At 59.9% G+C, this 57,671-nt stretch carries 47 protein-coding genes, 1 tRNA gene and 5 pseudogenes (1 of these 53 cut by a window edge); 14 read left to right on the top strand and 39 right to left on the bottom strand.

Going from position 1 to position 57,671, the window contains the following annotated elements:
• Positions 1–223 precede the first annotated feature (223 nt).
• The gene (locus LRS56_08585) at positions 224–541 is read left to right on the top strand and encodes a hypothetical protein (GenBank protein ID WDU64506.1); all 318 of its coding nucleotides are present in this window, start codon (positions 224–226) and stop codon (positions 539–541) included.
• On the opposite strand, the gene LRS56_08580 is transcribed toward LRS56_08585, so the two are convergent.
• From LRS56_08580 to LRS56_08540, 9 genes are all read right to left on the bottom strand, one after another.
• Positions 516–899 carry a hypothetical protein gene (locus LRS56_08580; protein WDU64505.1) on the bottom strand — a complete coding sequence of 128 codons (384 nt, stop codon included), beginning with the start codon at positions 897–899 and terminating at the stop codon, positions 516–518. The genes LRS56_08585 and LRS56_08580 overlap by 26 nt on opposite strands.
• Before the next feature lie 10 nt (positions 900–909).
• Positions 910–6,342: a hemagglutinin repeat-containing protein gene (locus LRS56_08575; protein WDU64504.1), complete on the bottom strand. Its 5,433-nt coding sequence runs from the start codon at positions 6,340–6,342 to the stop codon at positions 910–912.
• 38 nt (positions 6,343–6,380) lie between these two features.
• The gene (locus tag LRS56_08570; GenBank protein WDU64503.1) at positions 6,381–7,088 is read right to left on the bottom strand and encodes a hypothetical protein; all 708 of its coding nucleotides are present in this window, start codon (positions 7,086–7,088) and stop codon (positions 6,381–6,383) included.
• Positions 7,085–13,432 carry a hypothetical protein gene (locus tag LRS56_08565; protein ID WDU64502.1) on the bottom strand — a complete coding sequence of 2,116 codons (6,348 nt, stop codon included), beginning with the start codon at positions 13,430–13,432 and terminating at the stop codon, positions 7,085–7,087. Before LRS56_08565 ends, LRS56_08570 begins: the two co-directional genes overlap by 4 nt.
• Entirely contained in the window at positions 13,387–15,501 is a 2,115-nt protein-coding gene (locus LRS56_08560; protein ID WDU64501.1) for a filamentous hemagglutinin N-terminal domain-containing protein, read from the bottom strand. The genes LRS56_08565 and LRS56_08560 overlap by 46 nt, the downstream gene beginning before the upstream one ends.
• A gap of 32 nt (positions 15,502–15,533) precedes the next feature.
• Positions 15,534–17,186, bottom strand: a complete 1,653-nt coding sequence (locus tag LRS56_08555) for a ShlB/FhaC/HecB family hemolysin secretion/activation protein (GenBank protein WDU64500.1) — start codon at positions 17,184–17,186, stop codon at positions 15,534–15,536.
• A 304-nt stretch (positions 17,187–17,490) separates the two neighbouring features.
• Positions 17,491–18,675 (bottom strand): sugar transporter, encoded by a 1,185-nt coding sequence (locus tag LRS56_08550; GenBank protein WDU64499.1) that lies wholly within the window; start codon positions 18,673–18,675, stop codon positions 17,491–17,493.
• Between the two features lie 123 nt (positions 18,676–18,798).
• The gene (locus LRS56_08545; GenBank protein ID WDU64498.1) at positions 18,799–19,161 is read right to left on the bottom strand and encodes a type 1 fimbrial protein; all 363 of its coding nucleotides are present in this window, start codon (positions 19,159–19,161) and stop codon (positions 18,799–18,801) included.
• Between the two features lie 68 nt (positions 19,162–19,229).
• Entirely contained in the window at positions 19,230–20,228 is a 999-nt protein-coding gene (locus tag LRS56_08540; protein WDU64497.1) for a bile acid:sodium symporter, read from the bottom strand.
• An 85-nt stretch (positions 20,229–20,313) separates the two neighbouring features.
• Between LRS56_08540 and LRS56_08535 the strand changes: the two genes are divergently transcribed.
• A complete protein-coding gene (locus LRS56_08535) occupies positions 20,314–21,102 on the top strand; it encodes a helix-turn-helix transcriptional regulator (GenBank protein ID WDU64496.1) in 789 nt (262 codons plus the stop codon).
• A gap of 70 nt (positions 21,103–21,172) precedes the next feature.
• Here the strand turns inward: LRS56_08535 and LRS56_08530 are convergent, their stop codons facing one another.
• A complete protein-coding gene (locus tag LRS56_08530) occupies positions 21,173–22,186 on the bottom strand; it encodes an ABC transporter substrate-binding protein (GenBank protein ID WDU64495.1) in 1,014 nt (337 codons plus the stop codon).
• Positions 22,187–22,350: 164 nt separating this feature from the next.
• Between LRS56_08530 and LRS56_08525 the strand changes: the two genes are divergently transcribed.
• On the top strand, positions 22,351–22,782 hold the full coding sequence (locus tag LRS56_08525; GenBank protein WDU64494.1) for a hypothetical protein: 432 nt from the start codon (positions 22,351–22,353) through the stop codon (positions 22,780–22,782).
• Between the two features lie 20 nt (positions 22,783–22,802).
• Here LRS56_08525 and LRS56_08520 read toward each other — a convergent pair whose 3' ends face one another.
• The 4 genes and pseudogenes from LRS56_08520 to LRS56_08505 all read right to left on the bottom strand — a co-directional run bounded on the left by LRS56_08520 (position 22,803) and on the right by LRS56_08505 (position 26,639).
• Positions 22,803–23,915, bottom strand: a complete 1,113-nt coding sequence (locus LRS56_08520) for a carboxylate-amine ligase (GenBank protein WDU64493.1) — start codon at positions 23,913–23,915, stop codon at positions 22,803–22,805.
• A gap of 5 nt (positions 23,916–23,920) precedes the next feature.
• Positions 23,921–24,864, bottom strand: a pseudogene (locus tag LRS56_08515) (class I SAM-dependent methyltransferase).
• Positions 24,865–24,875: 11 nt separating this feature from the next.
• A pseudogene (locus LRS56_08510) lies at positions 24,876–26,256 on the bottom strand (iron-containing redox enzyme family protein).
• Positions 26,257–26,435: 179 nt separating this feature from the next.
• A pseudogene (locus LRS56_08505) lies at positions 26,436–26,639 on the bottom strand (hypothetical protein).
• On the opposite strand from LRS56_08505, the gene LRS56_08500 reads away from it, so the two are divergent.
• Entirely contained in the window at positions 26,595–26,747 is a 153-nt protein-coding gene (locus LRS56_08500) for a hypothetical protein (protein WDU65843.1), read from the top strand. The pseudogene LRS56_08505 and the gene LRS56_08500 overlap by 45 nt on opposite strands.
• A 323-nt stretch (positions 26,748–27,070) precedes the next feature.
• Here the strand turns inward: LRS56_08500 and LRS56_08495 are convergent, their stop codons facing one another.
• The 6 genes and pseudogenes from LRS56_08495 to LRS56_08470 form a co-directional block, all read right to left on the bottom strand.
• Entirely contained in the window at positions 27,071–28,813 is a 1,743-nt protein-coding gene (locus LRS56_08495) for an ABC transporter substrate-binding protein (GenBank protein WDU64492.1), read from the bottom strand.
• A 32-nt stretch (positions 28,814–28,845) separates the two neighbouring features.
• Positions 28,846–29,118, bottom strand: a complete 273-nt coding sequence (locus LRS56_08490; protein WDU65712.1) for a DUF2160 domain-containing protein — start codon at positions 29,116–29,118, stop codon at positions 28,846–28,848.
• Positions 29,119–29,129: 11 nt separating this feature from the next.
• Positions 29,130–29,930, bottom strand: coding sequence for a carbohydrate ABC transporter permease (locus LRS56_08485; GenBank protein ID WDU64491.1), 801 nt, complete (start codon positions 29,928–29,930; stop codon positions 29,130–29,132).
• Positions 29,931–29,940: 10 nt separating this feature from the next.
• Positions 29,941–30,807 (bottom strand): sugar ABC transporter permease, encoded by an 867-nt coding sequence (locus tag LRS56_08480; GenBank protein ID WDU64490.1) that lies wholly within the window; start codon positions 30,805–30,807, stop codon positions 29,941–29,943.
• A pseudogene (locus LRS56_08475) lies at positions 30,804–31,900 on the bottom strand (ABC transporter ATP-binding protein). Before LRS56_08475 ends, LRS56_08480 begins: the two are co-directional and overlap by 4 nt.
• Positions 31,900–32,994 carry an ABC transporter ATP-binding protein gene (locus tag LRS56_08470; GenBank protein WDU64489.1) on the bottom strand — a complete coding sequence of 365 codons (1,095 nt, stop codon included), beginning with the start codon at positions 32,992–32,994 and terminating at the stop codon, positions 31,900–31,902. Before LRS56_08470 ends, LRS56_08475 begins: the two are co-directional and overlap by 1 nt.
• A gap of 342 nt (positions 32,995–33,336) precedes the next feature.
• On the opposite strand from LRS56_08470, the gene LRS56_08465 reads away from it, so the two are divergent.
• Positions 33,337–35,154: a sigma-54-dependent Fis family transcriptional regulator gene (locus LRS56_08465; protein WDU64488.1), complete on the top strand. Its 1,818-nt coding sequence runs from the start codon at positions 33,337–33,339 to the stop codon at positions 35,152–35,154.
• Here the strand turns inward: LRS56_08465 and LRS56_08460 are convergent.
• The 3 genes from LRS56_08460 to LRS56_08450 all read right to left on the bottom strand — a co-directional run bounded on the left by LRS56_08460 (position 35,151) and on the right by LRS56_08450 (position 38,992).
• Positions 35,151–36,083, bottom strand: coding sequence for a FecR family protein (locus LRS56_08460; GenBank protein ID WDU64487.1), 933 nt, complete (start codon positions 36,081–36,083; stop codon positions 35,151–35,153). The two genes, LRS56_08465 and LRS56_08460, sit on opposite strands and share 4 nt — an antisense overlap.
• Positions 36,080–36,622, bottom strand: coding sequence for a sigma-70 family RNA polymerase sigma factor (locus tag LRS56_08455; protein WDU65711.1), 543 nt, complete (start codon positions 36,620–36,622; stop codon positions 36,080–36,082). The genes LRS56_08460 and LRS56_08455 overlap by 4 nt, the downstream gene beginning before the upstream one ends.
• A gap of 258 nt (positions 36,623–36,880) precedes the next feature.
• A complete protein-coding gene (locus LRS56_08450; GenBank protein ID WDU64486.1) occupies positions 36,881–38,992 on the bottom strand; it encodes a TonB-dependent receptor in 2,112 nt (703 codons plus the stop codon).
• Between the two features lie 240 nt (positions 38,993–39,232).
• Between LRS56_08450 and LRS56_08445 the strand changes: the two genes are divergently transcribed.
• Positions 39,233–39,391: a hypothetical protein gene (locus LRS56_08445; GenBank protein WDU64485.1), complete on the top strand. Its 159-nt coding sequence runs from the start codon at positions 39,233–39,235 to the stop codon at positions 39,389–39,391.
• A gap of 44 nt (positions 39,392–39,435) precedes the next feature.
• Positions 39,436–40,023: an XRE family transcriptional regulator gene (locus tag LRS56_08440; GenBank protein ID WDU65710.1), complete on the top strand. Its 588-nt coding sequence runs from the start codon at positions 39,436–39,438 to the stop codon at positions 40,021–40,023.
• A gap of 50 nt (positions 40,024–40,073) precedes the next feature.
• On the opposite strand, the gene LRS56_08435 is transcribed toward LRS56_08440, so the two are convergent.
• The 4 genes from LRS56_08435 to LRS56_08420 form a co-directional block, all read right to left on the bottom strand.
• Positions 40,074–40,577, bottom strand: a complete 504-nt coding sequence (locus LRS56_08435; protein ID WDU64484.1) for a hypothetical protein — start codon at positions 40,575–40,577, stop codon at positions 40,074–40,076.
• A 270-nt stretch (positions 40,578–40,847) separates the two neighbouring features.
• Positions 40,848–41,117 carry a hypothetical protein gene (locus LRS56_08430; protein ID WDU64483.1) on the bottom strand — a complete coding sequence of 90 codons (270 nt, stop codon included), beginning with the start codon at positions 41,115–41,117 and terminating at the stop codon, positions 40,848–40,850.
• Between the two features lie 161 nt (positions 41,118–41,278).
• The gene (locus LRS56_08425; protein ID WDU64482.1) at positions 41,279–41,731 is read right to left on the bottom strand and encodes a GAF domain-containing protein; all 453 of its coding nucleotides are present in this window, start codon (positions 41,729–41,731) and stop codon (positions 41,279–41,281) included.
• A 103-nt stretch (positions 41,732–41,834) separates the two neighbouring features.
• Complete coding sequence (locus tag LRS56_08420) at positions 41,835–42,584, bottom strand: hypothetical protein (protein ID WDU64481.1); 750 nt, start codon at positions 42,582–42,584, stop codon at positions 41,835–41,837.
• Between the two features lie 536 nt (positions 42,585–43,120).
• On the opposite strand from LRS56_08420, the gene LRS56_08415 reads away from it, so the two are divergent.
• The 3 genes from LRS56_08415 to LRS56_08405 all read left to right on the top strand — a co-directional run bounded on the left by LRS56_08415 (position 43,121) and on the right by LRS56_08405 (position 45,703).
• The gene (locus LRS56_08415; GenBank protein ID WDU64480.1) at positions 43,121–44,197 is read left to right on the top strand and encodes a catalase family peroxidase; all 1,077 of its coding nucleotides are present in this window, start codon (positions 43,121–43,123) and stop codon (positions 44,195–44,197) included.
• Positions 44,194–44,742, top strand: a complete 549-nt coding sequence (locus tag LRS56_08410) for a cytochrome b/b6 domain-containing protein (GenBank protein WDU64479.1) — start codon at positions 44,194–44,196, stop codon at positions 44,740–44,742. The genes LRS56_08415 and LRS56_08410 overlap by 4 nt, the downstream gene beginning before the upstream one ends.
• A gap of 628 nt (positions 44,743–45,370) precedes the next feature.
• Positions 45,371–45,703 (top strand): hypothetical protein, encoded by a 333-nt coding sequence (locus LRS56_08405; GenBank protein ID WDU65709.1) that lies wholly within the window; start codon positions 45,371–45,373, stop codon positions 45,701–45,703.
• Between the two features lie 44 nt (positions 45,704–45,747).
• Here LRS56_08405 and LRS56_08400 read toward each other — a convergent pair whose 3' ends face one another.
• Complete coding sequence (locus LRS56_08400) at positions 45,748–46,356, bottom strand: hypothetical protein (GenBank protein ID WDU64478.1); 609 nt, start codon at positions 46,354–46,356, stop codon at positions 45,748–45,750.
• A gap of 309 nt (positions 46,357–46,665) precedes the next feature.
• Between LRS56_08400 and LRS56_08395 the strand changes: the two genes are divergently transcribed.
• Together LRS56_08395 and LRS56_08390 are read left to right on the top strand one after the other, a co-directional pair.
• Positions 46,666–46,884, top strand: a complete 219-nt coding sequence (locus LRS56_08395) for a hypothetical protein (GenBank protein WDU64477.1) — start codon at positions 46,666–46,668, stop codon at positions 46,882–46,884.
• On the top strand, positions 46,885–47,139 hold the full coding sequence (locus tag LRS56_08390; protein WDU64476.1) for a hypothetical protein: 255 nt from the start codon (positions 46,885–46,887) through the stop codon (positions 47,137–47,139).
• 147 nt (positions 47,140–47,286) lie between these two features.
• On the opposite strand, the gene LRS56_08385 is transcribed toward LRS56_08390, so the two are convergent.
• Positions 47,287–47,377 (bottom strand) — tRNA-Ser (locus LRS56_08385).
• A 152-nt stretch (positions 47,378–47,529) separates the two neighbouring features.
• Between LRS56_08385 and LRS56_08380 the strand changes: the two genes are divergently transcribed.
• Complete coding sequence (locus LRS56_08380; GenBank protein ID WDU64475.1) at positions 47,530–48,201, top strand: Bax inhibitor-1/YccA family protein; 672 nt, start codon at positions 47,530–47,532, stop codon at positions 48,199–48,201.
• A gap of 55 nt (positions 48,202–48,256) precedes the next feature.
• On the opposite strand, the gene murB is transcribed toward LRS56_08380, so the two are convergent.
• The 8 genes and pseudogenes from murB to LRS56_08340 all read right to left on the bottom strand — a co-directional run bounded on the left by murB (position 48,257) and on the right by LRS56_08340 (position 55,066).
• Positions 48,257–49,276, bottom strand: a complete 1,020-nt coding sequence (gene murB, locus LRS56_08375) for a UDP-N-acetylmuramate dehydrogenase (GenBank protein WDU64474.1) — start codon at positions 49,274–49,276, stop codon at positions 48,257–48,259.
• The gene (locus LRS56_08370) at positions 49,273–49,737 is read right to left on the bottom strand and encodes a low molecular weight phosphotyrosine protein phosphatase (GenBank protein WDU64473.1); all 465 of its coding nucleotides are present in this window, start codon (positions 49,735–49,737) and stop codon (positions 49,273–49,275) included. The genes murB and LRS56_08370 overlap by 4 nt, the downstream gene beginning before the upstream one ends.
• Positions 49,737–50,501 (bottom strand): 3-deoxy-manno-octulosonate cytidylyltransferase, encoded by a 765-nt coding sequence (gene kdsB / locus LRS56_08365; GenBank protein WDU64472.1) that lies wholly within the window; start codon positions 50,499–50,501, stop codon positions 49,737–49,739. Before kdsB ends, LRS56_08370 begins: the two co-directional genes overlap by 1 nt.
• Positions 50,498–50,683, bottom strand: a complete 186-nt coding sequence (locus LRS56_08360; protein WDU64471.1) for a Trm112 family protein — start codon at positions 50,681–50,683, stop codon at positions 50,498–50,500. Before LRS56_08360 ends, kdsB begins: the two co-directional genes overlap by 4 nt.
• Before the next feature lie 23 nt (positions 50,684–50,706).
• Positions 50,707–51,717 (bottom strand): tetraacyldisaccharide 4'-kinase, encoded by a 1,011-nt coding sequence (gene lpxK / locus LRS56_08355; GenBank protein WDU64470.1) that lies wholly within the window; start codon positions 51,715–51,717, stop codon positions 50,707–50,709.
• Positions 51,717–52,145 carry a biopolymer transporter ExbD gene (locus tag LRS56_08350; GenBank protein WDU64469.1) on the bottom strand — a complete coding sequence of 143 codons (429 nt, stop codon included), beginning with the start codon at positions 52,143–52,145 and terminating at the stop codon, positions 51,717–51,719. The genes lpxK and LRS56_08350 overlap by 1 nt, the downstream gene beginning before the upstream one ends.
• The gene (locus LRS56_08345; protein WDU64468.1) at positions 52,142–52,777 is read right to left on the bottom strand and encodes a MotA/TolQ/ExbB proton channel family protein; all 636 of its coding nucleotides are present in this window, start codon (positions 52,775–52,777) and stop codon (positions 52,142–52,144) included. Before LRS56_08345 ends, LRS56_08350 begins: the two co-directional genes overlap by 4 nt.
• Positions 52,778–52,853: 76 nt before the next feature.
• Positions 52,854–55,066, bottom strand: a pseudogene (locus LRS56_08340) (DNA internalization-related competence protein ComEC/Rec2).
• Positions 55,067–55,213: 147 nt separating this feature from the next.
• Between LRS56_08340 and LRS56_08335 the strand changes: the two are divergent.
• Positions 55,214–55,729, top strand: a complete 516-nt coding sequence (locus tag LRS56_08335; protein ID WDU64467.1) for a DUF2062 domain-containing protein — start codon at positions 55,214–55,216, stop codon at positions 55,727–55,729.
• Between the two features lie 3 nt (positions 55,730–55,732).
• On the opposite strand, the gene LRS56_08330 is transcribed toward LRS56_08335, so the two are convergent.
• Together LRS56_08330 and LRS56_08325 are read right to left on the bottom strand one after the other, a co-directional pair.
• The gene (locus LRS56_08330; GenBank protein ID WDU64466.1) at positions 55,733–57,103 is read right to left on the bottom strand and encodes a sensor histidine kinase; all 1,371 of its coding nucleotides are present in this window, start codon (positions 57,101–57,103) and stop codon (positions 55,733–55,735) included.
• Positions 57,090–57,671: the 3' portion of a response regulator transcription factor gene (locus LRS56_08325; GenBank protein ID WDU64465.1), read on the bottom strand. 147 nt of this gene lie beyond the right edge of the window; only the last 582 of its 729 coding nucleotides appear in the window; its start codon lies beyond the right edge, outside the window; it ends in the stop codon at positions 57,090–57,092. The genes LRS56_08330 and LRS56_08325 overlap by 14 nt, the downstream gene beginning before the upstream one ends.

The following is a 57,671-nucleotide window of genomic DNA, read 5'->3' as shown; positions in this document are numbered from 1 at the left end:
GTCAACGATTACGCGGGTTGCCTGGGTTAATGCGGCGCTCTCAGGTGCTTCGCGAGCAAGCTCGCTCCTACAATTAAACAATTCAGATTTTCGATCTTGCTCATTTCGCTGTTGCTCCTGAAAATCGCGCAGGCCAATCTCTCGGCTCGCAGCACATGCTGCGATTGGACTTGGCGGTCCGACCAGATATGTGACGGCTCATTCAGATATAGGAGCAAGATCCATGACCGCACTAGATCGGTACATACCCATCACGGGCCCCGATTGCACGCTCGCTACCCTGCTTATCGACACCCAGGCACCGCTGGATGCATTGCATGATGCAGCGGTTTTTCGTATCCGGGCAGTCACTCAAGTACTGGAAAACCTGGCCCTGCGTGATGGCATCAGCAGCCATGCTGTTGTGTTGCAGGATTTCGTGTTGCTAAGGATTACTTATTGCACTAGCACTAACCCAAAACCCAAAACCCTATATTCCAGGCATAAAATCTTCGTGCAACCGCCATTGACCAACGTCACTGAAGAGGCGTGCATCTTATAACTGATAGACCTTGAGCAAGCACCTCAAACCCCGTACCACCATAGTCTTTCAGCCTATATTTAACGCCCTCAAGTTGATCAGCCGAGACATCATCTATTTCAATCTCACTCAAGTAAAAGCTCCCACACACTTCAGGAATTTTTAAGCAGCGAACCCCCGTAAACCCTAAAACAACTTCAAACGCCGACCGCTCAGACTCATAAAGCATCTCAAGGTCAACTTTATAAGTATCAATTAGTTGCCCGCTATTTTCACGCTGCACGCTGAGTCCTACTACAAGATTTAGATTATAAAAATCAAAATCGGAAATAATGAAAAGCTTTTCAACGCCTTCAAAACTTTTTTCAACTGCTCGCATATTTTCCTCCTTAATAATCAGGATGCACGCCAGGTATCGCGCCCTTAACGTTCTGATTCCTCTCCACATCTCGTACATGGTGGTGAGGATTTGGATGTACGTCTGGTTGTCCGTGGTCGGTCATGTGAGTCTGGCCTTTGCTACGTCCGTACTCATCATAATGCGTGGTTCGCTCGTAAAATTCATCTTTTTTACGGCTACTCGGCTTAATATCTACAACCCTTGTAGTCCCCGGAGTGACCTGAATCGGTGCTTCTTTATTCTTCCAGTAACTTTCAGGTAGCAGCGGACCTTTCGAGTCATTGGCAAAGACCTTGCTGCCAGCCTTCATTCCTAAGGACTTGACCTCGCCAAGTACTGCATCAATTAGGAATTCGGTAGCTACAACATACTCATCGCCATTCAGGATGCTGTCAGCATCTGCTTTAGCCTCCTCATGAAACTCCCTCATAGTTTCGACTTTTCGATCAGTCAGCCTGGCTGCCAGTTCGATAGCTGCCGACTCTTTATACTCCTGGTACTTATCACCTGCAACTTCCTTAGCTACAGCATTCGCAACAGCACTCACTACAAATTTCAACGGCCCCATCATAGCTTGCACACTAAGCATCGCAGCTTGGAACTGCTCCATGGGGAGTTTATTAGACATTTTAACAATATCAATAATGCCGTTTAGTGCTGCCTCACCTCCGTTGCGCGGAGAATCATCAACTCTCGTCGCTGGCAGTTCCAGCGCTTGACCCGTTTTTTGCTCACCCGAAGAAGCTGATGGACAACTTCCATCGTTGACGCAACTTTCAAGTTTCTTATCATAAATCGCAGCGTTTTTCGAAAAGTCAGTTAACGCGTTGACAACCTCAGAAGGAAGGGTGTCTAACGTGTTGGGATCAAGGCCTTTTCTAGCTAAATTTTTTGCAATGGTCAGCGCTTGTTCATCCCCAAATGTTTTTCGGGTTTTCGCCGAGACATCATTGATACTGACACGCTGTGCTTGTATTTCGCTTTTAATCTGGTCGAGCGCATTAGCGACTTCAAGGATTTTCTTCTTTTGATTTTCACCGAAGTTAACAGCGTCTTTAACCAAATCCTTGGCAGCTTTCTCAGGGTCCATCACAGCATCAATTGAGGAACTACTTGCATACAGGTCGGTGCGCTTTTCTTCATCCTTTGTAATCTCGTAGGCTTTGCTCACGTCCCGGTTCAAACCAGACGTAGAGTCAGCCCCCGTTTCACCATCCTTGCGTACGACAATCTCACCTGCGCCCACCGTGGCACGGACAATCTGCTCACGCTCTTTCTCGTAGTTCCAGCCTTCGACGCTCCAGCCTGTCTTGCCTTCCTTGCCTTTACCCACCTGGCTTGGGTCTTGCGCCGTGCTGCCTTTGCTTTCATTGCCACCGGCTTTGTAGGAGCCGCCCACGTTCAGGTAATACCCGTGCTCTTTGTCCTGCCCTGCAATGTCGCTAAACCCCAGAGTATGGGTGTCCAGTTTAAGATTGCCGTTATCAGCGGCGATGACAGCACCGTCGATCTGAGTGTGTTTTTCGGTTCGGATATCGACTTTGTTTTTACCGGTGATGCTGGTTTGCTCTTCAACCCAGTCAGTCTTGCCCGTGGTTTGGCCGTAGCCAACCGAACCACTGACACCTGGTGCCGGGCCGAAGGTAGCCGTAACGCTGATGTCGAACTCTTTGCCCTTGACCTTACCGGTGTCGGCGACCGACGAAACGTTGAGGTCGCCGCCGACACGGCCCACCACTTCATCACCCCGCAGACTAGCGCCGCCGATGTTAGTGTCCCTTCCACTGTTGAAGCCCAACCGGTCTCCGGCGTAGAGGTATGCCTCTTGTTGACGTTGACCGTCTCTCTCCAAATTCCCCTTGCCCATACTCACACTGACGTAGACGCCCATGCCTTCGGAGCCAAAGGTGAGTCCAGCCTCTCCACCACCGCTGTGGCGGTTGTTTTCGCTGTTGCTGTCGTTATGCGCCGAACGAATATTCAAATCGTTACCGGCATTCAAATCGATGTCTCGCTGCGCCTTGGCCTGTGTGCCAACCAGGTTCAGGTCATTGCTCGCCTTAACGTTGATATCGCGACCAGCATCGAGTTGAGTTGCCGTAGAAGAACCTTGAACACTCTCGCCGGTGGCGGTGCCATAGCTGCCGCCCACACCAAGTTTGATTCCGCCACTGGTGCCGCCATGTATCCCTCCCCAGCTCTGCGTGTTGTGGGTTTCTTGACTGACACTGCCCTTGGCGACATCAAGGGTCACATCGCGACCTTTGATGTTGATGTCACGACCGGCATCCAATTGGCTGCCCTTCACGACGACATCGTTACCCGCGTTAAGGTTGATATCGTTACCCGCATTGAGTGTCGAAGACCTGTTTGTCTCCTCGATAGTTTGCTGGCTGTTGCTCTGCTTACTGTTGCCAAATTTCGCGTCTAAGGTCGGGCCGCTGACAAACTGGCTGACCGAATCCACTGCCTTAAGTGTGCTGGACCCCTTGCTGACATTATCTTCGCCCTTGCCAGCTCCACTTACCGCGTCCTTGGTATTGGCATAGTTGTGGTTGATCGAAGCGCCCAGGCCATTGCTCTCTTTCTGCCGCAATTGCTCTTTGAGCAGGCTTTCACGAGCAGCGTCAATGTTGATGTTTCTGCCTGCCGTCAGATCAATATCATTGGAGGCGTTGAGATCGGAGCCTTGTTGGTTGATATCGCGCTTGGCGTTGATTGCTACGTCCTGGCCTGCACTGATCTGGCTGCCCGCAGCGGTTTCTCGTTCCAGTCGGTCTTTTTTCGCTGTGCCCTCGGTGCCCGCGAACACACTGAAGCCGTTGCCATTGCTGGAAATACTTGAACCGGTCTGCTTCTTCTTCTCCCAACTGCTCTCACTGCTGGTGTTTTGGGCTGCGACCACATTGACGTCGCGTCCTGCATCCAGGCTGACATTACGCCCGGCACTGATGCCGCTGCCCACAAGGTTGATGTCGCGCTCAGCCTGCAATGCGGCATCACGGTCAGCGTTGACCTGGCTACCCACGCTGGTACTGCTCTGCGCTTCACGCCCGGCCTTTTTTGCCGAGGAGATCGCCACCGAAGTTGGCCGCTCCGTGTAACCAAATTTCTTTTTGTACGCCTCACTACGGCTATAGGCCGTATCGTTTGCAGAAATCAGGTTGATGTCACCGTTGCTGTTCACGAGGCCCGCACGTAATTCAGCATCGTTATCAGCACTGATCTCGCTGGCTCGCAAGCGAACGTCATTACCGGCAGCCAGTACCACGTCATTTCCAGCTTCCAGTTCACTACCGACCTGACTGGCCGTGGTTTTCAGCTGGCTCTTGCCACTTTTGGAAAGCCCCAGGAACCCGGACTTGGTCTTCTTGCTGTAGGAGCCGTGCTCTTCAACACCCGACAACACCGCGATGTCGCCCGTAGCGCCGAGCAGCATGTCGCCACCCGCCTTCAACTGGCTGCCGATCACGGTGACGTCACGCCCGCCTTCGATGTTCATGCCACCGTCAGCTTTCTTGCTGGCGTTGACGGTCAGGTCTTTACCCGCCTCTACGACGGACGCCACGTTGGTGCTGTCGTAGCTTTCACGCTGCGCGCTTTTGCTGCGACCGAACGAGCCCTTGCTCTTCTTCGAATAGAATGAAGCGTCCTCGTCCAGTGCCGACAGAATGCTCAGGTCACGCTGCGCCTCCAGGGCCACGTTGCCGCCGCTGACTACTCGACTTGCGGTCAGTTCAAGGTCCTTGCCGGCACTGAGTGACACATCACCGCCCGCTGTCAGCACGCTGGAAACCTGGCTGATGTGGTCTTCCGAGCGGGTGACCTTTTTGGACTTGCTGGACGAATGCTGCTCATCGGCTGCCGACGAGATACTCAGGTCTTCGTTGGCGGCAATATCCAGGTCACGCTTGGCGTCGATTCGACTGGCAATGGCACTGAAGTCGCGGCCTGCCGTGACCTTCACATCACGCCCCGCCTCCACAGTGGCGCCGGTTTGCGTGACGGTTTGCGTGCGGTACCGGCTGCCCATATCGACTGAATTGCGTTGCTCTACCGCGTCAATGTGCACATCACGCCCGGCGGTGATTGTGGTGTCGCGTCCGCTGGTCAGCACACCGCCAGTATTGGAGACGTCACGGCCGGCGTTAACGCTCAGGTCATTGGCGGCTTCAATCCGGGCGGCACTATCAAGGTAATCGCGGCGTATGGAAGTCCCGGAGCTGTAACCGGTGGTGGTCACGTTGCGCTCGTTGATCACATCGCCGCCAACGGCGGTGAGCGTTACATCGCGGCCGGCAATAATCCCGCCGGTCTTATTGACAATGTTGTTACCCGCCAGCAGGTCCAGACGGTTGCCGGCCTCGATCAACCCGCTGTTGGTCAGGTCGTTACCAGCCTTGGCCGACAGGTTATCAGTGGCGCGCAGGGTTCCTGCGTTCTCCAGGTTCTCACCCGCCATAAGGCTGATGTCCTGACCAGCGATCAGGGCACCATTGGGGGCCAGGCGATTATCGGCTTGGGCCAGGTACAGCACCGGTACCAACACTTTCTCGCCGTTGATCACATTCTCTTCAAGCCAGACGATATCGTGGGTTAGTGCGGCCACTTGCTGACCGGTCAGCGATACGCCCACCGACAGGTCGAGGGCCTGCTTGCTGCGGATGGCGTTATCCATCAGGTGGCGGAACACCGCCTCGTCCGAGGTCTGCCCATCGATAAAACGCTGCCCGGTACGCTCGACAATCGCTTGCTGGATCAGGCGTTGTTCATACAGACCATCACCCAAACGCTTGGCGCTTTCATCCGGGTTGTAGCCCAGACCGGCGAGGAGATAATCCGAGCTCATGAACTGTTTGAGGTCAGTGAGTACCGGGTTGGTCTCGATCAGGTATTTGTGCGGCTGAGAGACGGCTAAGCGGTCAGGCAAGCCTTGCACACGGCTGAGGGGTTGACCGCTTCCAGCTATCGCGGTGGCAAGCGGGGTAATTCCCGGCACATTCAGAGAAGGCGAGCTTCCTGGGGCGATCACACGGGTACGTGGATCGCGGTCTGAGGGGTTCAGGCTGATGACGGCAGAAGCTTCCCCGGCGCTAGCGGAGTTGATGCCCTCCACTCGCGTGATATCGGTTCGGCCGGGCAGCACGGTCCCCGTCCCCACGTTCCCCACGCCGGACGCATCGACGGTACGGGCATTGGCGTTGATGTCAGCCGCCTCACGCGCCACGACGGATACAGGGCGAGAGTCCGCAGCTACCTGGGTGGCGCCGTCCAACTGGATTGTCCGACCTTGATTTTGAGGCAACGCTTGCTGGCGTTGAGCCAAATTGACGCTCGCCCCGCTCAGGGTCCAGCCCTGGGTGGCGTCAGTATGTTGAGCAACCTGAATGTCGCTTACACCATTGCCACTTAAACGGAACAAACCGTTCTGGCCCGAGGGTAAGGAGAAGTTGGGTAGCGTTACCGGATTGACTTGCCGCTGGGCCAACTCCGGGGGAGTTGAGCGTTGACGGATATATCTTTAGTGATGACTGTGGGTTTTGCCACGCCGTTTTGCTGGCCTTGATTCAAAAAGGGCGCCAGGTTTTTAATATCACTATTCTGAATAGACTTTGTGGCATTGATCGTGACCGTTTGACTCGCCTGAATTATAGCGGCCGCAGAAGCGCTAGACTGATAGCTCTTCACATCACTCATTAAGTTAAGCGCCAAAATGCTCGCAGGTACGGCAACCTCTGGCCCCTGACCAAAATAGGGATTCAGATAGTTGGTTTTTGCACCATTCCCCCACATCCATATCTCATTGCATGGATCGCCATCGCCCCCTCCACAGGACAAACCGCCATAATACTCCATCGTATATTTAGAGTTGCGCTTGGCGTAGATATCGAGAGGGCCATTACCGTTAATACCCGCGAAAATCGGGGCTGAAAATTTCCGACCGGGTGTCGACTTATAGACTCTTGAGCGGGTAAATTCACCGCTGCTAACAGACGTATTCTCAAAATCATCCGCTTTCAGATCTATATTTCCACCCGCTACGATAGAAGACGAAAAGTTATTAAAGCGTCCCGTATCGGCATTAAAATTACCGCCTACAGACACCGTCGCTGCTGCACCAGAAAAAGTAGCCTCAGAAAAATATTTTTCTTCAACATAATAATTCATGTAATAGCATTTATTGCCATCACAATTGAAAGTGATCTCTCCTGACAGAAGACGTTCTTTGCCGGCAACCCCCTGCCTCTTATTTTCAAAAACAGTAGAAGCAAGGGTAAAATCTGCGTCCGACTGTAGGGAGGATGAGAAGTTAACAACACTATTAGCCTTACCCCCTGTTGCCCACCAATACTCAAGTTGCCCAGACTGTAAATAGCCGCATTATTATTGTTCAGCAGGTCTCCGACTTTAATATCCGTGTTCGAACCGCTAAAAATCAGTCCACCCTCATTCAACAAGGTCGGCGTCTGCAACAAGAGTGCCTGCGTACTGCCCAGCGTTGTATAGTTATTTATCGCGCCAGCATTGACACTCAACTTCGCCGCCGAAGTGACTCGACCATAGTTGTTGAATGCACCTGCAACGTTGAGCGTTGTATCCCCGCCGCCCGCAATGCTCGCAGCGCTGCTCACGTTCAACTGCGCCGCACTCAAGCCCAATGTCCCGACACTGCTGTAGCGGCCGCTACCACCGTAAGTACCGCTGAGGGTCAGGTTGGACGTGCCATCACTGGCGATCAGCCCATCATTGTTCCAGTTGCCACCCGTACCGATCAGGCTGTCGGACGCCAGCAACTGCCCACCGGCGGTTTGATTCAAGGTGTTGACGTTGATCGTCAAGCGCCCGGCCTGGATCACGCTGCTGTTGGTCCAATTGTCTGCAGTGAGGGTCAGACCGCCTCTGGTAACCACGTCACCACCGGCCTGGGTGAGGTTGGCAGTGGAGATATCAAAGGTGCCAAAACCTGCGTGCAACAGGCTGCCACCCTGGTTCTGAAAGCCACCCACATTCAGCGTCAGATCGGCGTTGGAGGTTTCCAAACGTCCATTGCGGTTATCAAACACGGAGCCAATCTGGAAGTTGGTTTTTCCACCGCTACCCAGCGCCCGAATTTGCCCACTTTGGTTATCAACGCTATCGGCCGCCACACTCAGGCTGCCATCGCTCTCAATCACCCCGCCACGGTTGGTGAGTAGTCCATTTGCCGCCAGCTCAACCGTGCCACCGGCGATTTGCCCGGCACTGTTATCCACTTGCTGAGCGCCCACCCGCACCAAGCCCTTGGCGTACACTCCACCGTTGGTATTGGCAAAATAGTTGGCGTTGACCACAGCATCGCCCGCTTGCGCGGCGATGCGTCCACCCTGGTTGTTGATGCTGTTGGCGAGCAGGTTCAGGCGCTGTGCCTGGATGATGCCGCCTTGGTTATTCAGGCCTGCGGCCAACTGGGCATCCAACAGGCCCTTGAGGCTGGCCAATGTACCGCCTTGGTTATCGACATCACCGCGGATGTTCAGGCCCAGGCCGGTTTGGCCTTGCACGACACCCTTGGCGTTGTTCAGGCCCGCGGCGTTCAGTTGCACATCCGCGTCCTGACTGTAGATCAGCCCATTGGTGTGGTTCTGTACGACGTCCGATGCCGTGATTGCTACCCGTTCCTTGCCAACAATGGTGCCGCGCTCACTGTTGTTCAAACCTGCGGTAAACAGGGTCAACAGGCCCTGGCTGGCAATCTGGCCATCGGCGTCGTTGTAGACCTGGCTGGCACGTTGCACAAGCAACGGCCCAGCGCTCACCAGCTTGCCACCGCTGTTGTTGAGGTTACCGAGCAAGTCGAGGGTCAACTGTCCGTTGCTCGCCAGGGTCCCGCCGTTGTTGGTCAGGTCGGTGCCAATGAAGGTGAAGGCGTGTTGCGCGTTGATGGTGGCTTGGTTGGCCAAGGTGGCCGCCTGCACATCCAGCGTGGTGCCGCTTTCGATCAAGCTGCCGTCGCCATTCACCAATGCGCCAGTCACCGACAGGCGTTGCTCGGCGCCACTGGAAAGCACGGCGTTACCACGGTTATCCAAGCTGGCAGCGCTGACGTCCAGCCGCCCTTGACTGGCCAACGCACCTTCATTGTTGTTTTGCAGGGCACCGCTGAGGCGCACATCGATCGCGCCGTTACGGCTCGACAATGTGCCGTGGTTGCGATTATCGAGGCTGCCACCGCTGACGTTCAGACCTTGCCAACCGGACATCAAGCCATTCGCGCTGTTATTCAGGCTATCCGCGTTGAGGGTCAGGACCTGACTGCTGATCAGCTTGCCGGCACTGTTATCCAGCGCGCGCGCCACGAGAGTAAAGCTTTGCTGGCTGGAGATTTCACCGCCTTGGTTACTGAGGTCGCGCAGGTTTTTCAGGGTCAACGGGCCGTTGGCGAGTATCAGGCCGTTACGGTTGTCCAGGTCACTGTTATTGAAGTCGACAGTGACGCCCTGCTCACCGACGATCTTCCCACCCGCTAGCGCCAAGGCGTTGAGGTCGATAGCCATCGCACCTTTGGCAGAGACTTCACCGCCGTTACCTGAATTGAGGCTGTCGGCCTTAAGGTTCAGGGTGCTCCGGCTATTGATCAGGCCGTTGGCGGTATTGTTCAGGGCCATGGCGTTGAGGGTTACGGCTGCCCCCAGCAGAGTACCGTTCTGATTGTTCAGGTCAGCGCTCTGCACAGTGACCGCTTGAGCCGCGCTGATCAGGCCCTGGTCGCTGTTGTTCAACAGGCCGTCGCTGGTCAGTTGCAGGTCGCCGCGACTGGTCAGGCTGCCGCCACGGTTGTCCATGGCAGTGGCTTGCGCATCGAGACTCGCCCCGCCGATCAGCCCCTTTATGTTGGTAAGAGCCTGGTCAATGCGTAAGGTCAGGCCCTGATTGCTCAGCAGCTTGCCGTTGCTGTTATCGAGGTTTTGGGCGGTCAGGCTAAAGGCTTGGCCGCTGGAGATTTCGCCACCGTTGTTGGTGACGTGGGTGAGGTTATTGAGGAGCAATGGGCCGACGGCATTAATCAGACCGCCTTGGTTGTTCAGTTGACCACTGTTCATATCCAAGGTCAGGCCGGCATTGCTGAACAGTTTGCCGCCTTGCTGGTCCAGCCCGGTGACGCTGACGGTCATGGCGTGGGTGCTGCCGATGCTGCCACCGTTGTTCAACTGCGCGGCGTACAGAGAAAACGTATCGCCGCTGTTGAGACGACCGCCTTGGTTGTTTACCTCGCCGGAAGTCACCGAGACAGGCCCTTTACCACTGATGTTGCCCTGTTCGTTACCCAGGTTGGCACTGCGCAGGATCAGGTTGCCATCAGTCAACAGCTCGCCGCTTTTGTTATTCAGCAGGCTGGTGACAGAAACGTTCAAGCCTTGGGCGCTGGATAGACTGCCCTGGGTGTTATTGAGACTGCGCGCTTTGACCTCCAGCGTGCCTTCACTGCTCAGCAGACCTTCGCTGTTATCCAAATCGCCCGCCAGCGCCACCATCAGCGGCTGCTGGCTGAACAGCTTGCCGCCGACGTTATCCAGCGAAGTGCCGATCAGCGTGAGGCGCTGGCCGTTCAATTGGCCCAGGGTGCGGTTGATCACCTGATCTACCGCGAGGGTCAGCCCCTGACCCGCAAACACTAAACCCTTGTCGCTGTTGTCCAGTTGCATTGCGGTGACGGTGACATCGGCATTGCCGGTCACTTCACCGGCACGGTTATCGAGGTGGCCAACGTCGAGTTTCAGCGCTTTTGCGGCGCCTACCAGGCCCTCACGGTTATCGAGTTTCGCACCGCTGATGTGCAGGCCTTCGGTGCTGATCAGTTGGCCTTTCTGGTTATTGAGAACGTCGGTGTTGACATCGACCTGCGCCTTACCGGCGATTTCTCCGTTACGGTTATCCAGCGTGGCGCTGCCCAGCAACAGGTTGCCGTCGGCAATTACCCTACCGTGCTGGTTATCCATGAGTGACGCACTGATTGCTACGTCACTTCGGCCGCTGATCAGACCTTTGATGTTGGCCAGCACTTGGTCAACGCGCAAGGTCAGCGCTTGGTTGCTGATGAGTTTGCCGTTGGTGTTGTCGAGGTTCTGCGTGGCCAGCGTGAAAGCGTTCTGGCTGGAAATTTCACCGTTCTGGTTGTCGATACTGGCAAGGTTGTTGAGCAGCAGAATCGGGGCGTTGATCACACCGGCATTGATCAACATGCCGTCGTGAAGGTCGAGAGTAAGCTGTGCGTTGCTCACCAGTTCGGCGCCGCCAAGCTGAGTGAGACCGCCGAGGTTTGCGTCCAGGGTGCCGACGCTGGCGATACGACCACTGTTGGTGACTTGAGTGGCCGTGAGGTCAAGACGCTCGGCACTGATCACACGACCGCCAAGGCCGTTGGTGAACTGTCCGGTGACGAGGCTCGTTTCTCGCTGGCTTTTAATCAGCCCCTGAGTGTTGTCGAGGCTCCCGCTGGTCAGCTTCAGACCCTGTGCGCTTTCAACGGTGCCACCGTTGTTCAGCACATCAGCAGCCGTGTTGATGCTCAACAAAGCGGCACTGGAAATGCTCCCGCTGCTGTTGTCGATGCGCTGCACAGCCAGGTCCATTGACCCTTCGCTGTTAAGTTTGCCGCGTGTGTTGTCCAAGGCGGCCGATAATTTCAGGACCCATGAGCGCTGCCCACCCAAGGTGCCGTCGGTGTTATCCAGGCGCGTACCGGTCACGCGCAGGTCCTTGGCAAAAACAAGGCCCTTGGCCTGGTTGATGACCTCAGAAACCGCCAGCTCCAGTGTGGTAGCGGCCAACAGCTTGCCGCCGCTGTTGTCGAGGCGCTCACCGTTGAGTTCGAGGTTTTGCTGGCTGGAAATTTCGCCGTCGCGGTTGTCGATGCTGCCGACATTGAGTTTCAGCGCTTTTGTCGTCGCAACCAGGCCGCCGTTCCGGTTATCCAGGGTGTCGGCGTTGAGTGTCAGGCGGCCTTGGGCAACCAGTTCACCCCCCTGCTGGTTCAATACGCCAATGGTGGCGTCCAGTTCATCTTCGCTGGCAATGCGGCCCTTGGTGTTATTTACGGTGTCCACCGTCAGGCGCACTGGCCCGATGGCGCTGACCAGGCCACCTTGGTTGCTTAGGGATTGGCCGGTGATTGCCAGTGCCTGCTTGCTGTTCAGCACACCTTCGCGGTTATCGACCTGGCCGACGTGCAGATTCAGGTTCTGGTTGGCACTCACCATGCCGCCACGGTTATCCAGGTGCCCCGCCTGGAGATCCATCACACCCTTGGCCAGCACATTGCCTTTGGCCTGGTTATCCAGCAGGCCATCAACCTTCACGGAGAGAACACCATCACTGACCATATGACCGGCCTGGCTATTGTCCAGGCTGCCTGAGGTGATGTTCAAACGCTGGCCACTGCCCAGGGTTCCGCCTTGGTTGTTCAGTGCTCCGGTCGTGGTCAGGTCGAGGCTGATATCACCCATGACCTGGCCATTGCCGTTGTCCAGACGGCCTGCCTGGACGTTGAGCGCTGCAGCGGCGATCAGGCCCTTCAGGTTGGTCAGCGCTTGCTCGACCTTGAGGGTCAACACCTGATCGCTAAGCAGCTGACCGTCATTGTTATCCACGCTTTGCGCGGCCAGTGTAAAAGCATGCTCGCTGGAAATTTCACCGTTCTGGTTGACGACGGTATGCAGGTTCTTGAGCAGCAGTTGGCCAGGCGCATTGATCAGGCCGTCGGTGTTATCGAGGTGGCCTTGGTTCATGTCCAGGGTCAGGTCGGTGAGGCTGTAAAGCTCGCCGCCGCCACGTTGATCCAGGCCGTTTATGCTCACGGTGAGCGCCTTGTTACTGGCAATGCGGCCGTCGAAGCGGTTGTCCACTTGTCCGGCTGTCACGTCCAGGCGATCAGCACTGGTGAGCCGCCCGCTGTTCTGGTTGTTCAAAACCCCGGTGGTAACGCGCACGGCGCCGTCGCCGATCAGCTTGCCGCCTTGGTTTTCGAGACTGGCGCTGTCCAAGGTCAGTGCCGTCGCACTCAGTAACTCACCACTGCGGTTGCTGACGACACCGGTTGCGCTCAGTTGTTGCGATGCGCCAGTGCTGATACGACCGCTGTCATTGTTCAGCGTGACGGCGCGCACGTTCAGGTCGCCATCGGCGCGCACGATACCTTGCCGGTTGTCCAAGTGGTCGATGTTCAAGCCCATGCGCTGACCGCTGACAAAGCGGCCGCCACGGTTGATCGCAACGCCTGAATTGTTGACGGTCAGTAACGTATCGCCTTGAAGCAGCCCTTGGCTGTTATCCAGCGTCAGGCTGTTCAAGGTCGTCGTCGCACCTAGAATTTTGCCTTGGCGATTATCCAGCGTCGTGGTCACGAACAGCGTTGCGTCATCACGTATCTTCAGCTCGCCTTCGGCATTGATCAGGCTGTTGGCCCTAAGGTCCAGTCCGGTCGAAGCAATCAGGCCCTTGGTGTTGTCCAGCGACTGGGCGATACGCACCAGCAAACCTTTTCCACTGAGGAGCTTGGCACTGCGGTTGTTGAAGGAGTTGGCAGCCAGAGTAAAAGCCTCGCTGCTGGAGATTTCACCCCCTGGTTGTCGACACTATTGAGGTTGCTCAACAGTAAACGGCCTGGGGCATTGATCACTCCGCCCCGGTTATCCAGATGGCCGCCATTCAGATCGAGGCTGACATCGCCCTGGCCAAAGAGTCGGCCGTCATTGTGCTGGTCAAGACGGGTGACATTGGCGTTGAGTACCTCGCCACTGCTGATGCGCCCACCCTCACTGTTGTCCACCTGGCCGGCTTTCAAATCCAGGCGAGCTTCACCACGCAAGGTGCCATGCTGGTTGTTCAACGGGCCGGTCAACTGCAAACCAAGATTGTGGGCGACGACAGTGCCCTGACGGTTATCGAGGCTGCCCAGGGTCAGACGTGCGTCACCTTTGGCGGCAAACAAGCCGGTTTGGTTTAGTAAGTGACCGGCGATGGCGGCGGTTAACGAACCGTCAGAGGTGAGCTTGCCTTCAGTGTTGTCGAGAATGGCGCTGGTTACGTCAAGGCGGGTACCTGCCGCGAGGCTGCCGCGATGGTTGGTGAGTGTGTCACTCATTACCGACAGGGAAAGATCCCCCTGAATCTGGCCGTCATTGTTGTCCAGGGAACCCAGCGTCAAGGCTGCGTCGGTGGCTAAAAGTTGGCCGTTGCGGTTTAGCAGTTGCTCGGCCTTTATACCGAGGCTACCCGCGCTCAGGATGCGTCCCTGATTCTGGTTATCCACACGCGTAGCGGTCAGCTGAGCATCGCGCTGAGCACTCAGCGTGCCGCCCTGATTCGCTAGCTCGCCAGCGCTGACGGTGAGGTCGCGACTGGCGATCACAGTCTTGGCGCTGTTATCGATAGCCTGCGCTGTCAACCGAATGTTGCCTTGTGTATTACGGCTGTTATCGGCGTTGACGCCCGCTTCGATAATCCCGTTGTTGGTCAGCCTGCCACCGGCCTCCAGGGTGATGCTGTCCTTGGCAGCGAGGTTTTGTTGGTTAGTCAATGCGCCTCGGGTTTTGATCGACAAATCGGTACCGGCGTAGACCGCACCTTTGGCCTCCACACTGGCCGCCTTGACAGTCACTGCACTGCCGGCGGACACCTGGCCCATGACCACGTTACCGCCGGCATCAATCTGGATATCACCGCCTGCCACCATGTCGCCGGACAGCCGTACGCCAACCCCGGCTTCGGTGCCCACCAGCTTGACCGCGCCCACGTACATGCCGCCCAGCGCCGACGAGTCAATCGCCAGGTCAGGCGCCGTGCTGCCGTCCGCCGCCCGTGCGGTGGCGGTCAAGGTGCGTGCATCCACATCGTTGCGACCGGCGACGATGGTGAGTTTTTTCGCCTGGATCTGCGCGTTGATGGTGGTGGCGCGGGTGATGATTTCGAATTGATCGATGTTGCTCGCGTTCAGGCCGGCGCCTTCGATGGCGACGCTGCCTCCGTCGACCTGGTAACGGTTGACCTGGCCGTTTTCGATCACCGCTTTACCGGTGGTCAGCGTGGCCTGCGGGGTATTGATAAACCCACAGCCGTTGCAGGTGATGCCGTACGGGTTGGCCACGATCACATGCGCCGACTGCCCCGCCACTTCGGTGTAGCCACGCAGCTGGCTGGGGCTGCCGCCGTTGACCTCGTTGAGGATCACACTCGCGGCGGTGCCTTTGAGGTTCTGGTTGCCGAGGATGATTCCGCCCAGCTGGGTGGATTGGGTGCGGCTGGTGGCGTTGTTGAGGATGACCCCATTCGCGCCGACGTTGTAATCCTGGAACTGGTTATGCGACAGCCCGCTGCCGTTGGGCGCAGCGATATTGACGATGGGCACGCCGTTCGCCGCCTGGCCCAGGCTGGTGCTCGGCGCACTGACTACAATCCCGTCCGCCTGCGCCAGCAATGGCTGCCAGAACATCGCGTTGGCCAATACCAACGCCAACCCGCGCTTGGGCAACCCCAGAAAGGTCGAGCGGTTTTTCAGGGTTGCAGAAGGCTGGCGCGCAAGGAAGGCGAACTGGCTAACGTCCATGTCATGTCTCGATGCCCGAGGGCGGTAAAAATTTAAAGAAAGAAATCCAGGCGGAAATACACCGGCGCTTCACGTTCAGTGATCGGCCCCGGTCGCTCCAACGAATGTGCGAAGGTCACCGTGGCGGCGACGTTCTGGCTACGCGCAAACAGCTCCACGGCGTTGCTGGTCATGCGCCCGTGCAGCTCGCCGTTGTAGCGGTCGCGGCGGATCACGCCCTGGTCGTAGCCGAGGCTGGTGCCGTATTCGCTGAACACCGGTTGCAGCCAGGCCCAGGTCACCGGGCGGCTCCAGCGCAGGTCGTTGCGCCAGTAGCCGCCGCTGTCGCCGGCCAGGCTCTGGTCCTTGTAGCCGCGAATCGAGGACTGCCCGCCCAGGCTCAGGCGCTGCGAGCTGAACAGCACGTCTTCGCTGCGCTGGCCGGTCATCAAACTGCTGAAACTGAACGACTCGCCCCACAGCTTGAACGGGTACAGGTAGCTCAGCGTGGCGCTGTATTTGCGGTAGCGTGCATCGGCCTGGCCGGGGCCTGGGTTGTGGTTGGCCTGGGCGTCGAACGCGCCGATACCGTCTTGCATGCCAAGGTCGATGTTGAGGAACGAGCCACCAATCCGCCGCCCGTGGTTGATGCCGAACTGCGCTTCGCTGAGGCGGTTGCTGCTGAGGGCGAGCTTGCTGTCTTCGACGAAGTTGTTGGTGCGCAGGTAGGCCACACCGGTGCTCAGCGAGGTTTTGCTCAGGGCGTCACGGTGGATCACGCGCTCCAGGCGCAACTGGTGGCTCTGGCTGTCGCCGGACTGCTTGAAGTTAAAACCGCTGGCCTGGGCCAGGGCGCGGTATTCGGTTTCGCTGTAGCTGTAATTGAGGTTCCACCAGCCGAACGGCAGGTTGTAATTGAGCATCGAGTTGCGTGAAGTTTTCTGGTGGTCGCTGACCGCATCGTGGGCTCCGCGCAGGGAAAGCTGGTCGGCCAGGCCGAGGGGGTTATCCCAATCCAGGCTCGCGCCCCACTGCTGCTCGCCGGTGCTGCGCTGGCCGCCGTTATGGCGCGAGAGGCCGACGCGCCAAGGCTTTTGTGGGGTGTTTTTGACCAGCACGTCGCTGCCGCCGACTGCTTGGCCGGGGGCCAATTCCATCTGCGCCTGGTTGGAGGGCAAGCGGTTGAGCTGGTCGACCATCTGCTCGATTTCGCGCAGGTTGAGCAGGTCGCCCGGTTTGCCGGGGAAGCTCATGAACAGCTGACGGTCGGTGATGCCGCTGCCCTGCGCGCCCTTCATCCCTTCCAGGCGGCCTTCGACCACCTGCACCTTCAGGTTGCCGCTGGAGAGGTCCTGCTGCGGCAGGTAGGCACGGCTGGTGACCAGCCCCTTGGCCAGGTAGTGGTCGGTGATGACCTTGAGCACCTCATTGAGCTGCGGCACGCCGAGGCACTGACCGATATAAGGCTTGAGCAGGTCGGCGCGCTCGCCTGCGGACAACGCGTCGGCGCCGGCGAGTTCGATGGTTTTGATCGGGAAGCAACGGGTCTCGACCGGCGCTGCCGGCTTGGCCGGGGCAGCGGCTTTGCCGGGCAGGTCCTTGAGTTCTTCGAGGCGACGTTGTTGCTCTTCGAGCAGGCGATCCTGGCGGTCACGGATCAGGTCGGTAACGCCTGGCGTGTTCTGCACGGGCGCGCCTTGGGCCATAACGGCTGTGCCCAGGCAAAAAAAGCGGACAGCAGGCTGAGCCTGGTCCGACGTACCGAACGCCACATTTCTAGATCCTTCTATGTGGCACGATGCCACTATTCGGCGGCGATGGTATGGTGGCGTTTTAGTGGCGTCAATAAAATATAGAGATTTGTATCAGAATAGACACGCCAGGATCTTGGCGAGAAGAGTTAAGTCTTTTACATCATGCACTTGCCAGGAAGGTCCAGGTGTCTGCGCTATAACGCAGACCCTGTGCTGGAGCACGCTTGCTTGCGAAGGTGGCCAACGATTGCGCGATTCAGTGACTCACCACACCCGTCCCAAACTTGCGAATCGCCAGGCAATACCCCACCAACGCCACCGCCGCGAGCAACCCGCCCGCCGCGCCGATCCAGGCGAAGCCGAAGTGGCTGCCGACCCAACTGCCCATCAGGGCGCCGCCGCCGATGCCGATGTTGTAGATGCCGGAGAACATCGCCATGGCCACGTCGGTGGCGTCCGGGGCGAGCACCAGCACCTTGGATTGCATGGCCAGGCCGAAGCCCATGATCGCGATGCCCCAGAAAATACTCAGTATTACCAGGTAGGATTCGGCTCCGCTCAGCGGCAGCAGCAGGGTCAGGCATGCCGCCAGCAGGAACACCGCGCCCACCACGAACAGGTGCGGGTTGAAGCGGTGCACCAGGCTGAACAGCAGCGAGCCGCCGATGCCTGCGCCGCCGAACACCAGCAGGATCAGGGTCACCGCGCTGCCGCTCATGCCGGCCACGCCTTCAACGAAGGGTTCGATGTAGCTGTAGGCGGTGAATTGCGCGGTCACGGTCATGGCTGTGAGCACATACAGCGCCACCAGCGCCGGGCGTTTGAACAGCAGTGGCAGGCTGCGCAGCGAGCCGGAGTTCTGGCTTGGCAGTGGCGGCAAGGTGCGCGCCAGCCAGAACACCAGGGCTGCGGCGAAGGCGCCGATCACCAGGAAGGTGGTGCGCCAGCCCATCGCTTCGCCGAGCAGGCGGCCCAGCGGAATGCCCAATACCATCGCCAGCGAGGTACCGGTGGCCAGCAGGCCGAGTGCTTGTACCTGTTTGCCTTCGGGGGCCAGGCGCACGGCCAGCGAGGCGGTAATCGACCAGAACAGCGCGTGGGACAAGGCAATGCCGACCCGGCTGAGCATCAGGATGCCGAAACTGGTGGCAACGCTGGACAGGATATGGCTGGCGATAAACAGGCCGAACAGCACGATCAGCAATTTGCGCCGTTCGACGTTGCGCGTCAGCAGCATCACCGGCAGCGAGGTCAGGGACACGATCCACGCATAAATGGTGAGCATCAGGCCGACGCTGGCGATGGGCATGTCAAAGCTCGCACCGATGGCGCTGAGCAGGCCCACGGGCACGAATTCGGTGGTATTGAACACAAACGCGGCCAACGCCAGGGCGATGACCGGTTGCCAGTTGGCTTGGGGGGTTGCGGCTGAAATGCTCATTGAAGGGCGAGGTACTCTGGCGATAATCAAGCGGCCACCCAGGACAAGCGCCGCCGCCAAGCATTCTATAGGTTTCTCGGCCAGCTGTTGACGCCCATCCCGCTCAAAATACCCTCAGCCCACTCAAAGCGCGCTGATGGTCACCACGTAGTTGCCCGACTGAATCAGCTTGCCGGCACCGTCTACCAACACATACCGCTGGTCGTAGTAACGCCCGTTGCGAGTCTCTGCCACCAGCCTCACATGGGCGGCGTCGACGCTGGCGGCCGAGGTCATATTGCGCACATCAAAGTGGCTGCCACGACCGGCACTCGCGCATCCGGTCACTTCCATCACCGCACCACTGCGCGCATTTGTCGCACACCCTGACTCGACGATGCTGCCCGTGAACCTAATCACACCCTGGCCTGCCGTCTGCGCCGCTGCGCAGCTGCCAGCCCAAAGACCCAGGAAGCCTGCAATGATTGAAATACCTTTAACGCCCATGCCGACACTCCTTATTGGGTTCCCAATAAGTAGATCGTCTGTTCAGGCGTTAACTTGAGGCGATGGGATCAAGGGTCGACCTGCCCCATCAGTTCCGGGATGCTTTCCGGCCGTTTGGCATAGCGCTGCGCCAACGCCGCGCAGACCATCAGCTGGATCTGGTGAAACAGCATCAGCGGCAGGATCAGCACGCCCATGGTCGCGCCGGCAAACAGCACCTGGGCCATCGGCACGCCGGTGGCCAGGCTCTTCTTCGAGCCACAGAACAAAATGGTGATGCGGTCTTCCTGATTAAAGCCGAACGCCTTGCCCAGCAAGGTCGAAGCCACCAGCACCAGGCCCAGCAACACGCAGCAAGCCACAACCAGACCGCCCAGTTCCCACAGCGGAATCTGGTGCCAGATGCCCTCGTTGACCGCTTCGCTGAACGCGCCGTACACCACCAGCAGGATCGAGCCCTGGTCGACGAACTTCAGCCAGGATTTATTGCGGCCCACCCACGCGCCGATCCAGCGGCGGGCAATCTGCCCGGCGATAAACGGCAGCAGCAATTGCACGCTGATTTTCAGGATCGCGTCGACGGTGGAGCCGCCCTCACCGTGCACATTGAGCAGCAGGGTCACCAGCAACGGCGTGAGGAAGATCCCGAACAAGCTGGACGCCGCCGCGCTGCAGATCGCCGCCGGGATATTGCCGCGTGCCAGGGAGGTGAAGGCAATCGCCGACTGCACGGTGGCCGGCAAGGCGCAGAGGTAGAGCATGCCCATGTACAGGTCTTTGCCGATCAGCGGCGACAACAGCGGCTTGAGCGCCAGGCCCAGCAACGGGAACAGCACAAAGGTCAGGCTGAACACCAGCAGGTGCAGGCGCCAGTGCCCGGCACCCGCGACGATGGCCTGGCGCGACAGCTTGGCGCCGTGCAGGAAAAACAGCAGCGCAATCGCCAGGTTGGTGACCCAGCCGAAGGCCACGGCGGTCTGGCCGCTGGCGGGCAGCAAGGAGGCAAGGATCACCGTGGCAATCAGCGTCAGGGTGAAGTTGTCGGGCAGAAAACGGGGGCGAGTCATAAGCGGATCTTCCGGGGGTTGCCAAGAGCGTCATCGCGACTCTAACGTAACGGCTTGTTACCGACTAACGCCAATGAGCCAGTAAATGCCGCCTAAAGGACATGCCAACACCGTGCGCCGTAGCGTACCCGGGCTTTCCAGCCTGCCACGGCCGGTGTATGGGCGCACCGAATCGCTGCCCAACCGCGCCCTCACCCGCCGGCACAGCCACCCGTGGGTGCAATTGTCCTACGCGATTTCCGGGGTGCTGGAGATCCAGACCAGCGTCGGCCGCTTCGTCGCGCCGCCGCAGCGTGCGGTGTGGATTCCGGCGGGCATGCCGCATCGGGTATACAGCTCGCCGCATACCGAAATGCGCAGCCTGTACCTTGATTGCAGCGTCACCGCCTGGGCGGCCGAGCGCTGCCAGGTGCTGGAAGTCAGCAGTTTGCTGCGCGAGCTGATCCGCAGCTTCAGCGAGCTGCCGGTGGAATACCTCGAGGACGGCCCCGATGGGCGTCTGGCCCAGGTGGTATTGGACCAACTCGCCGCCGCGCCCCAGGTCGACCTGATGCTGCCCTTGCCCCACGACCCCCGGCTGCGGCAGATTTACCGCAGCCTGAACCTGCACCCGGAACAGCAGACCACCCTGGGCGATTGGAGCCACAAATTGGCGGTCAGCGAAAAGACCCTCAGCCGCTTGTTCCTGAGTGACACCGGGCTGACCTTTCGCGCCTGGCGCCAGCGTCTAAGGTTATTGACCGCCCTGCCCGCCCTGGAACAAGGCGAGCGGGTGACGGATGTGGCGTTGGGCTGTGGCTATGAATCCACGTCGGCGTTTATCAATGCGTTTCGCCAACAGTTCGACGCCACGCCGGGTGAGTTTTTTCGCTGACAGACCGCTATCGCAGGCAAGCCAGCTCCCACCTTTTGAAGCGAGTTCGACAGCAATGCCTTGTTGGGCGTCAGCTGCCATTGGCGCCGTGGGCTTCTTCGAAGAAATAATCCTTCCAGCTCGCGGCCTTGTTTTTCAGCACCCCGAGTTCCTGCAATTTTTCGGCGTAGATGAAGGTACGCTGCGGCACGATAGTGAAATCGATTTCCGGGTCCTGGACGATCTTTTCCACCAGCTCCAACGGCAATTTCGACTGTTCTACCCGGATATACGCCTTGGCCGCGGCAGGCTTGTCGGCCTTGATGATTTTCTCGGCTTCGGCCAGCGCGTCGTAGAACGCCTTGTAGGTCTTGGGGTTTTCGTCGTGGAATTTCTGCGTGGTGTAGAGCACGTTGAACGTGGCCTGCCCGCCCAGGATGTCGTAGGAACTGAGCACCTTGTGCACGTTGGGATTCAACAGTTCCTGGTACTGGAACGGCGGGCTGGAGAAGTGCGAGTTGATCTCCGAACCACCGGCAATCAATGCGGCCGTGGCGTCGGGATGAGCCAGGCTGATGGAGATGTCATCGAACTTCTTGTAGTTGGCATCGCCGAACTGCTTGGCGGTTTCGATCTGCAACGTGCGCGACTGGAAGCCCACGCCGGCCGCCGGCACGGCAATCCGGTCTTTCTCGGTGAAGTCCTTGAGAGTCTTCACGTTGGGGTTGTTGGTCAGCAGGTAGTTGGGCATCGAGCCGAGGGAGGCGATGGCCTTGACGTTCTGCTTGCCCTTGGTGCGGTCCCACAGGGTGAGCATCGGCGGCACACCCGCCGAGACCACATCCAGGGCGCCGGCCAACAACGATTCGTTCATGGCGGTGGCGCCGGAAATGCTGTTCCATTCCACCTTGATGTCCAGGCCCTGTTCCTTGCCGTGTTTTTCAATCAGATTCTGGTCGCGCACCACATCCAGAATCAGGTAACCAATGCCAAATTGTTGAGCGATGCTGATCTTGCCTTCGGCCTGGGCGCCGGGGCTGAGCAAGGCACTGGCGGCGGCGAGGGACGCGGCCAGCAGGGTCAGGGAGGAACGCTTGAAAGTCATGGGGATCTGCCGCGTTTTCGGGAAGGTGATGGAGCGTAGCGGCGGTTTTTAAGACAGCAAAAGAATATCGGGATCTATTGTTATGCAAATAATCCCCAAATCGGCGTGCGGCTGGTATTGTGCCGCGCTTTGTAAAACTGCAGCACACTGCGAGGAAATGGACGTTGAACACTGACGATAAAATGACCGGGGACCTGTTCGAGGTGGATAAGCGCCTGTCACTCAAACCCGTGGTGGACTTCAACGCCTACCTGCGCAGTGCGTTCGGCGACGGCGCTTGCACCTGCGTGCGGTGCACGGCCGGCGGCGGTGATGAAAGCGGCTATGCGTTCCAGCACACGTTCACCTTCGAGACCAAGCCGAGCCACCGCCGCTTCGCCTCCACGGCGGGCAGCGATGTGCTGCAAATCCTCAAGAAGGCATGGCTGTCATACACCAAGGCCGAACTGGCGCTGAGCGGTGTGCTGGCGCTGGACACGGTCAAGGAATTTGTCGAGCCGCAGTTGCACAAACGCCTGGCGCCACTGTTCCTGGCCAGTGGGTTGGTGAAGGATGTAGACGGCGAGTTGCATATCCAGCCACAAGCCACGGCCTGATTGCGCGGCTTAGTGCGCCTTCATTGCGCAGTCACCGCCAGCAACCGGTCGACCACACGCTGCAGGCAGTCCAGGCCATCGGCGCCACTGGCCTCGGCCGTAGCGTGGCAACTCAGCTGATCGAGCGCACTGTTGCCCCGCGCCAGCAGCGCCTGCAGGCTCTCGAACAACTGCGGCTCGCCCATGGACTCGGCGGTGGCGGCGAATACGCGCTCAGCCTGCAGCAGCCAGTGTTCAGCGCTACCCGTCGAGCCTTGGTCATCCAGTGCAAAGCAGCCGGCCGCACCGTAGCGCTTGGCCTGCCAGCGGTTTTCCTGGAGCAGCCAACGGCTTTCGGCGGTGAAGCTGGCGCCGGGCGCTTTCAAGCCGCAGGCGTGGGTCACCATCACGCGGTACAAGCTGGCGAGGGCCAAGGTATCCGCCAATCGGGGGCAGGCGTCGGTCATGCGCAGTTCCAGCGTGGGATAACGCGCCGCCGGACGGATGCCCCACCAGCCATTGCCATCGGCCTTGATTGCCCCCACGCGTTGCAGCAGCGCGAGGTAGCGCTGGTAGGCGGCCCAATCCTCGAAATGCTCCGGCACGCCCATGCGCGGCCACTCATCGCACGCTGCCTGGCGGTAGCTCATAAAGCCGCTGGGCTGGCCCTCCCAGAACGGTGAGGAACAACTGAGCAGCAACAGCAACGGCAACCAGGGTGATACCTGGTTCATCACGGCGATGCGATCGATACGCGACGGCACCTCGACATGCACATGCAGCCCGCACAGCACACTGCGCCGCGCCACCTGCTGCATCTCATCGAATAACTGCTGAAAATGCACCTGACCCGTGGGTGTTTGCTCACGCCAGGCAGCCAACGGATGGCTGCCGACGCACACCACGCCAAGGCCGAATTCGCCAAGGGCTTCAGCCAGGTTATGGCGCACGGTCGCCAAGTAATCCGCAGCCTCGCAGCGGGCGCTGAACACCGGCGACGCCGCCTCGATCTGGCCCTGGAACATCTCGTAGGCGAAGCCTTGGCCAATCGCGTGTCTGCATGCCGCCAGCACGGCCTGCGATGGCTCGCTGAGCATTCGCCGGGTGTGCAAGTCGGTGATGAAATATTCCTCTTCGATACCGAAGGTCAGCATGAGCGTCAGCGCAAACGGCTGACGGTCAGCGCGACCACGGCAATCCGCTCCACACGTTCATAGCCGGGTTTTTCCAGCTCCTCGCCGAACACATCGGGGTCGAGCTCGCGGTAGGTCCAGCCGTAGGCGTCGCTGCCCAGCAAGGGCTTGACCGCCGCCAGGAACGGGTCTTCCCCGGCCACAATCGCCACACCGGTGTAGAGCACCAGGCTGCCGCCCAGGGCCAGGCGGCCGAGGGATTCATTGACGATACGCACCGACAGTTGCTCGCCATGGGCGCCGCCGCCATGCCGATAGGCACGCTGGCGGTCGTCGTTCATATACGGCGGGTTGGCGACGATCAGGTCGAACTCGCCTTCGACGCCGCCCAGCACATCGCTGTGGTACACGCTGACGTTGGCCAGCCCGGCCAACTGCGCATTCACCGCCGTAAGGCGCAAGGCGCGCGGGTTGATGTCCACCGCCAGCACCTGCGCGTCATGCCGCGCCCGGGCCACCACCAGCGCGCCCACACCCGCACCGCAGCCGATATCCACGGCGCGCTGAAGCGGCTCGAAACGCTGTTGCAGATGGGCTTCGATCAGTTGCGCGAAGCGATAGCTGTCAGGCCCGAAAAACACCGCATCCGGTTGCGTGGTGGGGTACGCCGAGTGGGCAAACAACAGGTCCCCCAGGTTCGACCAACGCACCGTACTGCGCCATAACGCGTCCTGTTGCTCGAGCACATCGGCCTGCTGCAACTCCTCACGGAACGCCTCGGGCAACAGCTCATGATCAAACGGCATCGACCAGCCGAACACATCGCGCAGGTTCATCGCCAGCGGAGCCGAAACGCGTTGATAAACCCGCTCATGGGTCAACGGCGTCGGCGTGATAAACCGGTAGCCGTTCTCCTTCAACCCCGGCCCAGGTTCAGCAGGGCGCGGTCGGCGATTTGTTGGGCAGACATGGGCGAGCTCCTTAGCGCAGGCGCGCACGCAGTTGGATAAAGCGGCGGGTGGCGTACAACCCGGCCGGCGTGCAATGGCGGCGCGCCGAGAGCCATGGGATCAGTGCGTTGAGCTGCTGCTGATCCGGCAGGTTCCACAACGAGTCCACCAGCGCCTGGGTATCCGGATCGGCTGGACGATGCTGCTCACGGGAGAAGCGGCTGGCCCGCCCGGGCCGCACGGGGGGCACACGTTGCTCGCTGATCCAGTCACCGGCGATCCAGTCGTGCAGCACCTGTTTTTCATAGCCGCTGAACACGCCGAACATCGCCGCGCCGGCGCCCTCGATCAACTGCCAGAAGCGGCTCTCAGCCGGGTCCTGGTGGCGCTTGATCCAGCCCTTGTCTTCCAGCGCCTGAAGAAAAGCACTGACCTGCCCGGGCTGCGCCAGCCATTGGTTGACGGTCTTGCCTTCGAAGCGGCAGTAGTCCGAGTGCATGTGCTGGCCGAAGGTGCGCTTGCGTTCGAGCATGTCGACCACAGCGTCCTGCATGTTGAAGCTTTCGATCACCGCCGCAGTGCCTGGGCCGAGGTCATTGAGGCGATAACCCTGGGTTACACGGCGGTAGAACTCCGCCCTGCCCTCCCCCAGCGGCAACAGGTTCAGCACCGACTGCGCCGCCTTGCAGGCATGGCCACTGCTGGCATTGTCGATGGTCACATGGAGCGTGAAGTAATAGGGGTCGATGCCCAGCTCGCTCAGCTCGTAAGCGGTGATCAACAGGTGCAGCGGCAACTGCTCGTAACCGAGGTTGTAGCCGATGATTTCCGGCAGGAACTCTTCACCGCACAGCCCCAGCGCCAGCTGCAACGCGCCTTGCAGGTAGTGATCATCCCCCAGGCCCGCCTCGCTGTCGGCATCCTGCTCGCTGAGCAACTTGCGGTAGATCACCACATGGTTTTGCGCCGCTTCGCCGTCGCCCAATTCTTCGAGGTAGGTGGTGAGCAAACCATCGAAGCGCTGGTCTTGCCAGTAGCGCAACAAGCCGTATAGCCAGGCGCCGTCGACCTGCTTGGTCGGGGCCACGCGTTGCAGCGTGTACAACGCCTGGGCCTTGTTCTGAAAGTAGCGGCGCGGGCGGCCTTGCTGGCGTTGCTCCAGAGTACTCGGCATAGGCTTGAGCCACCTCGGCGCAACGCTGTTCGACCCAGGCCGGCAGGTGCTCGGGCAGCTCGGGCAACTCGTTGGGCGCCGCTTGTACCTGCGCCAATTGCTCCAGCAAAAACTCGCGGGCCGCCGTCTCAGCGCCGCCGCCTTCGCGGTACAGCTCGCCGTATAACCGTTGATGGCGGCCGTTGGCCGAGTCAGTCAAGGAGGCCGGTTGGCCCGACAGCGCTGTGAGGAGGGTCATGATGGCAGTTTCCGCAAAGTCCGATACAACCAGGCCTCCCAACAAGGAGGCCGCGCAAGCGCGCTCAAAACCACACGCGTCTAGAGTGCAGAGCATCGGGCCATGGGGAAAATTCAATCAGGCTTGTAAACGTACGGATCGGCGGTCGTCAGTAACCCACACCTGCTCGGCGAACGGTTTTAAAAATCAATGATGCGCGTGCCGGCAATCGTCTCGGCAAAGCCCACGCCGAACAGGTGCGCGGGGGGGTGGGCCATCCGGCAGGTGCGCCAGATCCCCTCGGGGAACGCCGCGCCACTGATGTGCACGAACATGGCTATATTCGCGATACCGGTGCAATGCCATGCGGTAACCCGATCACCGAACGACAATGGCACGCACACCGCCGTGGGTGTGGCGAGCCATACCTGGCGGTCAGCCTGCCCCTGGAGCCGACGGCGCTGGCCACGCTGCTCAACGACTTGCCCGCCCCCACAGGGTCGCTGATGTGACCCAAACACAGACCTGATATGACCTAATGCACAGCACCAGAATTGGCCCACTTCACACTCCCCGAATTGGACGAATGCACAGCACCCATGTGGCGAGCGAGCTTGCCCGCGTTGGGCTGCGCAGCAGCCCTAGTAGAGGCGCTGAGATTTTCCTGAAAGACCGCAGCGCTTGGTTTTGGGGCTGCTTCGCAGCCCAACGCGGGCAAGCCCGCTCGCCACACAAGCCTGCTTGCCACAAAAGCCTGGGTGCCACAAAAGCGAGCGGGTCACCAAAGCAAAACGGCACGCTAGCGTGCCGTTCTGTCCTTCTATAACCCCCGCTGTTACTTACGCGCTGCCTCCCACTGCTTGAGCAAGTCGTTGTAGCTCACGGTTTCGCCTTTCGGTTTCTCATTGGCGAGTTTCGGCTTCGGCGCGCCCGGCTGGTCGAACCAGTATTGCGCGTCACGCTCGGGGTTCATTTTCGGGCCGCACACCGGTTGCACCTTGGAGCGCTCCAGGCGCGTCATGATTGCGTCCTGCTCCTTGGCGAGGTTGTCGAGGGCCTGTTGCGGGGTTTTCTCACCACTGGCCGCTGCGGCGATGTTGCTCCACCATAGCTGCGCCAAACGCGGGTAGTCCGGCACGTTGGTGCCGGTCGGAGTCCACTCGACCCGCGCCGGGCTGCGGTAGAACTCCACCAGGCCACCAAGCTTCGGCGCCAGGTCGGTCATGGCCTGGGAGTTGATGTCGGACTCACGAATCGGCGTCAGGCCGACGATGGTTTTCTTCAGCGACACGGTTTTCGAGGTCACGAACTGCGCATAGAGCCAGGCCGCGAGTTTCTGCTTCTCAGGCGTGGACTTGAGGAAGGTCCAGGAACCCACGTCCTGATAGCCCTTCTTCATGCCCTTTTCCCAATAAGGCCCGACTGGCGACGGCGCCATGCGCCATTTCGGCGTGCCATCGGCGTTCACTACCGGCAGGCCCGGCTTGGTCATGTCGGCGGTAAACGCGGTGTACCAGAAGATCTGCTGGGCGATGTTGCCCTGGGACGGCACCGGGCCGGATTCGGAGAAGGTCATGCCCGCCGCCTCCGGTGGTGCGTAGGCTTTCATCCAGTCCACGTATTTTTGGGTGGCAAACACGGCCGCCGGGCCGTTGGTGTCGCCGCCACGAGTCACGCTGGAACCCACCGGGTGGCAGTCCTCCACGCGAATGCCCCACTCATCCACCGGCAAGCCGTTGGGTAAGCCTTTATCGCCGCCACCGGCCATGGAGAACCAGGCATCGGTAAAGCGCCAGCCCAGGGACGGGTCTTTCTTGCCGTAGTCCATGTGCCCGTAGATGCGCTTGCCGTCGATTTCCTTGACGTCTTCGCTGAAGAATTTGGCGATGTCTTCGTAAGCCGACCAGTTCACCGGCACACCAAGGTCATAGCCGTACTTTTCCTTGAACTTGGCTTTGAGTTCCGGGCGCTCGAACCAGTCGGCGCGGAACCAGTAGAGGTTGGCGAACTGCTGGTCCGGGAGCTGGTAGATCTTGCCGTCCGGCGCGGTGGTGAAGGAGATACCAATAAAGTCTTTGATATCCAGGGTCGGCGAGGTGAAGTTCTTGCCCTCGTTGGCCATCAGGTCGGTAATGGATTCGGTCTTGCCATAGCGAAAGTGCGTACCGATCAAGTCGGAATCGTTGACCCAGCCGTCATAGATATTCTTGTCGGACTGCATCTGGGTTTGCAGCTTTTCCACCACGTCGCCTTCTTGCAGCAGGTCGTGGGTCAGCTTGATCCCGGTGATTTCACTGAACGCCTTGGCCAGTACCTTGGACTCGTATTCGTGGGTGGTGAGGGTTTCCGACACCACGTTGATCTTCATCCCACGGAACGGTTCGGCGGCCTTGATAAACCACTTGAGTTCCTCGAGCTGCTGGTCGGCCGTGAGGGTGGACGGTTTGAATTCGCTGCCGATCCATTTTTTCGCCGCATCTTCATACGCATCGGCCCAGGCCGTGGCGCTCAAACCGCTGAGGGCCAATACGGCGGCCAATGAAATGCTATGTCGCAGCTTATTGTTTTTATTCAACATAGAGACCTCCTAGTTGTTTATTCACAAGGGCACTAGCCCCAACGCATCACACTCAACAGCCATACCAGGGAGAGCGCGGACGCTACCCAGATGCTCCAGTCGGTAACGCCGATTACCAGCAAATGCAGGTAGGCGCTGCCGAGAAGACCGATAAACAAACGATCACCACGGGTGGTGCTGATCGGCAAAAAGCCGCGCCGAGGGATGCTCGGCGACCGCAGCTCCCAAGTGGTCATGCCCGCCAGAATCAGGGCAATGCCGCCAAAGAACAGGGCGGTGGGGGTGGTCCAGGCCATCCATTCCATCATCGATTCCTCTAGACCCGGCCCAGGGCAAAGCCCTTGGCCACGTGGTTGCGAACAAACCAGATCACCAGCATGCCGGGCAGGATGGTCAACACCCCCGCCGCCGCCAGCACGCCCCAATCGATACCCGACGCCGAGACCGTACGCGTCATCACCGCCGCAATCGGCTTGGCGTTGACCGAAGTCAGGGTGCGCGCCAGCAACAGTTCGACCCAGGAAAACATGAAGCAGAAAAACGCTGTTACGCCGATGCCGGAGCCGATCAACGGGATAAAAATCTTCACGAAAAACTTCGGAAAACTATAGCCGTCGATGTAGGCAGTTTCGTCAATCTCCTTGGGCACGCCGGACATGAACCCCTCCAGGATCCACACCGCCAACGGCACGTTGAACAGGCAGTGCGCCAAGGCCACGGCGATATGCGTGTCGAACAGGCCAATGGACGAGTACAGCTGGAAAAACGGCAGCAAAAACACCGCCGGTGGCGCCATGCGGTTGGTCAGCAGCCAGAAGAACAGGTGCTTGTCACCCAGAAATCGGTAGCGCGAAAACGCATAGGCTGCCGGCAGCGCCACGCTCAGGGAGATCACCGTGTTCAGGCTCACGTAATACAGCGAGTTGAGGTAACCGGTGTACCAGCTCGGGTCGGTGAAGATCACCTTGTAGTTGGCCAGGGTAAAATCCTGCGGAAACAGCGTCAGCCCGCCGAGGATTTCAGTGTTGCTCTTGAAGGACATGTTCAGCAGCCAATAGATCGGCACCAGCAGGAACAGGATGTAGACCAGCAGCGGTATCAGCTTTCTCTTGCTCATGTTGGCGGCCTCAGCGGTTGGCGTCGGAGTGGGTCATGGCGGTGTAGAACAGCCAGGACACCAACAGGATGATCAGGAAGTACACCAGCGAAAACGCCGCCGCCGGGCCCAGGTCGAATTGGCCTACGGCCATCTGGGTCAGCGTCTGACTGAGGAACGTGGTGGCGTTACCCGGCCCGCCGCCCGTCAGTACAAACGGCTCGGTGTAGATCATGAAGCTGTCCATAAAGCGCAACATCACCGCGATCAGCAGCACGCTTTTCATCTTGGGCAACTGGATATGTCGGAAAACCGCCCAGGCGGATGCACGATCAATCCGCGCTGCCTGGTAGTACACATCCGGAATGGCCCGCAGGCCCGAGTAGCACAGCAGCGCGACCAGCGAGGTCCAGTGCCACACGTCCATCACCAGCACGGTGACCCACGCGTCCATGGTGTTGGCCGCATAGTTGTAGCTGATGCCCAGCGCGTTGAGGCTGTAGCCCAGCAGGCCGATATCGGCACGGCCGAAAATCTGCCAGATGGTGCCCACCACGTTCCACGGAATCAGCAGCGGAATCGCCAGGATGATCAGCACCAACGACGACCAGCGGCCTTTGGTCGGCATGGTCAGCGCGATGGCGATACCCAGCGGGATTTCGATCAGCAGCACACACGCCGAATAGATGAACTGGCGCAGCAGCGAATCGTGCAGGCGTGGGTCGAGCAGCACCTGCTTGTACCAGTCGGCGCCGACAAAGTAGCGGCTGGACTGGTCAAAAATATCCTGCACCGAGTAGTTGACCACGGTCATCATCGGGATCACCGCACTGAACGCCACCAGCAGGAACACCGGCAGCACCAGCCACCAGGCCTTGTTGTTCTGGACCTTGTTCATGGCTGCACCTCCAGCAGGTAATCGTCGGCGTAGACCATCAGCCATTGCGCGGGGAAGCTGATACAGGCATGGCCCTCGGGCACCGGTTTGTCTTCGGCCAGGCGCACTTTCAGCGAGGCGCCGTCCAGGTTCAGGGTCATGATCTTGTAGGTGCCAAGGTCTTCCACATGGACGACATCGGCCTGCAAGGCGTCAGGGTTGTACTCGTCCCATACATGGATAAATTCCGGGCGGATACCGACCTGCAGCTTCTTGTAGTCCGTGCTGGCAATGCGTTGCTGCAAGGCGTCAGGCAATGCCAGATGAGTCCCGGCAAAACCCACTCCGCCCGCTTCGGCCTGCACCTCGATCAGATTCATCCCTGGGCTGCCGATGAAATAGCCGACAAAGGTATGGCTCGGCCGCTCGAACAGGTCACGCGGGGTGCCGAACTGCACGATCTGCCCGCCATACATCACCGCGATCTTGTCGGCGAAGGTCGAGGCCTCCAGCTGGTCGTGGGTGACGTAGACCATGGTGATATTGAACTGCTCATGGATCTGCTTGAGCTTGCGCCGCAATTTCCATTTGAGGTGCGGATCGATCACCGTCAGCGGCTCATCGAACAGAATCGCCGAGACGTCATCACGTACCAGCCCACGGCCCATGGAAACCTTTTGCTTTTCATCGGCGGTGAGGTTGCGCGCCTTTTGCTCAGCAGGTTTTGCAGGTCGAGGACCTCGGCAATTTCCTGCACCTTGCTGTGAATTTTCGCTTCAGCCATGCCCTGATTGCGCAGCGGGAAGGCCAGGTTATCGAACACCGTCATGGTGTCGTACACCACCGGGAACTGGAACACCTGGGCGATGTTGCGTTTTTCGGGTGTGAGGTCATTCACCACTGTGCTGTCGAACAGCACCTGGCCTTCAGACGGGCTGAGCAGGCCGGAGATGATATTGAGCAAGGTCGACTTGCCGCAGCCCGACGGCCCGAGCAAAGCGTAGGCCCCACCCTGCTCCCACACGTGGTTCATTTCCCGGATCGCGTAGTCCTCAGGCCCAGCGGGCGTAGGGCTGTAGCTATGCGCCAGGTTCTGCAAATGGATCTCGGCCATCAGGCAACCCTCGCGACACGGCGTCCAGGGGCCTGGACCAAGCGGCCCTGACCATCGAACACAAACAGTTTATGGGTGGGGATGTACACGCGGATCGGCGCATCCACGTCGTATTCGTGCACGCCCGGCAGGTGCAGCACCAGCAGGAAGTGTTCGCTGCGCACATGCAGGAAGGTTTCCGAGCCGCTGATTTCAGCGACTTCCACGGTTACCGCCAGCTCCAGGTCATCGTCGTTGCTCGGCACCAGGCTGATATGGCTGGGGCGCACACCAAAGCGGAATTCGCCTTCGCCGATCGGGCGCAGGTCGACGTTCAGCGGGAAGTGCACAAAATTGGCGAAGCTCACTTCATTGCCGCTGATGCGCCCCGGCATCAGGTTGATCGGCGGCTCGGAAAACAGCTCGGCGGCCAGCACCGTCTGCGGCTGGTGATAGACCTCGGCGGCCTTGCCGCTCTGGATCACCCGACCTTCGTGGAGGATGGTGGTGGTGCCGCCCAGCGCCAGCGCCTCGTTGGGCTCCGTGGTGGCGTAGATCGCGATGGTATGGCGGGCCTTGAACAGCTCGCGCATTTCCTGACGCAGCTCTTCGCGCAGTTTGTAGTCCAGGTTCACCAGTGGCTCATCGAACAGGATCAGTTCGGCGTCCTTGACCAGGGCGCGGGCCATGGCCGTGCGTTGCTGCTGACCACCGGACAGCTCCAGCGGGTGGCGCTGCAGAAACTTCTCGATGCGCAACATCTTCGCGGTTTCCAACACCTTGCTCTGGATCAGCTCGTTGGACACACCGGCCTGGCGCAACGGCGAGGCGATGTTTTCGAACACGGTCATGGTCGGGTAGTTGATGAACTGCTGATACACCATCGACACGTTGCGCAGGCGCACTGGCTTTTGCGTGACATCCACGCCGTTCATCAGGATTCGCCCGCTGTCGGGCTTGTCCAGGCCGGCCATCAGGCGCATCAGGCTGGTCTTGCCGGACAGGGTGCGGCCGAGCAACACGTTAAAGGAACCGGCTTCGAAACGCAGGTTGGCGTCGTCGATCCAGGTTTGGCCTTCGACGACACGGGAGACATGTTCCAGGGTCAATGACATGACACGACCTTTTTATTATTGGAATGAATCTGGCCAGTCGACAGAGCGAGTTTCGTGCCAAAACGGCAAGTAATTGATGTGCAAGGAAATGGGCTAAAGCTGATGTTCGGGAGTGAACAATCGGACTGAACAACTGAACAGGTCAGGGGTTGACAATGAACAGTTCTGAACAACACTCTCACCATCAACACAGAACAAATGTGGGAGCGGGCTTGCCCGCGATTGCGGTGTATCAGCGTGCTCATGCAGTGACTGACCCACCGCTATCGCAGGCAAGGCAGCTCCCACATGGGTCCGTGCAAGGCTCAATAAAAATAACAATAAAAATGAAGGTCGCCCCCCATGGCCGAACCCCTGGCTCACGACACCCTTATCCAGGAATCCTGGCGCCGTTGCCGCGCCTTTGGCCTGGACCACCAGAGCACGCCCAGCTTCGACCAACTGCCGGCCGAGGGCATCAGTCAGTTGCTCGAGAGCCAGCATTCGCTGGTGCAGACCACCCATCAGGAAGTGCTGCCCTACTACGAAAACATCCTGAGTAACTCCAACTGCCTGATCATGCTGGCTGACAATCAGGGCCAGGTGCTGACCAGTTGGGGCACCCAGCGCTTTATCGAGCCCAAGTTGGCCCGGGGGTTCAGCGCCGGCGCCAGCTGGATGGAGCGCGCCAGCGGCACCAATGCCATCGGCACCGCATTGGCGTGTGCCCAGGCGGTGCATATCGAACATGACGAACACTTTCTCAAGGCCAACCGCTTCATGACCGGCTCGGCGGCGCCGATCTTCGACGCCCAGCGCGAAATCATCGCGGTGCTGGACGTGTCCAGCGACAGCTACCTGCCGCCCTCCCACACCCTGGGCATGGTCAAGATGATGAGCCAGACCGTGGAAAACCGGCTGATCCTCAACCTGTTTCGCGGCGAGCATTTCCAGCTGACCTTCAACACCGGCCTGAGCAACCTCGACAGCCAATGGGCGGGCCTGCTGATCTTTGATGACAGCGGCCAGGTGCTATCGGCCAACCGGCGCGCCGACAACCTGTTGGGCATCAGTTTGTCGCGGGTGATGATCGACAGTTTGTTCAAAGTCTCGCTGCTGGAGTTGCTCAATCAGCCGCAGGGGCTGCCCTTCTCCCTGCAGGCGGCGGGACGCAATCGGTTCCAGTGCCTGTTGAAACGGCCGAAGCAGATGCCCGTGCAAGCACGCGTGTTCAGCGAACCAACACCTGCAAAACCGGCTGCGATCAACTTGAAAACCCTGCACTTTGGCGATGTACGCGTGGAAAAAGCCGTGCGCCAGGCCGAACGCCTGCTGGAAAAGGACATCCCGCTGCTGATCCACGGTGAAACCGGGGTGGGCAAGGAAGTGTTCGTCAAAGCCCTGCACCAGGCCAGTTCCCGCAGCCAACAGGCGTTTATCGCGGTGAACTGTGCGGCGATTCCGGCCGAGCTGGTGGAATCGGAACTGTTCGGTTACGAAAAAGGCGCGTTCACCGGCGCCAACCAGAAAGGCAGCATCGGCCTGATCCGCAAGGCCGACAAGGGCACGCTGTTTCTGGATGAAATCGGTGATATGCCGTTACCCACCCAGGCGCGCCTGTTGCGGGTGTTGCAGGAGCGCTGCGTACAGCCGGTGGGCAGCAGCGAGTTATTCCCGGTGGACTTGCGGATTATTTCAGCCACCAATCGGGCACTGCGCGAGTTGGTGCAGGCCGGGCGTTTTCGTGAGGATCTGTACTACCGCATCGGCGGCCTGACCCTCGAATTGCCGCCATTGCGCGAGCGTACCGACAAGCAGGCGCTGTTCCAGCAACTGTGGCAGCAACACCGCGAACCCACGCAATGGGCCGGGCTGAGCGCCGAGGTGCTGGCACTGTTCGAGCAGCACCCCTGGCCCGGCAATTTGCGCCAGGTGAGCAGCGTGTTGCAGGTGGCACTGGCGATGGCTGAAGAGCAACCGATCCGCCCGGAGCATCTGCCGGACGATTTTTTTGTGGATTTGAACCTGGCGCCGCCGCTGCCCGCCAGCGAGTACCTGGATGACAGCATCGACTTGACCCAGCGGCTGAAAGCAGCCGGCGGGAATATTTCACACTTGGCGCGGGAGCTGGGGGTGAGCCGCAACACCCTGTACAAACGCCTGCGCCGGCACGACGCCTAACGCGGCTTGACCACCACCAGCAGGTCGGTGAAGTACTCCACCTGGATCGGCAGGTTATCTGCCAGCGCCGCCAGCGCCGCCGCCGTGTCGTCGAGCTTGAACACACCGGACACCCGCAGGTTTTGCAGGGCCTGGGGGTCGAAGCGCACCAGGCCGTGGCGGTAGCTGGCCAGGGTTTGCAGCACATCGCCGAGAGGCTGGTCGTTGACCTTGAGCAGGCCACGGGTCCAGGCATCCGGGTCGGCATCGCCAATGGCCTGGGGCGTTTGGGCGCGGCCATGGTCGAGGACCGAGCGTTGGCCGGCCGTGACCTTGACGCCTTCGCGTGTGTCGCCTTTGACCGCCACACTGGACTCGATCACGGTCACCACCGTGGTCCCGTCCGACGCACGCTTGACCAGGTAACGCGTGCCCAGGGCGGTCGCCGTGCCCTGGTCGGTGCGTACCACGAAAGGCCGTTGCGCATCCTTGGCCACGTCCACCCAGAGTTCGCCTTGCAGCAGTTCGATTACCCGTTGGTGGCCGTCAAACTTAACGTCTACCGCCGAGTTGCTGTTGAGTTGCAGCCGGCTGCCGTCTTCGAGGGCGACCTCACGGCGCTCGCCGACGCCGGTACGCTGGTCGGCCATCCACACCGGCAAGTGTTCCAGGCCCAGCCAACCGCAGAGCAATACGCCGAGCAATCCCGCCACGTGGGCGGTGCGCGGCCGTTGCGGGGCGAAAGCGCGGTTCAAAGCCATGCGCGCAGGTTTAGCGGGCACGGTATCAAGGCTGCCCCACAAGGCGCGCATACGCTCGATGGCGACAGCGTGGCGCGGGTCCGCCTGGCACCAGGTGGTAAAAGCCTCGCGCTCGGCGTCGCTGACGTCTTCGTCGTGCAGGCGTGTCAGCCAATTCGCCGCTTGTTGAATGATTTGTTCGGAGTTCATGCCAGCGGGTCTGCCGCGTGCAGGCTGTGGTAGCAATGCACCAGTGCGCTGGAGATGTAGTTTTTGACGGTGCTGGAGGAGACGTCCAGGCGGGTGGCGATTTCGCTGTAGGTCAGCCCATCCAGGCGACTCAACAAGAACGCTTCACGGGCCTTGGCAGGCAGGCCGGCGAGCATTTCGGCGATGCGCTCCAGGGCTTGCAAGGCCACATGGATCGCCGCCGGATCAGGCATGCCGGCGTCTTCAGACTGGATTGCCAGCGCGTGCATGTAGGCTTTTTCGATGCGCCGCCGCCGGGCGCCATCGATCAACAGCCTTCCTGCCGTGGTAGCGAGGAAGGCCCGCGGTTCTTTGATATGTTGCGGCTCGGCCAGCATCAGCACGCGGATAAAGGCGTCGTGGGCCAGGTCGGCGGCATGCTGGGAGCAGCCCAGTTTTTTGCGCAGCCAGCCGTGCAACCAGCCGTGGTGCTCGCTGTACATCGCCGTAAGGGTCTGCTGCCGGACGGAGTCGCCCAGCGCGGCCGGAATGTCATGCATGCGCAAAAGTATCTCAAATGGGAAATATTACCAATTGCGCGAACAATGCCAGTAAAACGATTTGGGGGCAAGGGGCTACAACGATTGCCCTTGTGGCGAGCGGGCTTGCCCGCGTTGGGGGGCGAAGCGGCTCCAGTGAGGCTGAATGCGGTGTGTCAGGCTTCCTTCAGCGGCTGGTTTTGGGGCTGCTGCGCAGCCCAGCGCGGGCAAGCCCGCTCGCCACAACAAGCGCGCTCGTCATAGGAAGAGAATGTGTGCTTAGCGCCAGCTCCAGGACACGCCGGTGTAGATGCCGCGACCGTCCGCCGGGGTGGAGCGCGCCACATCCAAGCCTTTGTCGTCGTAGCCCGGAGTGACGGTGTTGGCGTAGCGCCGGTTGGTGAGGTTGCGCAGGTCAACCCAGGCTTGCCAGTCCTGCTTGGGCGCGTCGTAGCCGAAGGTGGCGCCGAGCAGCGTATAGGACGCGGCGTAGTAGGAGTTGGCATAGTCCACCGCCACCCGTGACGAGTACTCGGTGTTGAGGCTGGTGTAGAACCCCGTCGGGTGGCTGTAGCGCAACTGCGCCTGGTAGTAGTGCTTGGGGATGCCCGGCAAGGTGTTGTCGCCGAATCGGTCATCGTCGCGGTAATGGAAGTCGCTGAAGGTATAGGCTTGGCGCAGGGCGAGCTGGCCGCTGCGGCCGCCGTCCCATAACGGGCTCAGCAGCCCCAGCTCCACGCCTTGGTGCACGGTGGGGCTGGCGTTGGATTCGGCGATGATCGCATTGCTGGTGGAAGTTTGGCCCTGGGTTTCCACGCTGAGCAATTCGTGACGCACTTCGGAGCGGTACAGCGCCAGGTCCCACTGGCCGAACGATGCTTCTCCCCGTCCGCCGAATTCCAGGGTGGTGGCGGTCTGATTCTTCAGGCTCACGCCTTCACGCGCCAAGCCTTTGGCCGCGCCGCTGGTGAAGTACTTGTTGGAACCCCAGATCATCGACCACGCGTGCGGCGGCTCGACCGAGCGGCTCAGGTTGCCGTACACCTGCAATTGCGGGTTGAAGTCGTAACGCAGGCCGATACGCGGGGCGTAATCCCAATCATGCTGGCTGAGCGGCGCCTGGCCTTCGGGGTAGGTGACCTGGGTTTCGCGGCGCGTGTAGATCGCGGCCAGGCCGGTGGTCAGCCACAAATCCTGGGCCAGTTCCAGGTCGTTGCCGATGTGCAGCACGGTGTCAGAACCCAGGTAGCTGTAGTCGCGGGTCTTGGTGCCGGGGGCGTAGCCTGCGGTGTTGCCGGCCGGCGTGCGCACGTATTCCGAGGCGCCATTGTTGGGCATCGCCTGGGTGGTGCGCAGGCCGAGGGTGGTTTTGCTGTCGTGGCCGAACAGCGTGTCCTGGCGGATATAGTTCAGGGTGCTGCTGATATCGGTGTAGGCCACCTTGAGGCGGTTGGTGCCTTCGCGCAGGTCCATCGGGTAATCGTGGTAGGCCAGCCCGGCTTCGAGGCGCGAGTTGTCGTCCAGCTGCAAGGTGGTTTTGTTGGCGATCCAGGTGGAGCCGGGTTGCAAGCGCTTGGAATCGCGGGCGGCGTTGAGGCTGTTGGCGGCACGCGGGTCGTGGCTGATCTGCGCACGGGTGAGTTTGCCCGGGGTGTCGTTGGTGGTTTCGCGGTAGCGCAAGTAGAAACGGGTTTCCAGTGCCGGGCTGAAGCGGTAACCAAAGTTGGCCGCAACCCCCTTGCCGGTGGCGGCACTCTGGTGCTGATAGCCGTCGGATTCGGAGTCGGTAAGGCTGATGTAGTAGTCGGCATCCCCCAGCACCTGGCCCGAGCTGATCTCGCGCTGGGCATAACCACGACTGCCGGCTTCGTAGCGCACCTGCAGCTTGGGCGCGTCATAGCCGGTGCGGGTCACGTAGTTGACCGAACCGCCGAGGGCCAGCGCGCCCTGGTCAAAGCCGTTGGCGCCGCGCAGCACTTCGACGCGGCTTTGCCACAACGGGTCCTTGAGTTCGTAGGGCGTGCCACCAGGGCCGGTCAGCGGCAAGCCGTCGAACATTTCATACAGCCCCGAGGCGTGGGAGCCAGGGCTGCGGTTTAGGCCCGAACCGCGAATGGACAACTTCACGCCTTCATTATTCGCCGCCTTGGCGTACACCCCGGGCTGGTACTTGAACACGTCTTCATTGGTGCTCACCCGCCCCTGCTGCACGCTGTTCATGTCGATGTAATTGGTGGCGCCGGGCACGCTCGCAAGCTGCGCCTGGGCCACTTCGCCGGCGCTGGCTTCGCTGCTGGTGACTTCGACCGGGGCCAATTGCAGCGCTTCGGCCTGCACCAGTGAGCTTAAGGTCAGGGCAGCAAAAAACAGCGGAGGTTGACGCAGCAGCATGGGGTGGGTCCTTGGAATTCGGGGGCGTGGCAGGCCAGCCGGCCACGCGAACAGTGATGGGAAGACAGGGACGCCCGCCAGGTCACGCCTAATTAAAGGACCAGACCCTTCCCACAACAGTGTAGGAGCCGATTTAGTTGCTAAGTCCGAAATCGAATTACCACATGCAAACTCAGTATTTAAAGAAATAACCGGCAAGTATTACTGTGGGCCCACTGAACCACCCATGAGACTGCCCCCATGCAAGCAACCGCCACCGTCATCGACTTCACGCTTCACCGCAAACGCCGCCAGGCACGTACAGCGGCCGAGCTGATGTGGGCGATGTACGCGGCGCGTGCCGGGCTCGCGGTGTTTACCGCACAGGCCGCCCCGTCCAGCGATACCCGCCGGGCGTAAGGCCAGTGAATTTCCTGCACGTGCTGCCCGAACCGCCTGATCCCCTGCCCAAACCGAATACTGACGACGATGTGATCAGCCTGTGCGTCGCGCACAACCTGCAACGTCTGCGCAGCAAGCGTCATCTGTCACTCGACGGCCTGGCACGCGCCTGCGGCGTAAGCCGGGCGATGCTTGCGCAGATCGAGTCCGGGCGCAGCGTGCCGTCGATCAAGGTGTTGTGCAAAATCGCCAAGGGTTTGAAAGTCTCGGTGGCGGCGTTCCCGGAGGATCGCGCATTTGAAGGGGTGGAGGTGCTACCGGCGCAACAGAGCAAACGCCTGGTGAGTGCCGATGGCGCGTTTACCAGCCGTGCGTTATTCCCCTACGATACGGCGCGCCAGTCCGAATTCTATGAGATCCGCCTGCGGGCGCTGGGCGAGGAAGTCTCCGATGGCCACGGCCCCGGCATCCAGGAAAACCTGGTGGTGGCCCAGGGTGTGCTGGAGGTCAGCGTCAACGATGAGCGCTACCTGCTCTCCACCGGCGATTCGATCCTGTTCTACGCCGACCAGCCGCACCGCTATCGCAACCCGGCGGACAGCGAAGCGGTGGCGTTTTTGGTGATCACTTACCCCGAACGCCTGGACTGAAATGCAAAACGCCCCGAATGATCGGGGCGTTTTTTATTGCGCGGGACCTGTCAGCAGGTGCAGCACATCATCGGCATGCCGTTGCAGCTCATCATCATTGGCATGGCGCAGTCGTTCATCAGTTTGTTCATCAGCATGCAGCAGTTGGTCATCATCGCCATGCTCATGCCTGGCATCGGCATCATTTTGCACTGCATGCCATCAGCCTGCATCGTGCACTCCATCACGCACTTCATCATCGGCATCTGCATGCCCATCATCGGCATCATCTGCATGTTCATGCCCGACATCATGGCCATGGCGTCGGCGGACATGCACATCATCGACATATTGGCGCACTGCATCATCATCGGCATGCCGCAGTTCATCATCATCGCCATCATTTCGGCGTTGGTCTTGAACTGAGCCATGTCCATGCCGGCTGCCGGCTTCATGGTGCACATCATGGCGTCGCCGGCCATTTCGCATTTCATGGTTGCCATCATCATCGGCATGCCCATCATCGGCATCATAGGCATGGAAGTGTTCATCGGCATCTGCATTGCATTCATCATGTTCGAAACTCCGTAATCGACAGGAAATGGCTAAGTTCTGGCGCCGATTCTAGAGACGCCAGGCAACGGCGCAAGACGCCGGCAGAGCAGCAATATCGGATGTTCGGAGGGAAGCTTAGTCGATTGAAACAGCTGCAAAGGATGCTATGCCGTCGATTACGAAGCTACTACGCGACTGGTTGCCGCTATCTGGCGTTAAACGACGTCATGGATATTCGATCAAGGAATGTCATCCAACCAGAAGGAAATAAACGATCTAACAACTGCTCCTTATGGGCTGGGCACCTCCAGCTTGCGCATCAATTCTTCCGCTTCCGACCCCGGAGTAAACCTGAACCCGTACATTTCATCGGCGGAAAGGATCTCACCCAGCGTCTCCAGCAACTGCGCTGCTGTAGGCGACTCACGCAGCAATTTATGCGCGGGCAGCAACACATCGGCGCCAACGCCCTGAACACTCGCGGCATCGATCACGGCGAAGAGGATAAAGCGCAGGCGTATTTCGCGGTCTGTCGGCCAAACCGTTTTTCGCTTTCCCAAGGTGGGCCTCATTTTTTCGGAAAAATCCGAGGCTATTGCGCACCGAGGGGTGTTTCAAGCGCTGGGCATCAAGATAGGCCACTTCCTACAGCCAAAAGGGAAAGAGCGCACCTTCCCGCCCCCTATAGAGGCATTGAAAAGTGCCGGCCAAGCCTCTGCACTCAAGCGCTGTTGCGTTGCAACTCCAGCGTCGTGCCGATGAGACGGGTGAAGATGGTGAGGATTTCGATCATTGGCGTGTTCTCAAGCTTCCTGGGCAATGTATCCAGTGCGCACAAGGTGCCGAAAACGCGGCCGTCCGAGAACACGATGGGCAGCGATATGTAACTCTCGAAACCGTGCTCCTTGGGCAGCGGATGCTCCCAGAACACCGGGTCCCGGCTGGCATGTTCGATGATGATCGAGGTGCGATTGCCGCGCAGCTGATTGCATAACGTGGCCTCAACCAGCAATTCGTCGCCCGCCTCCAGGCCGAATTGCAGCTCGTCATGCACCGCGCACGCCACCCAATGCGTGTCAGTCATCTTGGAAATCGCCGAAAATCGCATCCCGGTCAACCGCGAGGTAAGCCGCAGAATGTTGGAGGTCGTTTCGATCTCCGTGATGGCATCCAATTCTTCAACTGTCAGATGTTTGATAACACTCTCCCAAGATCACAGGTGTCGCCACTGCATCGGCCATCCGTGATGCGGCTTAAATCCCGGCCGACGAAATGCATCACTGCACCGGCAGGAAATTCATCAGCAGCAAGCTTTGCGCGTAATTGAGCCCGATCCGCCGGTAGCGCTCATCGAGCATCTGGGTCAACAGGTCGAGGCGCGCCACGATCTTGCCGAACTCCACGGCAAAGCTGAGGTTGCTGCCCTCCTCCGATATCTCATTGGAAAACAATAGCAGCACGCCGTTTGCATCCTGGCGTTTACTGAGCAACCAAGTGGCCTTTTCGATATTGCGCGCAGCATTGCTGACGAATTGCGGGTTGATCGAGTCGGTTATGTAGAACTCGGTACGCCCACCATGCGCGGTCACAAGCATGCTGCCGATCGCGTAGATAAAGGCCCCGACCCGGTCCCCTTGGAATTCCGGGCTCAGGGAGTAGCTCAGGGCTGCCAGGTCACGACGCTCGCCAAGGGCCGGCAGGGATCGCTGTTGTTCAATGGCCTGGCGAATCTCCCGCGCAGCCGTCACCGCATCCGGGTAACCCGACTGACGCCATTGGTTGGGGTTGCGCAGGTAGAGCTTGTTCATCAGCAGATAAAGGCTTTGCAGGTTGTCGCGCATGCCCAGGGTCGCCATGCGATCGACGCTGGTCTGGAAGAACTCGTCGGGTTTGCCATTGCTCAATTGCTTGGCGATATCCCGCCCTTGTTGCTGGCTGCAACCGCCGGCGCAGAGCATCAACACCACTGCCAGCCACAACGGCCGGCGCATCCAGCCAATTTTGAATAAACGTAACGTGCGATCCATCGGCACCCGATCTGGTTCTTTTGCCCACGCGGGGGATCGGCGGGGCTGCGACAAAGATAGATTGGATAAATGAAAAAAAGTGCAATGGGGCCGGGCAGATAGTTGTAAGCAGCACCTGCCGGGCGTTTGGCTCCATTGAACCGTCAAGAATCCGTTTCACGACCTATACTCAAAAGTACCAACAGTTGTTGGGGAGGTCAGGACCATGAAACATCCCATTCGAGCGCAAATGGTTGTCCAGATGATTTGCCTGCTTTCGGTGGCTCAGCTTTTCTGCTGAGTGGTACACGACGGCTTTGAAAGTCAGCGGCGGGTGCGGCGTAGGGATACTTTGCGCGTCAAAAATGGACATGCCGCAAAAATCGCAAAAGCCCTGGTAACTGCTTCACATACAGCGCCACACCCGTCCCCCGTCACGTGACGGCGCGTGCGGCTCGCCGCGAATACAATCTGCCAGTAACGCTGGAACTCTTTCGAGACATTTCGCCACTGACTGCCGCAATGCGGATGGCCGCTTGTTTCGGAGGTAGTGGGATTTGTCGCGTTTTCTTTCAACATTTCGATCACGCGGGTGCTCGGCACTCTGTATCGGTTTCATTGTTGCCGGTTTGGCGTTCGCATTTGCCTGGCTGGCAGGGTGGATCGGCCAAGGCCGGCTCACCTCCGGGCAGGTGTTGGCTGTGCTTGTCAAAGATGCTCCACATCCGTTCCCGGCGGGTTTCAGACGCGCACACGGCAAAGGCATGTGCTTCAGCGGGCAGTTCGCCCCCACTCGACAAGCGGCCGAGCTTTCGTCTGCAGCGGTCTTCAGGGGAGCATCCAGCCCTGTAGTGGGGCGTTTTTCCCTGGGGTCTGACAACCCGCACGCAGCGGATAACACCAGCCGCGACTTGAGCCTATCGCTGCAGCTTAAGGATCTCGAAGGCGGTGAATGGCGCATTGCAATGGTGAACAGCCCCTTCTCCGCCACTGCGACCGTTGAGGAACTGGTAGCGATGATCAGCGCATTTGAGCCTGATGCCACTTCCCACGCGCCAGTGCCGGCCCGGGTTGAGGCGTTCTACCAAGCCCACCCGCAAGCGAGAAAACTTGCCCTGTGGTCTGAAAACGCCCCCTGGGCCAGCAGTTTCGCCGTCACCCAATTCAACAGCATCAACACGTTCGTGTTTATTTCCGCGCAGCAGCACAAACGCTTCGTTCGCTGGGCGTTACAGCCACGCCTCCCGTTCAGCGCCTGGCCGGCAGACGCGCGCGAAAAAGCCCAATCGCAGGATTTATTCGACGAGCTTCAAACCCGGCTTGCTGCCGAGCCGCTTGTATGGGACCTGGTGGTAACCATTGCGGAGGCGACCGACCCCGTTCTTGACCCTTCACAGCCGTGGCCTGAGAGCCGGCAGCGGATCAATGCAGGAACGCTGAACGTGAACGCAGTGAGCCAACAGGCGACCGGCGCATGTCGCGATATCAACTTTGACCCCACCATTGTCCCGAACGGGATCGAGATTTCGGATGACCCGATCCTGCACGCACGATCAGGGGTTTATGCAAAATCGTTCAACCTGCGACAACGCGAGAACGGCGACCACGCCCCCGGCAAAGAGGTGACGCCATGAAAGCCCCCAACCTTCGGCCCAAGCGCTACAACCTCACTGGCCGCCTGCTCCACTGGTTAATGGCCGTTCTGCTGTTGTCCACCCTGTTCATCGGCGTTGCAATGAGCAGTGCGCTGCAATGGCGACCGCAGCTGCTGAGCGCCCACTTATTGCTGGGCGTAGGCATTTTCGTACTCGCCGTCATGCGCATCTGCAATCGGTGGCTCAGCCCCTCACCCACGTCGCCGGAGGGGCTGACGCTATGGCACACGTACGGATTGGCGGCGGTACACCTTGCCTTTTATGGCCTGATGACGATGCTCCCCCTGATTGGCTGGGCCATGCTTTCAGCAGGGGGTTATCCAACACCCAGCGTCCTTGGCAAGGCGCTTCCGGTGCTGGTACAGCCTGATCCGCGACTGTACGCAGCGCTGCAGCAAACCCACGCACTGCTGGCCTATGCGTTCTTTGCATTGATCCTGCTGCATTTGGCGGCAGCGCTATTTCATGTATGGATCAAGCGCGATGGTGTTTTCAGTCGAATGGGGTTTGGCCCGAACAAGTGATTCGCCACGTCCTCTGCGGGCATGCTGAAAGAGAGATCCGCCTGCCGCTACTTCTTTGGGTGGGCATAAGGTTGAAGTGGCATCTTTGAGCGCGCCAGATGCAAAAAGCCCAGCACTGGGCTGGGCTTGATTCAACGTAACTACTCTGCGGGAGACTGAACGGATGGCGCCTCTTTCTTCACTGCGGGCGTTGGCTCGGGCACTTCCACCCAACCCTTCTTCAAATACTCGTCAGCTACAATTTTGCGTATCAAGAAACAGTAGATGAGTGGCAACCCCCAATAGGTATGGCCGCCCACGGCGGGCCTGCAAGAAACCCCAGCCCTATCGCGACAACCCAGATCAACAAGTGCCGCCAAAGGCCGGCAAAAAGAAGATAGATCGCACCCAGAAACAATATTGCCAGAACCTGAAACGCATCGACCTCTTCAACCTGGTCACTGTCTGGGCTTTTGAAATAGCGGGTCATTTCACTGTCCGTGTGGGGAATAATCCTGGCGATCTTAGCACCGAAGGTCAGATGCTTGCCTCGTTGTCGCGGTTCATGCGGATGAAGGTTGACACTACAGCGTCCGGCCTGGCTGATAGACTGGCCAAGTTAAAAACAATGAGTTTTTCGAGAAACAGTATGAATTCAAAATTGACAGAAGAAGAGATGCGTCGGGCGCTGTTCGGTGAACCTGAGCCTCATGCGCCAACAGTTATCGCTCCAGTACCGGAGATCGTCCCGGAAAAAGTGCCTGCCCAGCCGCTAAAAACCGCGAAGAAAAACCCAGTCTCAAAAGGCTTTACCCCCAGATTGAAAGTCACACTGCGGGTGGGCAATGAATTTGAAGGCAAGATGCACGAGATCGTGCACGAGGCTGACACGCTGAGTTCCCTGGTTGCTGAGCAAGAAGCCACCAGGGCCGCGAGAAAGAAATTCAGGTTCGTGGAAGTGGTGTCTGTCAAAACAATGTAAGTGAAGCCTGCCGACCTGTGCAAAGACGGGTGTACGTAGTTGCTTCACCCATCGGGAAACGCCACATACGCAATCACTTTACCGAACGGCGCGCTCGCCATACCAACCGGAACTGTCATGCCAGTGTATCCCGGCACGGGTGCATTCATGGTGAACACCGTCTGGCCTAGCGTTTGATTATCCGCAGCGACAATCAGAAAATACCTGCCGTCGGCTGGCGCAATACCGGACCACTCAACCGTCAAAGGATTCTGCCCTGCCAGGTGGTCAGCTACGACGTTACCCTGCGCATCGACCACTGCCAGACGGGGTTTCAATACGGTTTTCGAAAAGCCGAAGCACAGGTTGTTGCACATGGAATTGACGTTGATGACGTAGGCTTGCCCCTTGCGCAGCTGGAAGTCGAACACCCGGTAATTACCCGGTACCTGCCCAACTTCGAGGCGTGGATTGGTTGCTGTGATCTCCCAGCGTTCTGGAAATAAACCACGGTTGATCGGTAATGGGGTCGAGGGTGCCAGTTGGAGGGCTTGCTTGAATGAGTGTGCAACAGGCGTGCTGGACGAATTCAGTTGTTGTTGACTGATAACCGAGGTGTTTGTACAGCCCGTTAGAAATGAAAACACAATGGCAGGCCAAAAGTATTTGAACATTGATACGCCTTCGACAGATTTAGAGGTGTAGATGAACAGGCCGTCACAACGCCAGCAGCCCAGCCAACCATCGCAGTCTACCGAAGGTTCAGTGCATCACGAAGCTAAGGCTTTTCCTCTGGATGGGCTTCGTGCATCTGCTGACGACACGCTTGGTGAGCTGTTCGCCAACCGCCATTCTCTTATCGCGGGTGCTCTCTACTGTGCAATGAATTATGAGAATGCAGATTTGCAAGGAGATGGGAGCACCCGTAATACTCGCGGAATGGAATTCAATGGCCGTTTAAAGACAGAGCCCAGGGTAAGCACATGACTGCATGGCGAGAACAGAGCTTCTGGAGCAAGGTTGGCGTCTTGGCTTGCCTGGCTTTCCTTATGCTGATCCCTGACTATGGCAACGACTCCGGGCTCGGCGGCGGCTCATCCGGTCGCAAGCGGGTGTTCAGTCCCGGTTTTGTCCTGCTCTGCGTTTTCGTGGCGGTGACTGAACTGATAGCGCTGAACCACTTCTATGGACGACCCGCGTAAATGGCAGATCTGATGGAAAATCTCGACGGCCCCAGGACACCCCAGCAGGAACTGTTTTACGACCTTGAAGATGCGACGGCAATTATCGCCTGGTCGGCAGCCGAGCTGACCACTATCGCAGGGCTCGCTCAATCACCCGATACGGCCATTGCCCTGATGAAAATGCGGAAATTGCTCACCGCTCAGCAGGAAAAGCTCAGCGGGTATGCGGATGAGGTGAAGTCGGGGAGGATTGTGCGGGGGAAGGCTGAATAGCGGGGGTCGGTAGGGCTTTTTATACGCCGACCCGCTGATCGCAGCGTGTTCGCGTTGCGTGGAACGAGCCATCTTTCAAAATGCCAGGTTTGCCTAACGCCAAAAAACACAAAAGCCCCCGCCAGTGCGGGGCTTTCGTTTGAATCTTGGCGGGAAACCAGGGATTCGAACCCTGGGAACGCTATTAACGTTCGCCGGTTTTCAAGACCGGTGCATTCAACCACTCTGCCAATTTCCCTTATGCATCACAGGATTATAGTAGCCTATCCCGTCTCAGCGGGCGCCATAATACCCGAATGAAACACACTGTCAAACTCTCGCCATCGCTTGTTACAGAGCGTCTGTTATGATCCTTGCGACTGAATGTTTCAAAACTGAAGGAGTGTCGCCATGCGCGAACAGAATTACGCAGTGAATGGTAACGCGCAGGCTGAGCAGCTTGAAGTCAGCCGCGTGTTGCGCAACACCTATGGCTTGCTCGCCCTTACCCTCGCATTCAGCGGCGTGATGGCGTTCGTGGCGCAGCAGATGCGCGTCGGCTACCCAAATATCTTTGTGGTGCTGATCGGCTTCTATGGTCTGTTCTTCCTGACCAACAAGCTGCGTGACTCGGCCTGGGGCCTGGTGTCGGCGTTTGCCTTGACCGGTTTCATGGGCTTTATCCTCGGCCCGATCCTCAACCGTTACCTGGGCATGGCCGGGGGCGCGGAAGTGGTCAGCTCGGCATTTGCCATGACTGCACTGGTGTTTGGTGGTCTGTCGGCCTATGTGCTTATTACCCGCAAGGACATGAGCTTCCTGGGTGGTTTCATCACCGCAGGCTTCTTTGTGTTGCTGGCAGCTGTGGTCGCAGGCATGTTCTTCCAGATCAGCGGTCTGCAACTGGCGATCAGCGCAGGCTTTGTGCTGTTCTCCTCGGTGTGCATCCTGTTCCAGACCAGCGCAATCATCCACGGCGGTGAGCGTAACTACATCATGGCAACCGTCAGCCTGTATGTATCGATCTACAACCTGTTTATCAGCCTGTTGCAGATCTTCGGCATCATGAGCCGCGACGACTGATTCATAGCCGTATAAAAAATGCCCCGTATCGAAAGATACGGGGCATTTTTTTCGCTTAATACTGGTTGGGTTCCATTTCCAGGTGAACCCTAAAACGCTCGGCAATATCCCGCTGGATACGCTGGGCCAGGTTGGCAATGTCGTGCCCAGAGGCCCCCCCATAGTTCACCAGCACCAGCGCTTGCAGCTTGTGCACGCCGGCATCGCCTTCGCGAAAGCCCTTCCAGCCAGCCTTGTCGATCAGCCAGCCGGCAGCAAGCTTCATCTGCCCATCGGCCTGTGGATAGGCCACCAGGTCCGGATACTGGCCCTGTAGCTCTGCGGCCAGCGCCTGAGACACCAGCGGGTTCTTGAAGAAGCTCCCGGCATTACCCAACTGCGCCGGGTCCGGCAGTTTTTCGCGGCGAATGCTACAGATTGCCCGGCTCACATCACTCGGCGTCGCCTCGGTGATCCCCTGCCCGGCCAGGCGCTGCTGCACCGGGCCGTAGTCGAGTTTGAGGTGGCTGGCGCGGCTTAGGGCAAAGCGCACGCGCAGGATCAGCCAACGCCCGGTTTCGTGCTTGAACAGGCTGTCGCGGTAGGCGAAATTGCATGCCTCCAGGTTGAAATCCCGCAGCTCGCCGGTGTGGCGATCCAGGGCGGTCAGGCCGGCGAATACGTCCTTGATCTCCACACCATAGGCGCCGATGTTCTGCATCGGCGCCGCGCCGACGGTGCCGGGGATCAGGCTGAGATTTTCCAGGCCGCAAAAGCCCTGTTCCAGGGTCCACAACACAAACGGGTGCCAGGCTTCGCCTGCCTCGGCTTCAACCACCACTTGCACGCCGTCGTCGTGCAGCACACGGATGCCTTGGGTGGCCATACGCAGCACCAACGCGCAGATGTCCTGGGTCAGCAGCAGGTTGCTGCCGCCCCCGATCACCAGCAGAGGCATGGCATTTGCGGCGGCGTAGGCCAACGCCTCACGCACATCGTCGTCGCTGCGGGCTTCGGCGAACAGTTGGGCGCGCACATCAATGCCAAAACTGTTGAATGGCTTGAGCGATACCTGCGCAAGCACCTGCAAGGTCATAACCGCCCCTTCAATTCGATCACCAATAAATCACAGGCCCGCTCGATCAGGTCCAGGACCCGTTCGAAACCTTGCTCGCCCTCGTAATAAGGATCAGGCACTTCGTCCACTTCAGCCTCGAAGCGGCGCAGGAACAGGTCGAGTTCGGCCTTGCCCTGACCCGGCTGCATGGCCTTGAGGTTGCGCAGGTTGCTGTGGTCCATCGCCAGGATCAGGTCATAGCGCGCAAAATCGGCGCGGCTGACCTGCTGCGCACGCTGGGCCGACAGATCGTAGCCGCGCACCAGCGCCGCACGTTGGCTGCGCTGGTCCGGCGGGTTGCCGACATGCCAATCGCCAGTACCGGCGGACGCCACCTCCACCTGCCCCGCCAGCCCCGCTTCGCGCAACTTATTGCGCAGGACGCCTTCTGCGGTGGGCGAGCGGCAGATATTGCCCAGGCAGACGAACAAAACCTCCATTACGCCCCCAACAGGCGACGGACGCGCTCAAGGTCTTCCTGGGTATCAACACCGGCCGGCGGCGCTTCCAGGGCATCGCCCACGTGGATACGCACGCCGTGCCACAGGGCACGCAGTTGCTCCAGGGATTCAGTGTTTTCCAGCCAGCACGGGCCCCAGCTGACGAAGTCATGCAGGAACCCGGCGCGGTAAGCGTAGATGCCGATATGGCGGCGATAGGGCACGCCTTCCGGCAGCGCATCGGGGTGCCTGGCGAATGCATCACGCGCCCAGGGCAGGGTCGAACGGCTGAAGGTCAGCGCCAGGCCGTTGATATCGCTGACCACCTTGACCACGTTCGGGTTGAACAGCGTTTGGATATCTTCGATCGGCTCGGCCAGGGTCGCCATGCGCGCTTCGCCATGGGCCGCGAGGTTGGCAGCTACCTGGTCGATCACGCTCGGTGGGATCAACGGCTCGTCGCCCTGCACGTTGACCACGATGGCATCAGGCGCCAGGCCAAGCTGGGTGGCGACTTCGGCCAGGCGGTCGGTGCCGGAGTTATGGTCTTCGCGGGTCAGCACCGCTTCGGCGCCAAAAGCCTTACAGGCTTCGATGATACGCGGGTCATCGGTGGCCACTACCACGCGCTCGGCGCTGCTTTTGCAGGCTTGTTCCCACACCAGCTGAATCATCGGCTTGTTGCCGATCAGTTGCAGCGGCTTGCCCGGCAGACGGGTCGAGGCATAGCGGGAGGGAATGACCACGGTAAAGGCTGTAGTCATTTATCCAGACGCTCGTCGGTGGTCAGGGTGCGGGCTTCGCTTTCCAGCATCACCGGGATGCCATCACGGATCGGGTAAGCCAGGCCGGCGCCTTTGCTGATCAGCTCGGTTTTGTCGGCGCTGAGCTTGAGCGGGCCTTTGCAGATCGGGCAAGCGAGGATGTCGAGCAGTTTGGTGTCCATGAATGTTTCCTGGATAGCAGCGTTTAAGGCAAAAGACGGGCGGGCAGCAGACGCATCAGCTGCGTGTCGAACCAGGCGACGAACGCTGGCGACGGCACGGCATCCACTGCAAGGTACCACCAGTCGGGCCGGGCAAAGGCGCGGCACTTCACCGCGTCCTTTTCGGTCATGACCAGCGGGAGTGACGGCGTAAAATTCAAGACCTCGGCGCTGTACGGCGCGTGGTCGGCAAAAGCATGCGGTATTGGCTGCCAGTGTAGCGTTTCAAGGGTATTGAAGAAACGTTGCGGGTTGCCGATGCCGGCGACCGCATGCACCTGCTGGCCCGCCGGGAAGTGATCCACCGGCCGGCGCTCGCCAGTGTGCAGGTTGACCAGCGCACCGGGTTGCAGGCGAAAGGCAAAGCCGTCGTCACGGTCAGCCTGTGCGCCGTTATACAGCAGCGCGTCGACACTCTGCAGGCGCTCCACCGGCTCGCGCAATGGCCCGGCCGGCAGGCAAAGGCGATTGCCTAGGCCGCGGGCGGCGTCGATCAGTACCAGTTCCAGGTCACGGGCCAGGCGGTAATGCTGCAGGCCGTCGTCGGAGAGGATCAGGTCCAGGGTTTCGCTCGCCAGCAGCGCTTTGACGGCGCGGCTGCGGTCGGGGTCGATCATCAACGGCACGCCGCAGCGCTGCACGATCAATAACGGCTCGTCACCGGCCACGTCGGCGCTGTGACTGGCCTCGACCCGCCACGGCAATTGCGGTGGCTTGGCGCCATAGCCGCGGCTGACCACCCCCACACGCAAGCCGCTGCGTCGGCAGTGCTCGATCAACCAGAGAATCAACGGTGTCTTGCCGGTGCCACCCACCGTGATATTACCGACCACCACCACCGGCACCGGCGCCTGATAAATCTCGCCCTCGCCCGCCAGGAAGCGCGCACGCTTGCCCGCCACCACCCGGCGATACAGGAACTCCAGAGGCCGCAACAGCGTGAGGGCCGGATGGCCCTCGTACCAGGCTTTAAGCAAACGATCGGACATGGCCATCAGGGTTGGCTCGCCGCCTCGACGGTGCTCATGCGCAGATGGCTGAAACCGAGCTTGCCGGCGGCGTCCATCGCAGTGATCACGGCTTGGTGCTGGGTCTTGCCATCGGCACTGATCGACAGTGGCATCTTGGTATCCCCGCCGGATTCTTTCTGCAGGGCTTCCATCAGGCTGTTCAGGTCGTTTTTCTCCAACAGCTGGTTATTCACCGAAAACACCCCATCGGCGCTGATGGCGATATCCAGTTGCTTGACTTCCTGGTCTTCGGCCGGGGAGCCGCTCACCGCTTCCGGCAAGTCGACGCGCAGCTCGGTTTGCCGGGTAAACGTGGTGGTCACGACGAAAAACAGCAGCAGGATAAACACCACGTCGATCAGCGACGCGAGGTTTATGTCGACATTTTCCCGTTGCTTGCGGCGAAATTTCACGCTTTGCCCTCGACCAGATCCACGTCGCGGTCGCCCTGCACCACTTCCACCAGCTTGATGGCTTCCTGCTCCATGCCGACCACCAGTTCATCGATGCGCCGTTGCAGGAAGCGGTGGAAGAACACCGACGGAATACCCACCATCAGGCCCGCCGCCGTGGTGATCAGCGCTTTGGAAATACCACCGGCCAACACCGCGGCGTTGGTGGTCATGCCCGAGCCCATGAATGAGCTGAAAATATCGATCATGCCCAGCACCGTGCCCAACAAGCCCAGCAACGGCGCCATGGCGGCAATGGTGCCGAGCGCATTGATATAACGCTCCAGTTCATGGATGACCCGGGCGGCGGCCTCTTCGATGCACTCTTTCATGATCTCGCGGCCATGCTTGGAGTTCGCCAGGCCGGCGGCGAGGATTTCACCCAATGGCGAGTCGGCGCGCAGTTCCTTGAGCTTTTGCTTGTCCAGCTGCTTGTTCTTGATCCAGCCCCAGACCTGCCCCAGCAGGTGCTCGGGGGTGACGCGGCTGGCGCGCAGGGTCCACAGGCGTTCGGCAACGATGCCGAGTGCGGCGATGGAGCTCATGATGATCGGCAACATCATCCAGCCGCCGGATTTGACCAATTCCCACACAGTGAATGTCCCCTCGAAAAAGTGCGCCACTTTACCATATAGGTTCGCCAGCGGGGTTCGCCGGCCATACCCGCCGCTAAGGTAACGGTTCGCGCCAGAACCGGCGTTGACTGCGCGCAACAACCGGTGGCGCAAAGGCCCCCAGTTGCAGGCGTACGGCCCCCTGCTCCGCGCTGTCGTAAACCCGGCTGCCCAGGGCCTGGTAACGCGCCATCACCTGCGGATGCGGATGGCCGAACGCATTGCCACGCCCCCGTGATATCAACACCGAGCTGGGCGCCAGCCGCTGCAGAAACGGCCTTGAAGACGAGCTGCGGCTGCCATGATGGGGGGCTTGCAGCCAATCGGTGGGCACCGCCAGCGGCGAGGCGAGCAAGGCCCGTTCGGCGTCGCGGTCGATATCACCGGTCAGCAACAGACGCTCGCCCTTGGCCTGCACCTGCAATACACAGGATTTAGCGTTGCCGTTAGTCGCGTCAGGCCATTGCCATAGCTCGAAAGACACGCCATCCCATGTCCATTGTTCACCGCTGATGCAGGCTTGTGTGCCGAGGAAGGCCGGCAACCCCTCGGTTTCGCCACCGATTACACGCTTGATCGGCAGCCCTTTGGCAATAGCCGCCGCGCCACCGGCGTGATCGGCATCGGCGTGGCTGAGTAACAGCAGGTCCAACGCATCGACCCCAAGCTTTCGCAGTGACGGCAGCACCACCCGCTCGCCCAGGTCGAACGCTCCCGAGCGCGGCCCGGCATCGTAAAGCAGCGTGTGATGGCGTGTGCGCAGAACCACCGACTGCCCCTGCCCGACATCCAGCTGCACCACGTCCACCTGCCCATGGGGCACCAGCTCGCGAGGGGGAACACCGCCAGCAACAGCATTGGCCAGCCCAGCACACGAAACGGCACACCGCTGGGCAGCAACAACAGTACCGCGCCTATCAGGCTCACCCACCAATACCCCAACGGCACCTCGGCCGGAACCCAGGCGGGAACTTGCCCGGCGAGCCAGGCCAGGCCCTTGAACAACCCGTCCAGCGCGCCACCGGCCAGCCACAACAGTGCCTCCCCCACCAATGGCAACGGTAGCGACGCCGTGCCCAACAGCGCCAGCGGCAACACCACCAGACTGATCCAGGGCACAGCAACCAGATTGGCCAGCGGCGCACTCAGGCTGATGGGCAGCCCCAGTACCAGCAATAGCGGAAACAGGCCGATGGCGATCAACCATTGCGGCCGGGTCCATGCCTGCCACAAGCGCCACGGCCCCAGCCGCCCGGCGAACGCCAGGGCCAGCACTGCCACCGCCGCAAAGGACAGCCAGAAGCCCGGCTGCAAACTGGCCAATGGCTCAAACAGCAGCACAGCATCAAGCGCCAGCAGCAACGGCCACCAGATTCCCAGATGGCGAAAACGCAAACGCCACAGCAACACCAACCCCACCATCACACACGCGCGCTGCACCGGCACGCCAAACCCTGCCAGCAGGCCATAACTCAGCGCAGCGGCAAACGCCAGGCCGCACGCCCAGGGCAGCCACGGCCAGGTTCGCGGCCAGCATCCGTAGCGCGCCAGCCCCGCGACCAGCCCGTAGATCAGGCCCGCCAACAAGCCAATATGCTGACCCGAAATCACCAACAGGTGCACGGTGCCGGTGGCCTGCAACACCTGCCAATCCTCGGTGGCCAAACCGGAGCCGTCGCCCAATACGAGTGCAGCCAGGCCGGCTTCCCGCCCCTGGCTATCCACTGCCATCAGACGTTGGCGCACGCCGTCACGCCAGGCGTCCCGAGCCGGTGCCAGGCGCTGGCCGTCCTTCACCGAGCCGGTCGCGCCGATACGATTGGCCAACAGCCAGGCTTCCTGATCAAACCCATGAAAATTCAGCAAGCCGGACGGCCGTTTAAGCGTGATCGCCAGGCGCCAGCGTTCGCCGCTGTGCACCTCGGGCCCGCCGCGCCAGGACACGCGAATGCGTCTGGGCAGCCGCGCCGTGCGTGACCGGCTGTCGGCCAGTTCAAAGCGCACCCCGTCGCCGGTGCGTTGCGGCAACCCGGTTACCCGCCCCTCTACCCAGCGTGTCTGGCCATCCAGTGCCGGCCTCAGGCGATCATCCAGGGCCGATTGCGCGCCGATGCAGGCCCAGCTTAACCCCAACAAAAAAAACGCCAGCGGATAGGTGCGAAACGGCAACAGCATCAAGACCGCGACCAACATTGCCAGCAGCCATAGGCCGCCAGGCAGTGCCGGTAGAAATCGCAGCGAAAGTAACCCGAGTGCGAGCGCGAACATCCCTGTCTTCATGAATCATCCTTTACCAGTGATCCACTCAGTCTTAGTCGGGTATCCAGCACGGCCTATGATGTTTTGTCACAAAGTCTGAATTTTCTGTTTATAGAATGCGGGCATACTTGCCCCTCGAATTGACCTGGACCCCTTATGCCCCGGCGCTTATTCAAACGGTACATGCCCGATCCCACCAGTATCAGGGAACACAAGTCATTACAGTTTCTCGGCACGTTGCTGCATGACCCCAACCTCTGGCACCTGAACCGGCACTCCGTGGCGCGAGCCATGGCAGTGGGCTTGTTCGCGGCATTTATCCCGATCCCCTTGCAGATGTTGCTGGCGGCAGTCCTGGCGATTACCGTACGCGGCAATATGCCCATCGCCGTCAGCCTGGTGTGGCTGACCAACCCGATCACCATGCCGGTGGTGTTTGTCTGCACCTACATGACCGGCGCCTGGCTGATGAATGTGCCGGCCCGCCACCTGCCTCACGACCTGACCTGGGAATGGATCAGCGACCAATTGAGCACGTTATGGCAGCCGTTCCTGCTGGGCTCGGTGGTATTAGGATTGGTGTTGGGCGCACTGGCCTATTGCCTGACCATGGGTTACTGGCGCTGGTGGGTGGCGCACCAGTGGAAGAAGCGCAAACAGCGGCGCGCCTGACGCTCAGCCCGCCCGCAGGCGCAGATGCACGCGCAGGCCAACACCGGTGTTTTCCGCCCACAGGCTGCCTTGCTGACGCTGCACGGCGTTGCGGGCGATGCTCAAGCCCAGGCCGAAGCCGCCATCGCCCGGGCGTGAACCGTCCAGGCGGGTAAACGGCGCAAAGATCCGTTCCAGATCCTGCTCATCGATGCCGCCACCCTCATCCTCCAGCCACAGGTGCCAGTGCTCGCCATCCCGCCTGCCGTCCAGGCGGACAACACCGTGTGCCGGGGAATGCCGGATCGCGTTACGCAGGATGTTTTCCAACGCTTGAGCCAGGGTATTCAGGTTGCCGCGCACCCAACACTCGGCGCCCAACAGGCACGGCAGGCGCGATGCAGGCCAATCGCTTTCAAAGCACGCGTTTTCGCGCAGCATGTCCCACAGGGCCTGAAGCTGGATGGCTTCCTCGGGCAACGGCGCCCGTTCAGTGTCCAGCCAGGCCAGTTGCAGGCTGTCCTCAACCAGACGCTGCATGGCGTCGATCTCACGCCCCAGCCGCTCACGCAGTTGCGTCAGGTCCTGCTCACTGTCGCAGGCCACCCGCAAACGGCTCAATGGCGTGCGCAGTTCATGGGACATATCCCGCAGCAATTGCTGCTGCAATAGCACCGTCCCCTGCAAACGCTCGGACATATGGTCGAACGCCCGGCCCAGTTCGCCCAGCTCATCCTGGCGGCTGGTGGCAGCAACGGACAACCGCGTATTCAACTGATCAGCGCGCCAGGCATTGGCCTGTTCGCGCAACTGATTGAGGGGCATGATCAACAGCCGATACAGGCCGATGCACAGCAACAGGGTAAACAGGCCGGGGATCACGCCATTGGTCACCACCCGCCAGAACACTTGGTAGCGCCCCGGCAAAAAACGTTGTGGCAATTCGATCACCAGCGAGCCGGCGCCGGGGTCGACGGGAAACGCGATTTTCAGCCACGGCAAGCCCTTCACATGCCGGCTGACCGGCCAGTCCAGCCCGCGCAAAAAGGTCAGGCGCTGGCTTTCCTTGTGGGTCAGCGGCGTGCTGCTAAGCGATTGCAGGTCACTGCCGATCACGCCAACCCAGGTCGGCTCATGCTTGGCCATCACCTGTAACCACGCGTCCACGCCGGCACGCCCCTGGGTCGTCCAGGCCAGCTCGGCGCCTGCCGCATAGCCTTTGAGCACCTCGCGGGACTCCTCGGCCAGGTACGCGTTCTGTTCTTCCATGTAGCGGCCCCAGGACCAACTGAGCCAGATCATCAGCAAGCAGAAGGCGATCAACAGGCAGGCGAGTTTCCAGAACAACGAGTGCCTGCCCGGCAATTGCTTCAAGGGTTTTTCAAACAGCGTCATCGTGGCCGCTCAATACATAGCCCTTGCCCCACACCGTGCGCACTTCACGCTCGCTGTAGCCGATGGCCTTGAGCTTGCGGCGAATCTGGCTGATATGCATGTCGAGGCTGCGGTCATGCGGGGCATACCCGCGTTGCAGCACATGCTGGTAAAGGAAGGCTTTGCTGAGGACTTCTTCGCTGTTGCGGTGCAGGGTTTCCAGCAGGCGGTATTCGCTGCGGGTCAGGCCGGCCCAGTGGTCCTGATGGAACACATCGCACCGTTCATCGTCGAAACGCAGCGTGCGGGCATCGTCGCGCACCGGCGCCAGGGCAGGCAACGGGCGCCGATCCAGAGCCACACGGCGCAGGATGGCTTCGATGCGCACCCGCAGCTCGATCATGCTGAACGGTTTGGGCAGGTAGTCATCGGCCCCCAGGCGAAAACCGCTCACGCGATCGGCTTCAGCGCCCAGGGCCGACATCAGGATCACCGGGATCGCATGGCTCTGGCGCAGTTGGGTGAGGATCGACAAACCATCCAGCCCGGGCAACAGGATGTCCATCAACACCACGTCGAACGCCTGGTC

The organism is Pseudomonas poae (genome assembly GCA_028869255.1).
Taxonomy (GTDB): domain Bacteria; phylum Pseudomonadota; class Gammaproteobacteria; order Pseudomonadales; family Pseudomonadaceae; genus Aquipseudomonas; species Aquipseudomonas poae_C.
Note: the sequence above shows the minus strand (reverse complement) of the source record. Positions and strands in the feature narration are given on the sequence as shown.

Bases quoted from the DNA above. Each gene is read 5' to 3' on its own strand.
- kdsB (WDU64472.1), bottom strand. From the start codon at position 50,501: ATGACTACAGCCTTTACCGTGGTCATTCCCTCCCGCTATGCCTCGACC.
- LRS56_08370 (WDU64473.1), bottom strand. From the start codon at position 49,737: ATGGAGGTTTTGTTCGTCTGCCTGGGCAATATCTGCCGCTCGCCCACC.
- LRS56_08530 (WDU64495.1), bottom strand. From the start codon at position 22,186: ATGACTTTCAAGCGTTCCTCCCTGACCCTGCTGGCCGCGTCCCTCGCC.
- LRS56_08580 (WDU64505.1), bottom strand. From the start codon at position 899: ATGCGAGCAGTTGAAAAAAGTTTTGAAGGCGTTGAAAAGCTTTTCATT.
- LRS56_08400 (WDU64478.1), bottom strand. From the start codon at position 46,356: ATGTTCAAATACTTTTGGCCTGCCATTGTGTTTTCATTTCTAACGGGC.
- LRS56_08500 (WDU65843.1), top strand. From the start codon at position 26,595: ATGCCATGCGGTAACCCGATCACCGAACGACAATGGCACGCACACCGC.
- LRS56_08535 (WDU64496.1), top strand. From the start codon at position 20,314: ATGCCGCCTAAAGGACATGCCAACACCGTGCGCCGTAGCGTACCCGGG.
- LRS56_08450 (WDU64486.1), bottom strand. From the start codon at position 38,992: ATGCTGCTGCGTCAACCTCCGCTGTTTTTTGCTGCCCTGACCTTAAGC.
- LRS56_08395 (WDU64477.1), top strand. From the start codon at position 46,666: ATGACTGCATGGCGAGAACAGAGCTTCTGGAGCAAGGTTGGCGTCTTG.
- LRS56_08380 (WDU64475.1), top strand. From the start codon at position 47,530: ATGCGCGAACAGAATTACGCAGTGAATGGTAACGCGCAGGCTGAGCAG.
- LRS56_08495 (WDU64492.1), bottom strand. From the start codon at position 28,813: ATGTTGAATAAAAACAATAAGCTGCGACATAGCATTTCATTGGCCGCC.
- LRS56_08545 (WDU64498.1), bottom strand. From the start codon at position 19,161: ATGGGCGTTAAAGGTATTTCAATCATTGCAGGCTTCCTGGGTCTTTGG.
- LRS56_08520 (WDU64493.1), bottom strand. From the start codon at position 23,915: ATGCTGACCTTCGGTATCGAAGAGGAATATTTCATCACCGACTTGCAC.
- LRS56_08435 (WDU64484.1), bottom strand. From the start codon at position 40,577: ATGATGAATGCAATGCAGATGCCGATGAACACTTCCATGCCTATGATG.
- LRS56_08490 (WDU65712.1), bottom strand. From the start codon at position 29,118: ATGGAATGGATGGCCTGGACCACCCCCACCGCCCTGTTCTTTGGCGGC.
- LRS56_08420 (WDU64481.1), bottom strand. From the start codon at position 42,584: ATGGATCGCACGTTACGTTTATTCAAAATTGGCTGGATGCGCCGGCCG.
- LRS56_08560 (WDU64501.1), bottom strand. From the start codon at position 15,501: ATGGACGTTAGCCAGTTCGCCTTCCTTGCGCGCCAGCCTTCTGCAACC.
- LRS56_08485 (WDU64491.1), bottom strand. From the start codon at position 29,930: ATGAGCAAGAGAAAGCTGATACCGCTGCTGGTCTACATCCTGTTCCTG.
- LRS56_08540 (WDU64497.1), bottom strand. From the start codon at position 20,228: ATGACTCGCCCCCGTTTTCTGCCCGACAACTTCACCCTGACGCTGATT.
- LRS56_08410 (WDU64479.1), top strand. From the start codon at position 44,194: ATGAAAGCCCCCAACCTTCGGCCCAAGCGCTACAACCTCACTGGCCGC.
- LRS56_08570 (WDU64503.1), bottom strand. From the start codon at position 7,088: ATGAATTATTATGTTGAAGAAAAATATTTTTCTGAGGCTACTTTTTCT.
- LRS56_08555 (WDU64500.1), bottom strand. From the start codon at position 17,186: ATGGCCCAAGGCGCGCCCGTGCAGAACACGCCAGGCGTTACCGACCTG.
- LRS56_08460 (WDU64487.1), bottom strand. From the start codon at position 36,083: ATGAACTCCGAACAAATCATTCAACAAGCGGCGAATTGGCTGACACGC.
- LRS56_08390 (WDU64476.1), top strand. From the start codon at position 46,885: ATGGCAGATCTGATGGAAAATCTCGACGGCCCCAGGACACCCCAGCAG.
- lpxK (WDU64470.1), bottom strand. From the start codon at position 51,717: ATGGCCATGTCCGATCGTTTGCTTAAAGCCTGGTACGAGGGCCATCCG.
- LRS56_08360 (WDU64471.1), bottom strand. From the start codon at position 50,683: ATGGACACCAAACTGCTCGACATCCTCGCTTGCCCGATCTGCAAAGGC.
- LRS56_08470 (WDU64489.1), bottom strand. From the start codon at position 32,994: ATGTCATTGACCCTGGAACATGTCTCCCGTGTCGTCGAAGGCCAAACC.
- LRS56_08585 (WDU64506.1), top strand. From the start codon at position 224: ATGACCGCACTAGATCGGTACATACCCATCACGGGCCCCGATTGCACG.
- LRS56_08455 (WDU65711.1), bottom strand. From the start codon at position 36,622: ATGCATGACATTCCGGCCGCGCTGGGCGACTCCGTCCGGCAGCAGACC.
- LRS56_08465 (WDU64488.1), top strand. From the start codon at position 33,337: ATGGCCGAACCCCTGGCTCACGACACCCTTATCCAGGAATCCTGGCGC.
- LRS56_08480 (WDU64490.1), bottom strand. From the start codon at position 30,807: ATGAACAAGGTCCAGAACAACAAGGCCTGGTGGCTGGTGCTGCCGGTG.
- LRS56_08335 (WDU64467.1), top strand. From the start codon at position 55,214: ATGCCCCGGCGCTTATTCAAACGGTACATGCCCGATCCCACCAGTATC.
- murB (WDU64474.1), bottom strand. From the start codon at position 49,276: ATGACCTTGCAGGTGCTTGCGCAGGTATCGCTCAAGCCATTCAACAGT.
- LRS56_08405 (WDU65709.1), top strand. From the start codon at position 45,371: ATGAATTCAAAATTGACAGAAGAAGAGATGCGTCGGGCGCTGTTCGGT.
- LRS56_08445 (WDU64485.1), top strand. From the start codon at position 39,233: ATGCAAGCAACCGCCACCGTCATCGACTTCACGCTTCACCGCAAACGC.
- LRS56_08330 (WDU64466.1), bottom strand. From the start codon at position 57,103: ATGACGCTGTTTGAAAAACCCTTGAAGCAATTGCCGGGCAGGCACTCG.
- LRS56_08550 (WDU64499.1), bottom strand. From the start codon at position 18,675: ATGAGCATTTCAGCCGCAACCCCCCAAGCCAACTGGCAACCGGTCATC.